Origin of the sequence: Exiguobacterium sp. s5 (assembly GCF_018618075.1) — a bacterium.
GTDB classification, from domain to species: domain Bacteria; phylum Bacillota; class Bacilli; order Exiguobacteriales; family Exiguobacteriaceae; genus Exiguobacterium; species Exiguobacterium mexicanum_A.
This window is the reverse complement of the sequence record NZ_JACSLK010000001.1, coordinates 678959-736629: the sequence shown is the minus strand read 5'-3', so window position 1 is coordinate 736629 and position 57671 is coordinate 678959. Positions and strand designations below refer to the sequence as shown.

General features: G+C 51.7%; 54 protein-coding genes, 1 tRNA gene and 1 other RNA gene (1 of these 56 cut by a window edge). 10 read left to right on the top strand and 46 right to left on the bottom strand.

From position 1 onward, the window contains the following. Positions 1 to 285: 285 nt before the first annotated feature. Together KNP60_RS03860 and secA2 are read right to left on the bottom strand one after the other, a co-directional pair. On the bottom strand, positions 286 to 1107 hold the full coding sequence (locus KNP60_RS03860) for an SLAP domain-containing protein (protein WP_214793429.1): 822 nt from the start codon (positions 1105 to 1107) through the stop codon (positions 286 to 288). 1 nt (position 1108) lies between these two features. After that, positions 1109 to 3478: an accessory Sec system translocase SecA2 gene (gene secA2, locus KNP60_RS03855; RefSeq protein ID WP_214796970.1), complete on the bottom strand. Its 2370-nt coding sequence runs from the start codon at positions 3476 to 3478 to the stop codon at positions 1109 to 1111. A gap of 236 nt (positions 3479 to 3714) precedes the next feature. Here secA2 and KNP60_RS03850 point away from each other — a divergent pair, with 236 nt between their 5' ends. Together KNP60_RS03850 and KNP60_RS03845 are read left to right on the top strand one after the other, a co-directional pair. Next, positions 3715 to 5010 carry a Y-family DNA polymerase gene (locus KNP60_RS03850; RefSeq protein WP_214717684.1) on the top strand — a complete coding sequence of 432 codons (1296 nt, stop codon included), beginning with the start codon at positions 3715 to 3717 and terminating at the stop codon, positions 5008 to 5010. Further along, positions 5007 to 5336, top strand: a complete 330-nt coding sequence (locus KNP60_RS03845) for a YolD-like family protein (RefSeq protein ID WP_131437869.1) — start codon at positions 5007 to 5009, stop codon at positions 5334 to 5336. Before KNP60_RS03850 ends, KNP60_RS03845 begins: the two co-directional genes overlap by 4 nt. Here KNP60_RS03845 and KNP60_RS03840 read toward each other — a convergent pair. Together KNP60_RS03840 and KNP60_RS03835 are read right to left on the bottom strand one after the other, a co-directional pair. Further along, positions 5333 to 6889 carry a SulP family inorganic anion transporter gene (locus KNP60_RS03840; RefSeq protein WP_214796969.1) on the bottom strand — a complete coding sequence of 519 codons (1557 nt, stop codon included), beginning with the start codon at positions 6887 to 6889 and terminating at the stop codon, positions 5333 to 5335. The genes KNP60_RS03845 and KNP60_RS03840 overlap by 4 nt on opposite strands. Before the next feature lie 132 nt (positions 6890 to 7021). After that, entirely contained in the window at positions 7022 to 8434 is a 1413-nt protein-coding gene (locus KNP60_RS03835) for an NAD-dependent epimerase/dehydratase family protein (RefSeq protein WP_214796968.1), read from the bottom strand. Between the two features lie 139 nt (positions 8435 to 8573). Between KNP60_RS03835 and KNP60_RS03830 the strand changes: the two genes are divergently transcribed. Beyond that, entirely contained in the window at positions 8574 to 8765 is a 192-nt protein-coding gene (locus KNP60_RS03830) for a hypothetical protein (protein ID WP_214796967.1), read from the top strand. A gap of 154 nt (positions 8766 to 8919) precedes the next feature. Here KNP60_RS03830 and KNP60_RS03825 read toward each other — a convergent pair whose 3' ends face one another. From KNP60_RS03825 to KNP60_RS03810, 4 genes are all read right to left on the bottom strand, one after another. Beyond that, on the bottom strand, positions 8920 to 10209 hold the full coding sequence (locus KNP60_RS03825) for a UvrD-helicase domain-containing protein (RefSeq protein ID WP_353048634.1): 1290 nt from the start codon (positions 10207 to 10209) through the stop codon (positions 8920 to 8922). Further along, positions 10206 to 10667: a UvrD-helicase domain-containing protein gene (locus KNP60_RS03820; RefSeq protein WP_214796965.1), complete on the bottom strand. Its 462-nt coding sequence runs from the start codon at positions 10665 to 10667 to the stop codon at positions 10206 to 10208. The genes KNP60_RS03825 and KNP60_RS03820 overlap by 4 nt, the downstream gene beginning before the upstream one ends. A 1-nt stretch (position 10668) precedes the next feature. Further along, positions 10669 to 12651, bottom strand: coding sequence for an ATP-dependent nuclease (locus tag KNP60_RS03815; RefSeq protein WP_214796964.1), 1983 nt, complete (start codon positions 12649 to 12651; stop codon positions 10669 to 10671). A gap of 410 nt (positions 12652 to 13061) precedes the next feature. Next, positions 13062 to 14024, bottom strand: a complete 963-nt coding sequence (locus KNP60_RS03810; RefSeq protein ID WP_214796963.1) for a phospholipase D-like domain-containing protein — start codon at positions 14022 to 14024, stop codon at positions 13062 to 13064. A gap of 508 nt (positions 14025 to 14532) precedes the next feature. Here KNP60_RS03810 and KNP60_RS03805 point away from each other — a divergent pair. Further along, positions 14533 to 14679, top strand: a complete 147-nt coding sequence (locus KNP60_RS03805) for a hypothetical protein (RefSeq protein ID WP_214796962.1) — start codon at positions 14533 to 14535, stop codon at positions 14677 to 14679. Between the two features lie 48 nt (positions 14680 to 14727). Here the strand turns inward: KNP60_RS03805 and KNP60_RS03800 are convergent, their stop codons facing one another. The 22 genes from KNP60_RS03800 to KNP60_RS03695 all read right to left on the bottom strand — a co-directional run bounded on the left by KNP60_RS03800 (position 14728) and on the right by KNP60_RS03695 (position 36023). After that, on the bottom strand, positions 14728 to 15375 hold the full coding sequence (locus KNP60_RS03800; protein ID WP_214796961.1) for a hypothetical protein: 648 nt from the start codon (positions 15373 to 15375) through the stop codon (positions 14728 to 14730). After that, positions 15372 to 15851: a GNAT family N-acetyltransferase gene (locus KNP60_RS03795; protein WP_214796960.1), complete on the bottom strand. Its 480-nt coding sequence runs from the start codon at positions 15849 to 15851 to the stop codon at positions 15372 to 15374. The genes KNP60_RS03800 and KNP60_RS03795 overlap by 4 nt, the downstream gene beginning before the upstream one ends. A 185-nt stretch (positions 15852 to 16036) precedes the next feature. Continuing rightward, a complete protein-coding gene (locus KNP60_RS03790; protein WP_214796959.1) occupies positions 16037 to 16993 on the bottom strand; it encodes an HNH endonuclease signature motif containing protein in 957 nt (318 codons plus the stop codon). A 71-nt stretch (positions 16994 to 17064) separates the two neighbouring features. After that, positions 17065 to 17673 (bottom strand): hypothetical protein, encoded by a 609-nt coding sequence (locus KNP60_RS03785; protein WP_131472346.1) that lies wholly within the window; start codon positions 17671 to 17673, stop codon positions 17065 to 17067. 189 nt (positions 17674 to 17862) lie between these two features. After that, the gene (locus tag KNP60_RS03780; RefSeq protein ID WP_214796958.1) at positions 17863 to 18018 is read right to left on the bottom strand and encodes an alcohol dehydrogenase; all 156 of its coding nucleotides are present in this window, start codon (positions 18016 to 18018) and stop codon (positions 17863 to 17865) included. A 127-nt stretch (positions 18019 to 18145) separates the two neighbouring features. Then, positions 18146 to 18501, bottom strand: a transfer-messenger RNA (tmRNA) gene (ssrA, locus tag KNP60_RS03775). Positions 18502 to 18550: 49 nt separating this feature from the next. Next, entirely contained in the window at positions 18551 to 19021 is a 471-nt protein-coding gene (smpB, locus tag KNP60_RS03770) for an SsrA-binding protein SmpB (RefSeq protein WP_029595066.1), read from the bottom strand. Positions 19022 to 19070: 49 nt separating this feature from the next. Beyond that, the gene (gene rnr / locus KNP60_RS03765) at positions 19071 to 21473 is read right to left on the bottom strand and encodes a ribonuclease R (protein ID WP_214796957.1); all 2403 of its coding nucleotides are present in this window, start codon (positions 21471 to 21473) and stop codon (positions 19071 to 19073) included. 15 nt (positions 21474 to 21488) lie between these two features. Then, complete coding sequence (locus tag KNP60_RS03760; protein WP_214796956.1) at positions 21489 to 22229, bottom strand: alpha/beta hydrolase; 741 nt, start codon at positions 22227 to 22229, stop codon at positions 21489 to 21491. Between the two features lie 102 nt (positions 22230 to 22331). Then, the gene (gene secG, locus KNP60_RS03755; protein ID WP_012726902.1) at positions 22332 to 22556 is read right to left on the bottom strand and encodes a preprotein translocase subunit SecG; all 225 of its coding nucleotides are present in this window, start codon (positions 22554 to 22556) and stop codon (positions 22332 to 22334) included. Positions 22557 to 22629: 73 nt separating this feature from the next. Further along, positions 22630 to 23517, bottom strand: coding sequence for a YitT family protein (locus KNP60_RS03750; RefSeq protein ID WP_052090147.1), 888 nt, complete (start codon positions 23515 to 23517; stop codon positions 22630 to 22632). Positions 23518 to 23571: 54 nt separating this feature from the next. Continuing rightward, positions 23572 to 24912, bottom strand: coding sequence for a glycosyltransferase (locus tag KNP60_RS03745; protein ID WP_214796955.1), 1341 nt, complete (start codon positions 24910 to 24912; stop codon positions 23572 to 23574). Then, complete coding sequence (locus KNP60_RS03740) at positions 24909 to 26117, bottom strand: glycosyltransferase family 4 protein (RefSeq protein ID WP_251131338.1); 1209 nt, start codon at positions 26115 to 26117, stop codon at positions 24909 to 24911. Before KNP60_RS03740 ends, KNP60_RS03745 begins: the two co-directional genes overlap by 4 nt. Before the next feature lie 21 nt (positions 26118 to 26138). Beyond that, positions 26139 to 27020 carry a UTP--glucose-1-phosphate uridylyltransferase GalU gene (gene galU / locus KNP60_RS03735; protein ID WP_214752933.1) on the bottom strand — a complete coding sequence of 294 codons (882 nt, stop codon included), beginning with the start codon at positions 27018 to 27020 and terminating at the stop codon, positions 26139 to 26141. A 470-nt stretch (positions 27021 to 27490) separates the two neighbouring features. Further along, entirely contained in the window at positions 27491 to 28783 is a 1293-nt protein-coding gene (gene eno / locus KNP60_RS03730; protein WP_214796953.1) for a phosphopyruvate hydratase, read from the bottom strand. Between the two features lie 37 nt (positions 28784 to 28820). Further along, positions 28821 to 30359, bottom strand: a complete 1539-nt coding sequence (gene gpmI, locus KNP60_RS03725) for a 2,3-bisphosphoglycerate-independent phosphoglycerate mutase (protein WP_214763323.1) — start codon at positions 30357 to 30359, stop codon at positions 28821 to 28823. Next, positions 30360 to 31112, bottom strand: a complete 753-nt coding sequence (gene tpiA, locus KNP60_RS03720; protein ID WP_034778525.1) for a triose-phosphate isomerase — start codon at positions 31110 to 31112, stop codon at positions 30360 to 30362. An 18-nt stretch (positions 31113 to 31130) separates the two neighbouring features. Then, complete coding sequence (locus KNP60_RS03715; protein WP_131437839.1) at positions 31131 to 32315, bottom strand: phosphoglycerate kinase; 1185 nt, start codon at positions 32313 to 32315, stop codon at positions 31131 to 31133. Positions 32316 to 32413: 98 nt separating this feature from the next. Further along, positions 32414 to 33421, bottom strand: coding sequence for a type I glyceraldehyde-3-phosphate dehydrogenase (gap, locus tag KNP60_RS03710; RefSeq protein ID WP_034778529.1), 1008 nt, complete (start codon positions 33419 to 33421; stop codon positions 32414 to 32416). A gap of 59 nt (positions 33422 to 33480) precedes the next feature. Further along, entirely contained in the window at positions 33481 to 34506 is a 1026-nt protein-coding gene (locus KNP60_RS03705; RefSeq protein WP_034780023.1) for a sugar-binding transcriptional regulator, read from the bottom strand. Positions 34507 to 34618: 112 nt separating this feature from the next. Further along, positions 34619 to 34876, bottom strand: a complete 258-nt coding sequence (locus tag KNP60_RS03700; protein WP_034778531.1) for a glutaredoxin family protein — start codon at positions 34874 to 34876, stop codon at positions 34619 to 34621. Position 34877: 1 nt separating this feature from the next. Further along, a complete protein-coding gene (locus tag KNP60_RS03695; protein ID WP_214796952.1) occupies positions 34878 to 36023 on the bottom strand; it encodes an RNA polymerase factor sigma-54 in 1146 nt (381 codons plus the stop codon). 123 nt (positions 36024 to 36146) lie between these two features. On the opposite strand from KNP60_RS03695, the gene KNP60_RS03690 reads away from it, so the two are divergent. Both KNP60_RS03690 and clpP read left to right on the top strand, forming a co-directional pair. Continuing rightward, positions 36147 to 36219: transfer RNA gene (locus KNP60_RS03690), tRNA-Arg, on the top strand. A gap of 151 nt (positions 36220 to 36370) precedes the next feature. Next, positions 36371 to 36946, top strand: coding sequence for an ATP-dependent Clp endopeptidase proteolytic subunit ClpP (gene clpP, locus KNP60_RS03685; RefSeq protein WP_138859072.1), 576 nt, complete (start codon positions 36371 to 36373; stop codon positions 36944 to 36946). Between the two features lie 41 nt (positions 36947 to 36987). Here the strand turns inward: clpP and KNP60_RS03680 are convergent, their stop codons facing one another. From KNP60_RS03680 to hprK, 13 genes are all read right to left on the bottom strand, one after another. Beyond that, a complete protein-coding gene (locus KNP60_RS03680) occupies positions 36988 to 37683 on the bottom strand; it encodes a MerR family transcriptional regulator (RefSeq protein ID WP_214796951.1) in 696 nt (231 codons plus the stop codon). 57 nt (positions 37684 to 37740) lie between these two features. Further along, complete coding sequence (locus KNP60_RS03675) at positions 37741 to 38181, bottom strand: hypothetical protein (protein ID WP_214796950.1); 441 nt, start codon at positions 38179 to 38181, stop codon at positions 37741 to 37743. 62 nt (positions 38182 to 38243) lie between these two features. Next, positions 38244 to 38759 (bottom strand): DUF2179 domain-containing protein, encoded by a 516-nt coding sequence (locus tag KNP60_RS03670; RefSeq protein WP_021065440.1) that lies wholly within the window; start codon positions 38757 to 38759, stop codon positions 38244 to 38246. Between the two features lie 95 nt (positions 38760 to 38854). Further along, entirely contained in the window at positions 38855 to 39091 is a 237-nt protein-coding gene (locus KNP60_RS03665; protein ID WP_021065439.1) for a hypothetical protein, read from the bottom strand. An 86-nt stretch (positions 39092 to 39177) separates the two neighbouring features. Next, a complete protein-coding gene (gene whiA, locus KNP60_RS03660) occupies positions 39178 to 40131 on the bottom strand; it encodes a DNA-binding protein WhiA (RefSeq protein ID WP_034778536.1) in 954 nt (317 codons plus the stop codon). A 31-nt stretch (positions 40132 to 40162) separates the two neighbouring features. After that, complete coding sequence (locus tag KNP60_RS03655) at positions 40163 to 41158, bottom strand: gluconeogenesis factor YvcK family protein (RefSeq protein ID WP_214752922.1); 996 nt, start codon at positions 41156 to 41158, stop codon at positions 40163 to 40165. Between the two features lies 1 nt (position 41159). Further along, positions 41160 to 42032, bottom strand: coding sequence for an RNase adapter RapZ (gene rapZ, locus KNP60_RS03650; protein WP_029595053.1), 873 nt, complete (start codon positions 42030 to 42032; stop codon positions 41160 to 41162). 125 nt (positions 42033 to 42157) lie between these two features. After that, positions 42158 to 43111 carry a thioredoxin-disulfide reductase gene (gene trxB, locus KNP60_RS03645; RefSeq protein ID WP_029595052.1) on the bottom strand — a complete coding sequence of 318 codons (954 nt, stop codon included), beginning with the start codon at positions 43109 to 43111 and terminating at the stop codon, positions 42158 to 42160. A gap of 68 nt (positions 43112 to 43179) precedes the next feature. Then, positions 43180 to 44652 (bottom strand): tetratricopeptide repeat protein, encoded by a 1473-nt coding sequence (locus KNP60_RS03640; protein ID WP_233004468.1) that lies wholly within the window; start codon positions 44650 to 44652, stop codon positions 43180 to 43182. Between the two features lie 295 nt (positions 44653 to 44947). Further along, positions 44948 to 45430 carry an acyltransferase gene (locus KNP60_RS03635; RefSeq protein WP_029595050.1) on the bottom strand — a complete coding sequence of 161 codons (483 nt, stop codon included), beginning with the start codon at positions 45428 to 45430 and terminating at the stop codon, positions 44948 to 44950. Continuing rightward, the gene (gene ppaX / locus KNP60_RS03630; protein WP_034778540.1) at positions 45423 to 46073 is read right to left on the bottom strand and encodes a pyrophosphatase PpaX; all 651 of its coding nucleotides are present in this window, start codon (positions 46071 to 46073) and stop codon (positions 45423 to 45425) included. Before ppaX ends, KNP60_RS03635 begins: the two co-directional genes overlap by 8 nt. Further along, positions 46073 to 46891, bottom strand: a complete 819-nt coding sequence (gene lgt, locus KNP60_RS03625; protein WP_214796949.1) for a prolipoprotein diacylglyceryl transferase — start codon at positions 46889 to 46891, stop codon at positions 46073 to 46075. Before lgt ends, ppaX begins: the two co-directional genes overlap by 1 nt. After that, positions 46891 to 47829, bottom strand: a complete 939-nt coding sequence (gene hprK, locus KNP60_RS03620; protein ID WP_138859069.1) for an HPr(Ser) kinase/phosphatase — start codon at positions 47827 to 47829, stop codon at positions 46891 to 46893. The genes lgt and hprK overlap by 1 nt, the downstream gene beginning before the upstream one ends. A 151-nt stretch (positions 47830 to 47980) precedes the next feature. Between hprK and KNP60_RS03615 the strand changes: the two genes are divergently transcribed. Continuing rightward, positions 47981 to 48337, top strand: coding sequence for a hypothetical protein (locus tag KNP60_RS03615; protein WP_029595046.1), 357 nt, complete (start codon positions 47981 to 47983; stop codon positions 48335 to 48337). A gap of 136 nt (positions 48338 to 48473) precedes the next feature. Here KNP60_RS03615 and KNP60_RS03610 read toward each other — a convergent pair whose 3' ends face one another. The 3 genes from KNP60_RS03610 to uvrB form a co-directional block, all read right to left on the bottom strand. After that, complete coding sequence (locus KNP60_RS03610) at positions 48474 to 49652, bottom strand: DUF4097 family beta strand repeat-containing protein (RefSeq protein ID WP_214752920.1); 1179 nt, start codon at positions 49650 to 49652, stop codon at positions 48474 to 48476. 66 nt (positions 49653 to 49718) lie between these two features. Next, positions 49719 to 52592 carry an excinuclease ABC subunit UvrA gene (gene uvrA / locus KNP60_RS03605; RefSeq protein WP_214752918.1) on the bottom strand — a complete coding sequence of 958 codons (2874 nt, stop codon included), beginning with the start codon at positions 52590 to 52592 and terminating at the stop codon, positions 49719 to 49721. Next, positions 52593 to 54569 (bottom strand): excinuclease ABC subunit UvrB, encoded by a 1977-nt coding sequence (gene uvrB / locus KNP60_RS03600; protein WP_251130420.1) that lies wholly within the window; start codon positions 54567 to 54569, stop codon positions 52593 to 52595. It lies immediately after the preceding gene. Between the two features lie 144 nt (positions 54570 to 54713). Here uvrB and KNP60_RS03595 point away from each other — a divergent pair, with 144 nt between their 5' ends. The 3 genes from KNP60_RS03595 to glpK all read left to right on the top strand — a co-directional run. Beyond that, a complete protein-coding gene (locus KNP60_RS03595) occupies positions 54714 to 55568 on the top strand; it encodes a sulfite exporter TauE/SafE family protein (RefSeq protein WP_214752917.1) in 855 nt (284 codons plus the stop codon). Between the two features lie 101 nt (positions 55569 to 55669). Beyond that, positions 55670 to 56377: an MIP/aquaporin family protein gene (locus KNP60_RS03590; RefSeq protein WP_034778546.1), complete on the top strand. Its 708-nt coding sequence runs from the start codon at positions 55670 to 55672 to the stop codon at positions 56375 to 56377. Positions 56378 to 56407: 30 nt separating this feature from the next. Next, positions 56408 to 57671: the 5' portion of a glycerol kinase GlpK gene (gene glpK, locus KNP60_RS03585; protein ID WP_214707253.1), read on the top strand. The gene runs 254 nt beyond the window's last position; the window shows 1264 of its 1518 coding nt (coding positions 1–1264); its start codon is at positions 56408 to 56410; its stop codon lies beyond the right edge, outside the window.

Here is a 57671-nt window from a genome sequence, read left to right as displayed (position 1 = left end):
TCTCCCCATTCATGTGGTGTGCATTGCGGACTAAATATACCATAGCCGGAATCTCATTTTAATGAATCCTATGTCCTATTTCCTTAAAAATTTAGTAAAGAAAGGTCTGGTTGTAGACGACTTTCCGAGAACATGGAAAAGGTATGAAACGGTATGATTTACCGGAACAGACGACTTCATTTCAAGCGGTTTTTTAGCCGGACTTGTTCAGAGGCTAGACTTCGCACAAGCAGTCCATTAGACCTAAAAAACCATCCCCGACGCGTGTCAGGGATGGTCATTTCGTCATGAACGGATGCGAATCGAGATCGGTCCGTCGCTGTCTCCTTCCGGCCGCTTGAAGCGGACGTGGAGCGGATAATCATGTTTCGGTAAAATCGGTTCGTTGAGCGTTGCGTCGGCTCGGCCGACGACCTCGTCCCGCTGCATCAACTCGAGCGGGAGGCGCGGGATTTGGAGAGCCTGCTCGAGGTACCCGTTCCGGACGAGGAGCGAGGCGCCGATTTCCGTGTCGGTCACGTCGAGATGGACGAGCAATAGATCAAACTGGCCTTCGGCGACCGGACGGCTGAGGACGTTCATCCGCTTCAGGCGGTGCCACGCCACGTCAGGGAACGCGTCCCGTTCGGCGTCGGAGATGTCTTGGAGCGGTGCCGTCGGGTTCATTTGGAAGGCGAGTTGGAGCGACTCGGTGTCGAGAGCGTCGACATCGGTGAACAGTTCCTCCTCGAAGAAGTCGAGATAGACCGGCTTACTCGTCATCGCCTCGAACGACGGCAAATCCATCCGGCTCAGCATCTTCTGGCCGAGCGGTTCGCGGCGCTCGTTCAACAAGAGCACCGGGATCTCGTCGAGCGAGAACTCGGTCGCGACCGTGTTGCGGAACAAGGCGACCACGGACAGGCCGCCCGGGTTCTTCGTCGCACTGAGCAATTCGATCGACAACTGGTTGTCCGCGAGCGGCGGCAACGTCGTCGCATGATAGCGGAACACGTACTCATCTTCTTTCGAGATGTCCATCCCTTCATCGAACACGAGGCGGAGCGCCCGCTCGTCGTCTTGGCGGATGATCGTCTCGACTTTCTTTCGTTTCAACAGTCCGAACATGTCACTGCCCCTCCTCTTCCCGTTGCGCAAAGTATAAATCTAGCTGGCACAGTTGAATCGTCACGTCGCGGGCGATATCGAGATACGTCTCTTGGAAAATCTCGAGCCCTTCCTTGCCGAACTGACGACTCGGGTCTTCCTGGCCGTAGCTGCGGAGCCCGATGCCTTCTTTCAAGGCGTTCATCGTCGTCAAATGGTTCGTCCAGCGGATATCGAGATGGCTGAGCAACTGTTGACGGGCGAAGGCGATGACTTCCGGGTAGCCCTCGATGCGCTGTTCTGCCGTCGCGACGATGCCGTCGATCCATGGGGCGACCGCTCGTTTCAACTCTTCTTTGTCCCCGACCGTGTCATCCCACGTCGGCGCCTGTTGCGTCAAATAGAGATAGTCCTCGATGAGCGCGTCCGTCGCCCACTCTTCCGGGACGAGGTCGGCCGCGATATGACGGTCGAGCGTCTCGTTGAGCGCGAGGCGCATCATCGCGAGCACGTTGTTCAAGATGGCCGTCGCATTGGCGTCGACCGCCTCATCGCGAATCGTATAGATGATGCGGCGCTGCTCGTTCAAGACGTCGTCGAGCTTGAACATGTAGTCACGGACCGACACGCCGACGCCTTCAATCGTCGTCTGGGCGTATTCAATGATGTCGCCCGCTTCTTTATGACGGACTTCTCCGTGTTCGTCCGGCGTCAGTTTGTGCTCGACACGTTTCAACCGCTCGGCGGCGTACCGCTTGACGAGATCATCCTCGAGCGAGACGAAGAAACGTGACATGCCCGGGTCGCCTTGACGTCCCGACCGTCCGCGGAGCTGATTGTCGACGCGGAGCGATTCGTGCCGTTCCGTCCCGATGACATACAAGCCGCCCCGTTCGCGCGCCGTCTCGTCTAAGACGATGTCGGTCCCGCGTCCGGCCATGTTCGTCGCGATCGTCACGTGACCGAGCCGTCCCGCCTCGGCGATAATCTCGGCTTCTTGGGCGACCGTCTTCGCGTTCAACAGTTCATGCGCGATGCCTTGTTTTTTTAGCTGTTCACTGACGGCCTCCGACTGGGCGATCGAGGTCGTCCCGATCAAAATCGGTTGTCCCGTCGCGTGGATGGCCGCGACTTCTTGACTGACCGCCGCATATTTATGGGCGATCGTATCAAAGACGCGGTCCGGTAGGTCTTGGCGCTGCTTCGGCCGGTTCGTCGGCACTTGGACGACGTCCATCTGATAAGTCTTCATGAACTCTTCACGTGACGTCTGGGCCGTCCCGGTCATGCCGCCGAGGAGCGGGTACATCCGGAAGTAGTGTTGAATCGTGATTTCCGCCGTCGTCTTGTTCTCTTCGGTGATGTCGAGCTGTTCTTTCGCCTCGAGCGCCTGATGGAGGCCTTCCGACAGGCTGCGTCCTTCCATGACCCGCCCCGTGAACAAATCGATCAACTCGATTTTGCCTTCTTGGACGATATAGTCGACGTCCCTTTCGAACAATACGTTCGCCCGGAGCGCCTGCATCATGTAGTGATAGAGGACGTGGTGCTCGGCGGAAAACAAGTTGTCGACCGAGAACAACGCTTCAATCTTCTCGATGCCCTTATCCGAGAACATGACGGCGCGCGCCTCGAGGTCGACCGTATAGTCGTCTTCCGTCAATTGACCGAACACGGTTTGGGCGAGACGTTTCAAGCGGACGTGTGACTCGTCCTTTTGGGCAATGATGAGCGGCGTCTTCGCCTCGTCGATCAAGACGCTGTCGACTTCATCGAGCAACGCGAAATGGAACGGACGCTGGACCCGTTCTTCCGGCGAGCCGACCAAGTGGTCCCGAAGATAGTCGAACCCGAACTCGGTCCCGACCCCGTATGTAATGTCGGCCGCATACGCCGCCTGTTTGTCAGCAAGCTCCATCTCCGGGACGTTCAGTCCGACTGTGAGCCCGAGAAACGTATGAATCTTGCCGATCTGTTCGGCGTCACGCATCGCCAAATAGTCGTTTACCGTGATGACATGGACGCCTTTCCCTTCGAGCGCCTTGACGAACGCCGGGAGAGCCGCGACGAGCGTCTTCCCTTCCCCGGTCGGCATCTCGGCGATATTTCCTTCGAGCAGCGCGAGACCGCCGATGAGCTGGACGTCATAATGACGGAGCCCGATTGTCCGGACGGATGCCTCGCGGACGAGGGCGAACCCTTCCTCCGTGATGGCGCGGACGTCCGCACCGTCCGTGAGCCGCTGTTTCAGTTCGAGCGCATACTGGCGAAGCGCCTCATCGTCTAAGGCGCGCATCGTCTCCTCGTACGCGTTGATGCGTTCGACTTGTTTCTTATAGGTTTTCAATCGTCGTGCCTGATCATTGGTCAATTGCTTCACAAAATCAATCACAGGATAGCCTCCATCGTCCGAAACCATATTTGTCTAGCTACCCTCTCATTATAACGGATTTTGTTTCCGCCTCGCTTTATTATTTCGGTAAATTCCAAAAAGATGGAATTTCATTCACCATCTATCCTTTTTTTAACTCTTTTCAAAATTTCTTTTCATTTTTCTATTTGAGACGGCGTGAGACCATGATACGATGAAAAAAACAGAACGTTTGTTCGTAAAAAGGAGAGGTGGCTATGCGACGTCGGATTTTTTGTATCGACAGCGTCTCGTTCTACGCCAGTTGCGAGTGCGCCGCCCGCAAGTTGAACCCGTACAAGACAAAGCTCGTCGTCTTATCGAACTTACAGGACCACGGCGCCCTCGTCCTCGCCGCGACGCCGCCGATGAAGCAGCTCGGCATCAAGACCGGGTCCCGGCGCTTTCACATCGACCGGTTGCCGTGGCACGAACGACGGCACATCATCTACGCCGAGGCCCGGATGAGCCATTATTTGAACGTATCCGTGCAAATCGTCCACATCTTGCATCAGTTCGCACCGCCTGAGGCAATCCGCGTCTACTCGGTCGACGAGACGCTCGTCGACTTGACGGGGACGGAGCGGCTGTTCGGGAACGATGCGCACCTCGCCCGCCTCATCCGCTCGACCGTCTTCCGCTATACCGGCATCCCGGTCACGATCGGCATCGGTCCGAACAACGTCCTCGCCAAGCTCGTCCTCGACCTTCATGGGAAGAAGACGGGTGTCGCCAGCTGTTTCCTCCACGACGTCGAACGATTAATTCACCCGGCCCCGATCGGCAAGATGTGGGGCGTCGGTGCGAAGATGGAAGTCCATCTCCGGCGGCTCGGCATCGACACGATCGGCGACCTCGCCCGCTATCCGCTCGAGACGCTCCATGAGAAATTCGGCGTCATCGGCGCCGAGCTGTGGCATCACGCCTGGGGCATCGATGAGTCGCCGACGATTCTTCCGCCGAGCTCGTTGTTCGGCGCGAAGCGCCAGCGGCCCCGGACAATCGGCCACGGCATCACGCTCATGAAAGACTATACGACGTACGCGGCCATCCGGCTCGTCTTACAAGCCATCGCCGTCGAGGTCGGGATGCGGACGCGACAGGCTGGACTCGTCGGCGGCAGCATCCATCTCGGCGTCCGCTACACTCGGACGAGCGAGCGGCGCGGCTTCAGCAAACAAAAAAAGCTCGCCCGCTTCACAGCGGACGAGCGCGAGTTCTTGCCGGTGTTGTTGACGCTTTTCCTCGACGCGTGGGACGAGACGGAGGCGGTCCGTTACGTATCGGTCGCCCTCGGCAAGCTCGAGCCAAGGAGCGACCACGTCCAGCTGTCATTCTTCGAGGACGAGTGGGCCCGGGCGCGCCGGTTCGACTTCCTCGACCTCGTCGACAGCTTGAACGTCCGCTTCGGGCGCGGCACGATCCGCCCGGCATCGAGTTTACTGAAAGACAGTCCGCTCCGGACGCGGCAACGCCTCATCGGCGGACATAAACAAGGAGGTGAATCGTCATGAGCCAGACCCGCTACAAAGACCGCGGTGAATTGAAATGGATTCCGTTCCTCATGCCCGAGCACGTGGCGCTGCTGAAGAAATATTACGCCCACGTCCAAAAGATTGAGCTGCCCGACTTGGATGAGCAGTTGCTCTACTTGTGGCAGACCGAGCTCGAACGCGCCATCCGTGAAGGTGACGCTGTCGAGCTGACGCTGTTCGACAACGGCATGACCCATACGGTGCGCGGCTACGTTCATGCCATCTATTATGCGGAGCGTGAAGTCGAGCTGTTCGACACGGACGTGCGCCGCATCCCGTTCGGTCAAATTCTGTCCGTCCGTTAAGACGCGTCAATCGCTTCCTGCGTCGTCTCGAACGTGTCGACGTACTCGAGCACGCCGTAATGCGTGAGTGTCTGGCGCACCGGTGTCGACAAGTGCGCAAAGACGACACGACGGTCGGCCGCTTTCAATTCCCGCATGACGCGGCGAATCTCTTCGACGGCCGTCACATCGATGACCGGACAACGGTGGAAGTTGAAGATGAACACGTCAGGCTCGTCATGGATATGATGCAACACATGCTCGAACATCTCGATCGCCCCGAAGAAGAGCGGTCCCTCGACGCTGAAGACGACTTGGCCGTCGCGCGTCACGTACCGTTCCGTCTGTTCGCGGACGTCAATCGTATCGGCCATCCGTTTCGCGAACAAGGCGAGCGCACAGATGACCCCGACCTCGACGGCGACGACGAGGTCGACGAACACGGTCAGCCCGAGCGTAATCAGCAGGACGAGCGACTCAGCCGACCGATGCTTGAGCATCTCGAAGACGTGGTGCCGCTCCGACATATTCCAAGCGACGCGCATTAGAATCGGGGCGAGGGCGGCCAGCGGGACGTAGCTCGCGAGCGGTGCCAACACGAGCACGGCGAGTAGCACCGTCAACCCGTGGATGACTCCGGAGCGGCGGCTGACGGCGCCTGCTTGAATGTTCGTCGCCGTCCGGGCGATGGCGCCGGTCGCCGGGATCCCACCGAAGAACGGGACGACGACGTTGGCGAGCCCTTGCCCGAACAGTTCCTTGTCCGGGTTCATCTTCGTGCCGGCCATGCCGTCCGCGACCGCACCCGACAATAGCGACTCGAGCGCCCCGAGGAAGGCGATGGCGAACGCCGACGGCATGAGCGTTGCAATCAAATCGAGGTCGATGGCGAGCCAGTTGAACTCAGGCAGTCCGCTCGGGATGCCGCCATAGGCGCTGCCGATCGTCGCGACTTCGCCAGGGATGACGAGGCTGACGAACGTCGGCACGAGCATCGCCATCAAGAGCAGCGGTAACTTGACGGGCAGTTTCGGAACGAGCCAGAGTGTCAAGAAACCGACGGCGGCAATGAAGACGGGCCAAAGACTCGCCTCCGGCAATGACGTCACGAGCTGAAGTAAGTTCTCGTGGAAGTGTGGCGCCTTCTGAAACATGATGCCGAACAGTTCGTCGAGCTGGTCGACGAAGATGACGACGGCGATCCCCGCCGTGAACCCGATGGTGACAGCGCGTGGCATGAAGCGGATGAGCCGTCCGACGCGGAGTACACTCATGAGGAACAACAAAATCCCGGCGAGGAACGTCGTCACGAGCAACCCTTCATAGCCATGCGCGAGCATGACGCCCGAGACGATCGGGATGAAGGCGCCGGTCGGTCCTGCGATTTGGAACGTCGAGCCCCCGAACAGGCTGACGAGGATCCCAGCGATGATGGCCGTGTACAGGCCGTACACCGGTCCGACACCTGAGGCGATCGCAAACGCCATCGCGAGCGGCACGGCGACGACCCCGACGGTGATCCCGGCCGAGATGTCTTTTTGCCATCCTTGGCGTGATGTCATGAAGTTGTCCATTCTTGCATTCCTTCTTTCCATTATGTCGAAAACGAGTTCAGTGTACGCCTGTCCCTGCCCTTTGTAAACGACTCCGGCAAAACGTTAACATAATCGACAAAACAAAGACGCATCGCGATGGATGCGTCTTCGTTAATTCGTCGGCGCTTCGACGACTTGGTCGCCCTCGTCCGCATCTTCCCCAAGCAGACGGACGTGACGGCCGAACAGCCACATGACGACGAGGTGGGCTTTCGCCTGCGTCTTCGTATAGAACCACCACGGCAGCGCCGGCACGAACTCATGGATGGCGACGAGCCCTTCGTCCGATTCCGGGAGCCGTCTGAACTCGAGTCGGCCCGTCTTGTCGTCTTCACTCAACTTCGTGAACAAGCCACCGTCAATTGCGAACGATGCCATATCGTCCGTCGCTTCGTCTTCGAGTGACAGATGGAGCGCGACGAGTGACGGCCGGAGGAGCGCAATCTCCCAATCATCGTCTTCTTTCGTCGTCTGGATGAGCGGGTACGCGAGCCGGCCGAGCCACTCGAAATACGTGTCGGCCATCCATAGCGCTGACTTGTTTTCGGGCAGGCCGAACCGTTGAATCGAGCGGACGGTATACTGTTGCGGCGCTTTTTTCTTCTTGCCGCCACCCGACTTCTGTTTCTCTTCTTCCTCGAGCGCGTGCTCGACCGCTTCCTTGAACGGAATCTCCCCTTGTTTGACGCCAGTCGTGTCTTTCGCGACCATGGCGTGGCCCATGCTCTCGACGAGCGGATAGACAGTATCTTTCGGTTCACCCGTCACGGCCATGACCCAAAGGCGGGACAATTTGATCGTCGGGAACGGGAAGTCGATCATGACGCGGCGTTTGCCCATGACGTCAGCCGTGTCTTCAATCATCTTCCGATACGTCATCACTTCCGGACCACCGATATCGATATGGTGGTCGTACAACGCCTCGGCCCCGACGACCGAGATAAGCGCTTGGATGGCTTCACGCAGGTCGATTGGATGCGTCTCCGTCTTCGTCCAGTTCGGGAGAATCATGACCGGCAAGCGTTTGACGAGCTTCGCGAGAATCGGGAACGACGAACCTTCCGGGCCGATGATGAGCCCGGCCCGAATCGTCGTCACCGGCACCCCTTGCCCACCGAGAATCCGTTCGACCTCGAGTCGGCTCTTCAAGTGACGTGACAACGTCTTCGACTCTTTCGGAATGATCCCGCTCAAGTAGACGATTTGTTCGATGTCGTTCGCTTTCGTCGCCCGGGCGAAGTTGTCGGCGATGAGCGCGTCCATGTCTTCGAACGTCGCCTGCGTCAATCCGCCGTCCGGAATCATCGAGTGGACGAGGAACATGGCGTAATCCGCCCCCTCGCACGCCTCACGTGTCTGTTCATACGAGAACAAATCGCACGACCGCCATGTGATGTGGTCCTCGTCTTCCTTGTTTTTCGTCGAGCGGGACAAGGCGATGATGTCATATTCTTCTTTTAAATGGTCCATCACGTTCGAGCCGATGTAGCCGCTCGCGCCCGCGATGACGATGGTTTTTCGCATAGTGGTCACTCTCCCCTTTATTTACACATAAAGGTACTGTACCCGTCTTGGACTGAGATTAAATCAGTCCCGCGCCCTACAGTATGTACTGGAAAATATATGTAAACTAAACTCAACTACAGGCAGAGGAGGAATGGCTATGGGAGTTTGGTATTTCTTGATGCTATTGATCGGTGGAGGGCTCGTGATTCGCGGCTTATTCAAAAAGAACACGAACGGACTGATGCGGTTCGGCACACTCGTCATTGGAGGGCTGTTGATTGCACTCGGCTTGTTCATGTTCCAAGACGGAAGTGATGCGATTGTAGCGGATCTGTTTAACTTGTGGTGACGATTTAATTCACTGATTGAGTTTATGTTGAAATCACACTTAAAATGAAAACGAGTCGAACCAATTTAATAAGGTTCGGCTCGTTTTGCATATTAGTTTGTAGAGATAATGTAGTGAAAAATTTTTCATGAGAAAAGTAATCTTAGAAACATTATTAAACTATTTTAATTGTCCAAGTAGATTCCAAAGATGCCTGTAAATCTTTATTCCAATCATCTACATGCATAGCAAAAACAAATAAATGTGTAACTCTACTCATGGCAACGTAAAATAAATTATGATCTGTATATATATACTCTTTAGCCTCATATAAACCATAGCGATGTAATAAAATTTTTGTTAAAAGTTTTTTCTCAAAATCCACAACTAAAGCAGATCGTAAAGTTTCTCCTTTTACCGAGTGGATAGTAAAAATATCATTTTTTTCTGATTCAGTAATTGATACTCTTTCTACTATATAAGAACATATAATTTTCTGAATCTCGTTAAATATAGGATGATTTAACTTAATCGAAGGCGCTCCACCCTCATTTAAAATACTATTTATAATATCGATTAAACTTTTTTTGTGTAAACTGGTGTCTCTTTCTTTGATTATGTTTATTAATACTATGTTCAAATCACTTATTTTTTCATGACTTCTTATCCACAATTTTAATTTGGTATCACTATTACCACTCTCTATGATTAATTTATGTAAAAAATTAATTATTATATTTTTGAGAGTAGTATTAGGATTTTCGCGTTTATTATTAACGTTGGCGTATACTTTACCTGGCTTTAATATCTTAGTCCAATGTCTAGCCCAGATAAGGACTTTATCTTTTTTTGTACTATTCCTGAAGTCTTCGTCTAAAGTTTCAAACTCACTTAAAAGCGACCTATAAGAATCATATATTTTCTTTTCATCGCTATAAATTAAAATCACAGGTTTAAACGACTTAATGTCTGGCGCCGATTCAATATTAGCTTTAGGCATTATAACGTTTAACGGTTCAGAAATTTGATTACCGAATCGGTTTGAAAGGTTCAAAAAAAACGTGTTTCTTTCATCCACAATTGGCATTGGCTGATTATAAAAAATAGTTTGAAAAGGATCACCGATTTTCTGGAAAACATTAAAGCTGTTGTTAAAAATCAAATCAAGTAAATTAGTTCCTAGTGGGTGTGTATCTTGAAACTCATCAATAAAAACGTATTTAAAGCGTTTTCTTAAAATTTCAATATGTTTTATAGATTTTAAAAAAACATAAGAAAAAATAAAAGTATCGTCAAATTGTAAAAACCCTTCTTTTTTACGAGCAATTATCGCCTTAAGCATTACTTTTTTATATTTATTAAATTTTTCTTGATCCCAATTAGTCGAATTACGGAGGTCTAATCTCTCCGTAACCTGGTTAAAATAAAATTCACTTTCGTAAGTTCTTTTAGCGACTGCTTTTATTGGACGTTCGCTCCAATTAGGAAATTTTTTTTTAGAAACTTTTCATAGAAAATTTCATCACTTGACTGTTTAGTATCAAAAAAAAGAGACTCGATTTTTAGTCTGTTTTTTAAAAAAGGAGTTAAACAGAATTTATTAAAAAATTCATGAACTGTACCTATGAAATGAGGATGATGCACTCCATTTATTCCGATTCTAGTCAAAGCATTGTTAATTTCTTCCACTGCAACATTTGTGTGTGTTATTATACAAACGCCTTCTCGACTTCCGGTTTCATGCAGTTTTTGTATCAACAATGTTATTTTAGCCACTAGCGCCGTAGTTTTTCCCGTTCCTGGACCCGCGATAATTGTCTTGGTTTCAAACAAATTGATAAACTCTTTCTGAAGATCGTTAAAATTATTACCATTTAGTAATAACTTCTCGACTTTTTGAAAATCTTCTAAGTTGAAAATCATATCACTCTTCTCCTATAACATGTTTAATAGCTTCAACTAAATGATTAAAACAATCATCTTTTAACAAATGATCTTTTAAATCCATTTGATTTTTTATAAGGAATTGAGCAAATTTTTGAGCAACTACTGCTTTTGAAATATTTCTTTTCAAGAGAAAATTGTATACAACTGTAGCTCTAAGATTAGTATCTTTGATTTTTCCCCACTCTTCGAGTTGATCCCTTCTATTCGCTACGTCTTTATAATTGGTGTCTAATATTATTTCTTCAAATACTCTTCCCAATGAACTCATGAGAATAGAATGTTCTAAGGTCCAGGGCGAAGAAATAAAAACTTTTGTACGTTCCTTATTATTGAAATAGCGTGTTTCAATTTCGTACTTTGTGCTTTCTTTGTAAGAGTCAAAAATACTTTCCTGATTAGCAATTAAAGCTTCTAATTCTGAATGGATAATATCAAATTTACTCTTTTGTTGTACTTTGTCTAGCTTTTTAATTTCTTTACCATATATAGTTTTAGATTTCTTGAATAAATCTTCTAATTGAATATAATTTCCTTCAAGGTCATTATTTGTGGCATCTACCTTGTATATGTTTGCAATTTTATTGTTTAAGTCTTCATCTATTTGAAAATAGCTAGGTCCATCATAATAATCGGAGGGTTTTAAGTCTAAATCTGTAATTATAGACACTGGAAAATTCATCAACCGAGTTACATCATTCCGTAAAAAAATCGAAGAATATCTTTTAAAAGCTAAATTCCCTACATTTACTATTGAAATTCCATATTTATATAAAGGAAAACCTATTACTTCTGAAATCGCCGGAAGAAGTAAATTTTCTGCATCTCCCTCGACAAAAATAATGCCTTGAGCAAAAAACATATTTGCTTTGGTAGCATCTAAAAATCTTTCTAAAAATTCATAATCATCATTTTCTAGCTTTGTATAGCCTTTTTTCATCGAAAAAGCTTGTTGTTCGTATAAAAAAATAATGCTTTCTAATGAAATAGAGGCAGCTAATACAGGACTATGCGATGTGAAAATGTACTGCATATCTGTATCACTAGAACTCTTTTCAAAATGTTTAATAACGCGTAATTGAGCTTGAGGATGTATATGTGCTTCGATTTCTTCTATGAGTGCTAGTTTAGGACCAATCTCTCCTTCCTTTAACAGAAGTAATTCAACCGCCATAAACAGTAAATTAGAACTTCCTAATCCAGTTCCTAGTTCGCCTAAATTCAACTCTAGTTTTCTTAGTATTTCTGAAAAACCCATTTCTTTATGTCTAATTGCTGGATTTTTTTGATTATTAAGTTCAAAAAATTCATTAACTGTACCACCTACTTTACTAAGTACTGGTTCATCAAGAATTTTTTTCAATTCATCAAAAGCATTAGTAAAAAGACTAATTATAGTATCTTGTTCCTCACTTCCATTTTTAAAAGAATTCAAGCTTTTTACAACCTGAGCAATTCGTGAGCGATATCCAGGACTAAGTTCTGAAGACGCATCACGTAATGGTTTTAAGTAAGTTATGCATAACAAATTTCTAACAACATCTTCCATGCCAACTTCTAAACCATCAGGTCCCGCTTTTATACTCTTTTTGATTTTTTGCTGCCCATTTATATCGTTATAAATTTCTGCTTCCAGCATTAAACGCAGTTCTGACTTTGTCTCATGGAAAGTTAACCATTCATAAAAAAATGCTTCTTCTTCTAAAGTAAGTTCATCGAATAAGCATTCAATTTTCAACTTAGAAGTTCCAACATGAAAATCTTGATCTGTAATCCAAGTTACTTCCTGACTATTAGTACCCAATATAATTTTAATTGCATCAATGATTGCAGTCTTACCTGCATCGTTTTCTCCAATTAGTACATTTAAACCTTTACTAAATTCAATTTCAATTCCTGGTAAACCACATTCTTTTTCAGAATATTTTCGCCAGTTCCATAACCTTAGTACTTTTAAATACACTATATAAACCTCCATATCCTTATATATATTAATTTTTATTTCTGTACATAAAATAGAAATTTATCAATAAAAATAAAATATATATTAAAAAATTATAGAATTATCCAAAAATGAATAAAAGTAAGGTTTCAAAATTACTATAAATTCAAATAATTATATAGTATAGGTCTTTCATAAATAAAAAATGGTAAAACCCTTTCGTCTAAAGGCATTTACCATTTTATAAAAACAAATTAAAAATTGTAGATAATAGAGACCTCGAAATCGAATTCGCGTCCAGAAGCTACAATACACCGGCTTTTTCAATCCCAAGCACTGCTATATCAACATTCAAAGTACTATACATTTGTGAACTTGATTAAAATACCTTATTGATTAAAATCCATATCAATTTGTCATCAAACCGAAAACTATTCTTCTATTAAATTTAAATTTTCATAAATCGTGTTTTTTAACATTATATGTTTTATTTCCTCAATTAATTTAAGTATATTTTCTACAATAGGCTCAATCTGATCAAACATTACAAGTAGTTCTTCACCATTCAAATGATGGAACTTATCATCTTTATCTGCATCTAATTCTTTAAGAACTGTATTCATCGTACTATCAGTCTCTCCAGTATCAATTTCATAGAAACGCTCCCATAATTTACTTTCCCTAGAATCCATAAATTCTTTAAAATCATTAATATTAGAAATAAATAAGCTTAATTGAACTTTTAAAGCCTCTTTAAAATTATTAGCTTGGCTATCATTGAAAAAACCGCTATATTCTTCACATATATTATCAATAGTCTCAAATAACTTTTCATCTAATTCAATAAATTTGTACCACTCTTCTTTAGGAAAACAAGCATCATTAATATCAAAAATTTCAATTTCAGGTATGTATGGAGGATCACCTACAATCGTAAAAATATTTGAACGCAGGTTTTCAAATACCCCCTCCATATTCTCCTTAATTTCTTCCATAACTCTAACGTAGTCCGATGTAGCATACCTTATAGAGTTAGATTTTATCAATTCAAATATATTATTGTTTATCTTTTCTATATCTCTTTTACTTTCAACAATAATTCCGAGTTCAATTTTCTCTGAACTGGCATCCGAAAAATTTTGAGAACCTATATACGCTTTATTATTTGTCATTATTAATTTTGCGTGATTTGAGAAGTTAAAATACACATTCAAATCGTTAAACTTATTTCTTTCTAAAGTTCTCAAATACCAGTAAATTTGTCTTGAAGCATCCGAACTTCCATAAGATTTCTTTGGTATATTCAATATTAAATTTACTGGTATTTCTAATGGAATATTTTTAATTAGTGTAACTAATTCCGATTCTCCAAAAGATGTAATATTATATGTCACAATATTTATAAATCTTGCTTTGGGAAAGTCATCTATAACTGCTTGGAATCCGTAACCGCTTTGTGATAATACAACATTTCCTGTGACAGATTCTACTATACTAAATAAAGAATTAGTGATAATCCCACCTACTTTTTAATAATTTTTCTTAATTACTAAAACAAATTGGATTTTTTGCACATGGAAATTCTTGATGTACTTCTCTGATTCTATAAAAGTTTTTGTTATTTTCTCAACACTAATGGCATCAACTGCGACATTAGGATTCAAAATTTTTATTACAAATTCCTGAAAAGAAGAACCAGACAAAACAAATATAAAATAACAAGTCTATTTTTGGAAGTACAATACTTAGCATAATTAATCATATTTCATGATTAGCGACGGCGAGAGTCGAAACCGCATCCGAAGGTATTTTAACACATGCTTTTACGTGTGTAGTTTATCAATTAAGTCTCAATGTAACACCGTTGATACATAGGTGGTGTCTCATACAGGTGGATGGCTCGTGATGCGTGGTCTATTCAAAAAGAACAAGAGCGGGCTCATCCGGTTCGGCACACTCGTCATCGTAGGTCTATTGATTTCACTCGGCCTGTTCATGTTCCTGGACGGCAGTGATACGACTGTGGCGGATGTATTTAACTTGTGGTGACTAGTAACTGAACAAAATCACTTCCTGCCCACAGAAGATATTTTTTCATTAGAACGATAAGATTAACGAGGTACCGCCATTGAGGATCTCCCCGTTTTTAGCGATATAGTCGACATGAACATCCGCATGGCGTAACATGTCACTCTCTTGTAGCGCCGCCATCCAGGTACGGACGAGTGCCTCATCCCCTGACGCTGGCTCCCGATGAATCGTCACTAAGATTGTCGGTACGACGTCGGCTGTTCTATAGGCGAGCGGGTTCGCCGCCGAGGCGTCGAGTTGTCGCACGGCTACTTCATCGTAAAAAACGTCGTACGTGACGTCGTGACCAAACGCCGTCATTACTGAATCTTCGATGGCATCCGTCACGTCGTCTTCCCATTTCGATGCGAGGAACGTGTCGACGACTTCCCCTGTCGTCTCATCCGCATAGACGAAAAACTCGGTCCCTGTCACGGAATCAACTGCAGTCGCCGCATATTCGAACGGGAAATTCCCCATGTTGTCGAACGTGACCTCTGTCGTCAATTCGGCATTGTCGAAACGCTCCGCTACATACGGCTCAGCGAGTTGGATTGCTTTTGCTTCTTCATCGGGATCGGACTGCATCGACTGGTTGAACGCAAAAACAAGTCCTCCTATCCCGACGACAAGTACTCCAATTCCGGCCAATGTCCATTTCCAAAAGCGCCTCACCTCGACACCTCTCCCAAACTCTTATTCATCGCAATCGAAGCTTGTTGGAATCCGAGGCGTGCATAAAGTCGCTGAGCATCCGGATTTGAGCCAAATACACTCAGCCCAATCGAAGTCGCCCCAAGTTCGTGCGCTGTAATCGTCTCAAGTAGTTGCAATGCCGCCGTCGCATATCCGCGTCTGCGATAGGCTTCGTGCATCCAAACATGATAAATGAAGACACGTTTTGATTCTTCCTGAAAGGCGTACCATAAAATCCCGACTCGCGTCGCACCGTCCATCACATGGACGACTGTTTGTCCCTCAGTCGGTTGATTGTCTGGAAACAGGCTACGAATCAATTGCGTCGACTCTTCTTGCGCCAGTGCAGCAGATAATTGATAATTGCGGGCGACGTCGTTCGCATAATCATCAATCAACCACGTCAAATAAGAAGTAAGTTCTCTTTCGTCCATCTTTTCAAAATGAATATTCATCATTGTTCCCCTCACAATCTTCTTCCCTTCAGTTTATCATACAATTTATGGGGAAATTATCGGATTAAATACTCATCCAATCTCTGTATCCTTTTGGACGTGTTCTGAAAAAGATTTATGTAAGAAGGAATAATCAAAAAATTAAAATGAATCGAACCTTACTCATCAGGTTCGACTCATTTTAATTACTTCGGCATCCAATTGGCTTCAAACCCATTTTGCACCGCATAGTCATACAGGTGAATTAATTTCGTCTCTTTGTATGTCTCCATCTGCTCTGCCACTCGCAACTCATGGTTTCGTTCCACGAGCGCGTAAAGATAATCAACCTTCGCCATCCGATTGTTCTTGCTCGTATTACAAGTCGGACAAGCGAGGACAAAATTCCATAGAACATCATTCTGTATGTAAGACCACGGGATAAAATGGTCGACATGGATCTGTTTGAGCGGCTTCATGCAATAAAAACAGACGGAATGACCGTGACTCAGTAAAATCTGTTTGAACTCGTCGAGCGATTGACGAGCCGAGACGAATTCGATTTTGTTCAAGATTCGCTCCATCGCTTCGCGTGTATTGTATTTTTCCAGAAAGACGGCGAGTTGATAATTCGTAACATTCATCAATACCCGTTTATATTTCTCAAAAAAGATGACGTAGCTCGGCACAAGTTTGACCCACTCTTCTTTCCGATTGAATGAATAGACGGTCCCCTCGAACGAGGTATAGAACGATCCGTACACGTACTTCTTATAGAACTGATTCACGTTTCGAATCAATTGTTGTTGCTGCTGAACCGGCAGACGATCAAAGTTCCAAGTGGACGGAATCTCATGCATCGCTTGAAATGCGAGCATTGTTTTTTCCACCGAACTCAATTTTCCAAGTTGATTCACTTGTCGTAATCCGTGCGTCACAATCAAATTCCAATACATCTTCGTCACGTGTTTCGAAATTTGCTGGAACGTCACCACACCGGAATCACTCAATTCGGTCGTGCATTCAAGTAACGCTTTCATGAGAATATGCTTGTATGTCGTCGTATGTGTCGCGTTCATTAAAAACTGTTGCGTGAAGCGCCACAAATCCGTTTCTGTTAAGTACTCACTTTTCGCTTCAGCGACTTCTAAATTCCAGCCCAATGACCTCACCCCCACTCATTCGTTACATCATCGATTATAACGAATGAGGAACAAGAACGGATCAAGGTGAATCAAACAGGAGCCGAAAACTCTTTTTTGATTTGTTCTATATCGATATTTGTTTTTTCATGAATATAATTGACTAACGTATCATGCTGTTCCACAGTATTTAGCTTTTTAAATTTCTCAACATCGCCTTCAAAGCCTTTGAAATACTCGCTTTGATATTCAGGATTGTTAAAGAGCTTTAGATATTCCATATAATCTTTCACGGTCATCTGGCTCACGATTTGAGACAGGATTGCATCCCACTCTTTTATCCGACTCTCATGAATCTGTTTTTTGATGACGATGTCCTGCGCCTGCTCGAATTTGATTTGTTGAATGCATTGCTCCACTTCCATCTTATACTTGAACAGTTCATCTCGATTTTGAGTGTTTAATGCGGGAACAACCTCAGCTAAATAATATTGATATCTCTTCTTTCGAGGATGCATGATTTTGTCTTTTGGTTTTTTAGGATTTGATTCTTTATTCGTACGCTTACTAAGTCGTTCCTTTACACCGAGTGCACCAATTGCTCCAACAATTTCTTTTTTATGTTCAAGTGCAAACTTTCCTACTGCCGGACCATACTTCTTGACTCCATTTATAATTAATTCCGTAGATTTTTTTGACATGATGATTCCTCCTATGATGGTTATATATTCTCGTGACAATTTTTAAAATAGCTCATAGTTTATATTCAACAAAGTAATATTCAATCCTTTGACACCATTCAAAAAACCAAATAATGGAATCGTACATTTACAAAGAAAGGATTATTGAGCAATCACTCAATAATCCTTTTTCGCTATAACGCCTCTTGATCACTCACCAGCTTGTTTCTTCTCTTTTTGCTTTTGCAAATATGCTTCTCGAAGCTGATTAAGTTTATCTTTTTTGTTCGAAACAGCTGGTTTTTTACCGTCTTGATACTTGGCAGCAGCCACCTTACTTTTCGTATCTAACTGATATTTTCCCATTTGATTCACCTGCTTTCATTTCATTGTGATTGAGTTGCTCCATAAAAATCAAAAGACCTTCTAATCTCAATGAAATTAGAAGGTCTTCATGAAATATCATTGATCACAGTCCATGTAGACTGTTTAAAAATGGAGACGGCGGGAGTCGAACCCGCGTCCGAAGGCATCGTAACGCATGCTTCTACGTGTGTAGTTTATCTATTGAATCTCAATGTGACACTGCCGATAAACAGGCGTTGTCGCATCCAGTCTGATTCATCTCTTCTTCGCGCCCTCAGACGGCGAGGTTGAAGCGTAGCTTGCTTAGTTTGAGACCCTGAAAGTCATCCACACAAGCGATGGATGTCAGGATCCGCAGGGCACTTAGGCTGCTGCGAGTTGTGTGTTAGTTTTGCCAGTTATAGGCGTTTGCGTTTTAACGAGGCCGACCCCTCGACACGCCACATACGACCGACCTACCCCCGTCGAATCCATAACGTCCCCGAGGTGGTAATTGGTACTACAACAACTATACCACAATCAGGTCTCGCTGTCAGTATTTTTGCCGGTCCCGGAGAGCCCGGTCGACATCGCGCTTCGCATCTTTCTTCTTCAAGTCGTCGCGCTTGTCATACTTCTTCTTCCCGCGCCCGATGCCGAGGAGACATTTGGCGAAGCCGTTCTTCAGATACACTTTGAGCGGGATGATCGTATATCCGTCACGCCCTTGCGCGCCGATGAGCTGATTAATTTGCTTCTTATGCAACAATAGCTTTCGGACACGAAGCGGCTCGTGGTTGAAGCGGTTCCCTTGCTCGAACGGGCTGATATGACAGTTATGAAGCGTCGCCTCGCCACCATCAAAGCGGACATACGCGTCGGCGATGTTGATCTTTGACTGGCGCACCGATTTAATCTCGGTCCCCGTCAACACCATGCCGGCTTCAATCGTATCTTCGATCGCATAATCGAAGGACGCTTTTCGGTTTTGCGCGAGCGCGTTCGAATCTTTCTTCTTGGCCATAGACATTCAGTCCTTTACTTCAATATAGAGGAGGGGTCGCCCCCTCCCGTCAGCGACGCTTCTTCGATCCGCGTTTGGCGTCGCCTTTACGTTTTTGACCGTCTTTCTTCTTCAAGTCGAGCACCGACCGTCCTTGCGACGACTTCGGCTTCTCGCCTGGTTTCGACGGTTTCCCGGCTTGGCCCGGTTTCCCTGGTTTGCCCGGCTTGCCGCGCTTCGGACGTTTGTCGTCACGGCCGCGGCCTTTTTTGTCATCCTTCTTCGGACGACCTTCCGTCGCTTTAATCGTCGTCGGTTGGCGACGGCGCGACTGTTCCCGCTTCGGCATGCCGACGACGGTGAAGTCGATCGTGCGCTCGTCCAAGTTGACGGCGTCGACCTTGACGCGCACCGCGTCACCGATCCGGAACTGACGTTTCGTCCGCTCGCCGAGCAACATGAGCTGCGACTCGTCGAAGTGGTAGTAGTCATCCATCGACTGGAGACGAACGAGTCCTTCGATCGTGTTCGGAAGCTCGATAAACATCCCGAAGTTCGTGACACCGCTGACGACGCCATCGAACTCTTCACCGAGACGTGATTCCATGTACTCGGCTTTCTTCAAGGCTTGCGTCTCACGTTCGGCATCGACCGAACGACGCTCGCGTTTCGACGCCTGTTCGGCGATCGAACCGAGACGGTCCTCGTACTTGGCGATCGTCTTCTCTGACACGTCGCCGTTGAAAGCATACGTGCGCATGAGACGGTGGACGATCAAGTCCGGGTATCGACGAATCGGTGACGTGAAGTGCGTATAGAAGTCGGTCGCTAGGCCGAAGTGACCGAGCGAGACATCGTCGTACTTCGCCTGTTGCATCGAACGGAGCATGATCGTGCTGATGACCGGCTCTTCCGGTTCACCCGAGATCGCCTTCAAAATCTTCTGAAGCGTCTTCGGTTCGACCTTCTGGCCTTTGAACCGCTCGATATGCACGCCGAAGTTCGCGACGAAGTCGAAGAAGAAGTCGAGCTTGTCCGATTTCGGGTTATCGTGCACACGATAGATGAACGGCACGTCCATCTTGTGGAAGTGTTCGGCGACCGTCTCGTTGGCCGCGAGCATGAACTCTTCGATCAACTTCTCGGCGACCGAGCGTGGACGCAAGACGATGTCTGCCGGTTTGCCTTCTTCGTCGACGACGACTTTCGCCTCGGCGAAATCGAAGTTGATGGCACCGCGTGAGTTGCGGCGTTTACGAAGTACTTCCGCGAGTTCGGCCATCAGGTCGAACAACGGGATGTACGGCTCGTACCGTTCGAGCGTCGCTTCGTCATCGCGTTCGATGATCTCGCGGACGTTCGTATACGTCATCCGCTCCGTCGTCTTGATGACACTCGGGAACAGCTCATGGTGGACGACCTTCCCGTTTTGCGGGGAGATCTCCATGACGCAGCTGAGCGTCAACCGGTTGACGTGCGGGTTGAGTGAACAAATCCCGTTCGAGAGACGGTGCGGCAACATCGGGATGACGCGGTCGACGAGATACACACTCGTCCCCCGTTCGAACGCCTCGACGTCGAGCGGTGACCCTTCCGTCACGTAATGTGACACGTCGGCGATGTGGACGCCGAGCTCATAGTTACCGTTGTCGAGTTTCTTGACGTGGACGGCATCGTCCAAGTCTTTCGCGTCTTCGCCATCAATCGTGAAGATCGTCTCGTTACGAAGGTCGACGCGGCCCATGAAGTCTTTCTCGTCGGCCTCGTCCGGTACGGCGTTCGCCTGGTCGATGACATCTTCCGGGAACTCCGTCGGGATGCCGTGCTTATAGACGATCGATAAGATGTCGACGCCTGGGTCGTTCTTGTGTCCGATGATGCGGACGACGTCACACGCTCCGGCGAAACGTCCGTCCGGATATTTCGTGATGCGGACGACGACTTTATGGCCATCGACGGCACCGAGCGATTTGTCCGGGTTGACGACCGGCCAGAAGTTGATGCGCTTGTCGTCCGGCTCGATGAAGGCGAACTGGTCGAGGCGTCCGCTCGGGAGCGTATACGTCCCGACGAACTCCGACAAGCCACGCTTCAAGACTTTGAGGAGCACGCCCTCGGTCTTGCCGCGGTTGTCCTCGCGCTTTTTGACGAGAATCGTGTCCCCGTGGTAGACGTCTTTCAATTGGTCGGGCGGAAGGAACACGTCCTCCGTCTCCCCTTCGACCGATAAGAAGCCGAAGCCGCGTTGGTGAATCGAGATGATTCCCGCTGCTTGGCCGAGCACGGCGAGCGTCCCGTAACGGTTCGTCCGTGTGCGGCCGATTAAGCCCTCTTCTTCGAGGGTGTTCAAGGTACGGATGAGCTCTTTAAAGGCATCCGTTGACTCGAGCGCAAGACGCTCGGTCAATTGGTCCACCGTCAGTGCTTTGTCACTGGCTTGGATGATTTCTAGTAGTTGGTCACGTAAATTCAACGTGACACCTCCTTTTTAGACTGACCAGTCTAACGTTTCGAGAAAATCGAGCACGTCCTGGTGCAGTTTCTCTTTTTCTTTATCGAGTGTGATCACGTGTCCCGACTCCTCATACATGAGCAGTTCTTTTTGGAACGCGTTGATCGCCTCGTAAATTTCGTGTGCAGATTCAGGATCGACCATTTGATCTTTCGCCCCTTGGACGACGAGCGCCGGGACGAAAATATCTTCGAGTTTTGTCGTCGTGTCACGGACGAAGGCACGGAGGTCCTTGAGCGTCGGCATCGGTTTGAAGTCCGCCATCTCCTGTTCGATCTGTTCAGGTGATTTGTCTTCTCGAGATTTATATTCTCGAGCGTAGGCTTTGACTCCTTTGTATAACCGATCTTCGGCATCGATTCCGGTCGGGGCGCACATCGGGATGACGCCTTTGACGTTTTCCTCCGAAGCGAGGCGAAGCGACATGACGCCGCCGAGCGAGAGGCCACAGACGGCAATCTCCTCATAGCCTTTATCTTTCAACGACTGGTAGGCGTTCAAGACGTCCTCCCACCAGTCCGCCGGTCCGTACTGAAGCAATTCTTCCGGCGGCACGGCATGACCCCGGTACTGGGGACCCATACACGTATAGCCTTCTTTTTGCAGGAAACGACCGAGCATGCGGACATCCGCGCTCGATCCGGTAAAGCCATGTAACATCAACACGGCACGTGGTCCGCCTTCAAAGAAGAACGGTTTCGGTGCTGTAATCTTCATTGCTAACGTCATCTCCTCATACAATCCATTATTCCCAAAAAATAATTGAAAAAAACAAAAGCCGACCGCCTCACGTAAAAATCGAGAACGATCAGCCTTTCATCATAATGATGCGACTAGTAATCCTAAAATGAAAAACAATGTGCCTAGTACAGCTGCAGTTCGGTTCAAAACAGCGTCGAAGCCGCGCGCTTTCTGGCGGCCGAACAACTGCTCCGCGCCACCTGCAATCGCCCCAAGACCTTGCGACCGACCTGACATGAGCAGTACGACGACAATCAATAAAACAGCCACGACGAGCAGGCTGATTGTAGCGATCGTTTGCATAGTAGTCAGTTCCTCCTTCTTTTTACACGCTTCTTATTATATAGAAGTTGGCGTCAAAACGCCAGCGTTCAAATTATCGGGATGGGTAGCTGAACCCTTCCCCGATAACCTCTTTCACTTGGTGGATGACGACGAAGGCACGCGGGTCGGTCACTTCGACGATTCGCTTGAGCGGACCGATTTGACGCTTGTCGACGATCATATACAACATGTTCTTGTCCTGCTTCGTGTAGTAGCCGTGGCCATGGATAATCGTTGCCGAGCGGCCGAGCGTCTCCGTCAACACGACGGCGAGTTCTTCTTGCTTGTCGCTGATGATGGTGACGGCCTTGCGGATGTTGAGCCCTTCAGCGACGAGGTCGATGACCCACGAGCCGATGATGATGGCGATCAATGTATAGAGCACGACTTGTTCCCCGAGGATGAATCCCGACGCCCCGACGACGATCGCATCGATGATGAACATCGACACGGCGACGCTCATGTGCAAATACCGCTCCATGAGGCGGGCGATGATGACCCCGCCCCCGGTCGTCCCACCGACGCGGAGCACCATGCCGATACCGACACCGATCATGATCCCGGCGTAGACGGCCGCGAGCAGTTTGTCCTCGGCCGGGCTGCCCCAACTATGGGTCAAGCTGAGGAAGAATGACGTCGCGATGACGGCAACGACCGAATAGACCATTGTCCGGCGGTCGAGCAGTTTATAGCCGACGATGAACAACAGACCGTTCCCGATGATCGACGTGACACCGAGGTCCCAGCCGAACAAGTAGTAGAGGATGATCGTGACCCCGAGCAGGCCGCCTTCCGAGAAGTCGTTCGGGACGGTGAAGTAGTTCACCCCGAACGAGAGAATGAATGAGCCGGCGATGATCCAGGCGATATCCTTCAAGGAAATCGATTGGAGCTTCTTCCAGACTTGTTGACGCAGTAGATGTTGTTGCTGACGTTTCATCAATTTTCCCCCTTCCATAAAAAAAGACCGCGGCACAAAGTCGCAGTCTTCATCTTACTGTTGAGCTGGCTTTGGCGCACCGTCTTTCATAATCGGCAACTTGCGGTCCACGACATTCGTGTAGACGTTCAAGAGTGCCTCTTTTTCCAAATCCCAGTTATATTGCTCACGCGCCGTCTTCGTATTCTCTTTGACACGGGCGTAGAGTGCTTGATCGTCGAGCAGGCGGTTGACGCCTTCGGCGATCGATTGTGGGTCGTGCGAGTCGACGACGACACCGACGTCGTTCCCGGCGACGACACGTTCGATTTCCGGGAAGTCACATGAGACGACCGGTACTTCGGCCATCAAATATTCGAACAGCTTGTTCGATGACGCCGAGTAGTGGTTGAAACAGACGTTGTTCAACACTTGGAAACCGAGATATGCGTTCATCGTATAGTACGGTAACGCCTCGACCGGTACTTTGTCAATCATCTTGACGCGGTCGCTGACGCCTTCGTCCTCGATCATCCGTTTGATGACCGGTTTGAGTTTTCCGTCCCCGATCATGACGAGCGTGCCTTCGTTGAAGTCCTTGACGGCGAGGATGAGCTGCTCGAGTCCGCGGCCGGCTTGAATGCCGCCTTGGTACAAGAGGATCTTCTCATCTTTCGGCAAGTCGAGGAGTGCATGCAAGTCTTTACGGAGCGAGAAGTCGAGCGGACGATAGAACGGATAGTTGTGGAGCACGTACGGATAGAAGCCGTAGAGCTCTTCGTTGTGCGCCGCGCGCGTGTGGTTCTCAACCATCATCGAATCGACGTACGGCAAGAGCCAGCCTTCGAGGTTACTTTGGATATAGCCGTAACCGGTCCGGTCCGTCTGGACTTCATGTGAGTCGTAGACGATCTTGCCTTTGTTGACGATTTTCCCGGCGATGAGCGCCTGCGGGAGCGTGTTCAAGTCGTTGGCGTGATAGAAATCGTACGACTTTTTCGTCGAAGTGAACACCATCTCGAGCATCGCGCTCGCGTTGACGATGTTTTTACGCACCGGCGGGAACAAAATCGCACCTGCTGCCGCACCGAGTCCGAGCATCGTCAATGGTGCGAGGATGAACAATCCCGCGCCGACGAGTCCAGCCCCGAGCTGGCGTGTCTTCTTCTCAGACACCCATGTCCGAATCGATTTGAGCGCCTTCATCCCATTGGCGAGAATCGACGGCTGACGTTTGACGCGAATGACGCGGAACCCTTCCGGACGCATCTCTTCTTTCGGGAGCGACGGATTTTTCGGGTCTTGAAGCGCAATCAAATCGACTTCATAGCCCGCTTCGGCGAGCGCCGAGCATTCGCGCAAGACGCGCGCATCATTCGTAAAATGGTTCCATACAAACATACATACTGACTTCATCGTGTTTCCTCCATCGTTACTTTTTCGATCACGTCTTCGAGGACGTGTATATTGTTTTCCCAGCACAGATTCTCTTTCACATAACGGATCCCGTTCACACCGTATTTCTCACGCAACTCGGGACGTTCGAGCAATTTACGGAGCATGTGCTCGATCTCATTGATGTCACGCTTCCGTGACACGTAACCGACCTCGGCCGCTTCGATGACATTCGCCGCATGGCCTGACACCGCCGCGACGATCGGTTTACCGACCGCCATGTAGTCGATCAGTTTGCCCGGGATGACCGTATCGAACACTTCTTGCTCAATCAGGCTGACGAACGCGACGTCCGCGTTCTTGATGGCTTGGAACGCCTCCGTCCGAGGCATCGCCTCGAGGAAGAGGAAGTTCTTGAAACCACGGGCCTTGATTGTCTCTTTCAACTCGTTCTTCCGGTACCCGTAGCCGATCAATTTGAAGTGAACGCGCGGCTCGTCACGGAACCGCTCCGCGAGTTCAAGCAAGAGTAACACGTCTTGGGCGAGGCCCATGTTCCCGGCGTACAGGATTTCCATCCGGTCGTCCTCGGGGACCGTCCGCTCGAGATTGCGCTCGCTCTCACGAATCGAGTTCGGCATGTAGTGGATCATCTCGTTCTCGACGCCGCGCTGGCGAAGATAGCTGCGGAACCCTTCCGAGTTGATGATGATTTCATCGGCCGATTTGTAAAGACGCTTCTCGAACCAGAACGCCGGGGCGAGCATCCAGTCGTGTTTGAACACGCCGACGCCTTTCACCGACTCCGGCCAGAGGTCACGCACGTCCAAGATGAACGGGACGCCGTACTTGCGTTTCGCATACACGCCGACGAACGCCATAAAAAAAGACGGGGTCGTCGCAAAGACGACATCCGGTTTCGAGTCGAGCTTTTGGACGGCGGCGACGCCTTTGATCATCTGTTCCAAAAACAAAGCGAGCCGGCTCACCATGTTCGACGTATGTTTGCGCTTCTTCGTGATGAGCCGCTTGATGAACGGCTGATTGTTGAGCGCCTTGTCATTCCAGAAGCGATCGTCTTTATACAAGTTGAAGTTCGGATACGATGGGGCGGCCGTGATGACCTCCACTTCGTATCCGCGTTCCTTCATGAGATGCGTGATATTTTGCATCCGGTTGCCGGCACTGCCGATCTCCGGATAATAGTTTTGACAGACCATTAACATTGTTTTCAAAAATAACACACCTTACTGTTGTTCGAGTTCGTCCACGAAGCGCTTCAAGAGCGTGCGGACGTTGGCTTTTAAATCTGGGTCGCACAGCGCGTGGGCGATCGTCGCTTCGATGAAGCCGATCGGTTCCCCGACGTCATAGCGACGCCCGTCAAATTCATAGGCGAAGACGGTCTCCACCTCGTTCAAGCGGGCGATGGCGTCCGTCAATTGGATCTCGCCTCCCGTCCCGACTTCTTGCGCCGACAACGCCTCAAAGACGTCCGGCGTCAAAATGTAACGGCCGAGGATGGCGAGGTTCGATGGGGCTTCACCGACGGCCGGTTTCTCAACGAACGTCCGGACCGGGATGAGCTTTCCTTCGACGGCAAGCGGGTCAATTATACCATATCGATTCGTCATTTCATACGGGACGCGTTGCACCCCGATGATCGAGCGCTCATACTGCTCGTACTGGTCGATCAATTGCTTCGTCGCCGGCACGTCCGCCTCGATGATATCGTCCCCGAGCAGGACCGCGAACGGTTCGTCGCCGATGAACTTCCGGGCACACCAAATCGCGTGGCCGAGCCCTTTTGGTTCCTGTTGCCGTATGTAGTGGATGTTGGCGAGGTTCGACGAGTGGCGCACCGACTCGAGGAGCTCGGTCTTGCCTTTTGACTCGAGGTTCTGTTCAAGCTCGATGGCTCGGTCGAAATGGTCCTCGATGGCGCGCTTGTTCTTCCCGGTCACGATAATGATGTCCTCGATGCCGGAAGCGACGGCTTCTTCCACGATGAATTGAATCGTCGGTTTGTTGACGATCGGGAGCATCTCTTTTGGCATCGCCTTCGTCGCCGGCAAGAAGCGGGTACCGAGCCCGGCGGCCGGGATGATGGCTTTCCGTACGCGTGTCATGGACGTCTCTCCTTTTTGTAGTCTGTATCTGATTATACCCAATTTTCAAGCGTTCACGCACACAAAAAAACGGCCGTGACATACGTCACGACCATTTCCGGTCTTCCATATACTTGTACAGGAAGTAACCACCGACACCGAGCGCAATGAGAAGAAGGAGAAAACCGCTGACCATCATGACGAACGCCTCCTTTCACCTACACTACTCTATTCCCGGAAACGGAGCAGAATATACTATCCGCCCTGGCGGCACCGATGCTTTCTGCAGGCAATCTACGGTGCCGCTTGGACGGAATCAGACGGTGGGCGACTCCTTGGGGAGAGTGATGCAAGGATGACCCCGTAAAGCGCGCGTGCGCTGCGGAGGCATCCGCATCACCCCAGGAAAGCGTCCCACCGTCTGATGAAGGTTATTCAAATAACAAACCACAAAAAAACAAGCCCGCACAAGGCGGGCCTGAAAACATCAATTATTTTTTGAGATTGTAGAACGACTTGATCCCGTCGTATTTCGCTACATCGCCGAGCATGTCTTCGATGCGGAGAAGTTGGTTGTACTTCGCGATACGGTCTGTACGCGAGAGCGAACCAGTTTTGATTTGACCAGCGTTTGTTGCAACCGCGATGTCCGCGATTGTTGCGTCTTCTGTTTCACCAGAACGGTGTGAGACAACTGCTGTGTAACCAGCTTTTTTAGCCATTTCGATCGCGTCAAATGTTTCTGTGAGCGTACCGATTTGGTTAACTTTGATGAGGATCGAGTTCGCGATACCTTTTTCGATTCCTTCAGCCAATTTCGCTGTGTTCGTTACGAAGAGGTCATCCCCAACGAGTTGAACTTTGTTACCGATTTTCTCAGTGAGCAATTTGTGGCCATCCCAGTCGTTTTCGTCGCAACCATCTTCGATTGAGAGGATTGGGTACTTGTCAACGAGTTCTGCGTAGAAGTCTACGAGTTCTGCAGTTGTAAGTGATTTGCCTTCGCCAGCGAGTTCGTACTTGCCAGTCGACTTGTCATAGAACTCAGAAGATGCAACGTCCATTGCGAGGTAGACGTCTTCACCTGGTTTGTAACCAGCTTTTTCGATCGCTTTAAGGATAACAGTGATCGCTTCTTCGTTTGACTTAAGGTTTGGTGCGAAACCACCTTCGTCACCGACTGCTGTGTTAAGACCCATACCAGAAAGAACTGATTTGAGGGCGTGGAATACTTCAGCACCCATACGGAGCGCTTCACGGAACGTTGGCGCACCAACAGGCATGATCATAAACTCTTGGAAGTCAACGTTGTTGTCCGCGTGCGAGCCACCGTTGATGATGTTCATCATTGGTGTTGGAAGTGTCTTCGCGTTGAATCCACCGAGGTACGTGTAAAGTGGAAGACCGAGCTCATCAGCTGCTGCGTGAGCTGCTGCCATTGAGACACCAAGGATTGCGTTTGCGCCGAGCTTCGCTTTGTTTGGTGTGCCATCAAGTTCGATCATTTTAGCGTCGATTGCATTTTGGTCGAAAACATCGTAGCCGATGAGTTCAGGTGCGATTGTGTCGTTTACGTTCGCAACGGCTTTGAGTACACCTTTACCAAGGTAGCGTGACTTGTCGCCATCACGGAGTTCAACTGCTTCGTGCTCACCAGTTGATGCGCCTGATGGGACGAGGGCACGGCCGAAACCACCGTCTTCTGTGAAGACTTCTACTTCGATTGTTGGGTTACCGCGTGAATCCAAAATCTCGCGTGCGTAAATTTCTGTAATCATTGACATATTGATTCGCTCCCTTTTATTTGGAAAGTTTTTTGAGTTACTTCGTGACGATTGATGTGCCGGTCATTTCTGCCGGTTGCTCTCCACCAAGCAGGTGAAGGAGCGTCGGGGCGAGGTCGCATAAAGCGCCTTCTAGAACTGGTTTCAGTTCCACCCCTTCTTTCGTGACGATACATGGTACTGGTTCCGTCGTGTGGGCCGTCATCGGTGAGCCGTCCGGGTTCGTGACGAGGTCAGCGTTCCCGTGGTCCGCCGTGATAATCGCCGCGCCGCCTTTAGCAATGAGTGCGTCCACTACTTTACCGAGGCATTCGTCGACGACTTCGACAGCTTTCTTCGTCGGTTCGAGCATACCGGAATGGCCGACCATGTCCGGGTTCGCGTAGTTGATGATATACGCGTCATACGTGTCCGATTCGATGCGTTCGAGAAGACCTTCCGTGAGCTCGTATGCGCTCATTTCCGGCTTCAAGTCGTACGTCGCCACTTTCGGTGACGGTACGAGGAAACGATCTTCACCTTCGAACGGTGTTTCTTGTTGTCCGTTCAAGAAGAACGTGACGTGCGGGTATTTCTCAGTTTCCGCAGCGCGGAGCTGTTTGTACCCTTGCGCGGCGAGAGTCTCACCGAGCGTGTTTTTCAAATCTTCTGGTGGGAAGACGATGTCCGTGTCGATTTCATCCGAGAATTTCGTCATCGAGACGAGCAAGATGTTCTCTGGATGTGTGTTCGAAAGTTCGAAGCCTTTGAAGCCGGTCTTCTCTTTGAACACTTTCGCGAGCTCGATGGCCCGGTCCGGACGGAAGTTGAAGAACATGATCGCGTCGTTATCTTTGATCGTCGCGACCGGTTGTCCATCTTTCTCGATGACCGTCGGTAAGACGAATTCATCCGTCAAGCCGTCTGCGTACGACTGTTTAAGCACGTCGACCGCACTCGTGCCGACTTCGCCTTTCGCGTTGACGAGCACGTCGTATACTTTCTCGACGCGTTCCCAACGGTTATCGCGGTCCATGGCATAGTAGCGTCCAGACACGCTAGCGACTTGACCGAGTCCGAGTTCAGCGAGCTTCGCTTCCGTCTGTTCGAGGAAGCCAGCGCCTGATTTCGGATCACAGTCACGGCCGTCCGTGAAAGCGTGAATGTATACTTTTTCGATGCCATGAAGTTTTGCGAACTCGACGATGGCGTACATGTGGTTGATGTGAGAGTGAATCCCACCGTCTGAGACGAGGCCCATGATGTGGAGGCTCGAATCATACTTTTTCACATGTCCGGCCAAGTGATTCATCGCTTGGCGGTCGAAGAGTGAACGGTCTTTGATGGCGTTGTTGACGCGTGAAAGTGACTGATAGACGACCCGGCCGGCACCGATGTTCAAGTGACCGACTTCCGAGTTCCCCATCTGACCTTCCGGAAGGCCGACGTACTCGCCTTTCGCGTTGAGGAGCGTATGTGGATACTGCTCCCAGTAGCGGTCGAAGTTCGGTTTGTTCGCCGCAGCGACCGCATTACCGAACGTTTCGTTCCGCATTCCAAAACCATCCAAGATGATGAGGGCGACTGGTCTTGCCATTTAAATCGCCTCCAACAACTTGAGGAACGAAGCAGCTTCAAGTGAAGCACCGCCGACGAGCGCGCCGTCGATGTCTTCTTGCGCCATATACTCCTTGATGTTCTCAGGTTTTACAGAACCGCCGTATTGGATGCGAACCGCAGCCGCCACGTCTTCACCGTAAAGACCTTTTACCACGTCACGAACATATTTGCATGAGCTTTGCGCATCTGCTTCGTCCGCTGATTTACCAGTGCCGATCGCCCAAACTGGCTCGTACGCGATGACGAGTTGTTTGACTTGGTCAGCTGAGAGGTCCGCGAGGCCACCTTCGACTTGCGTCTTGATGACTTCTTCGAACTTGTCGCCTTCGCGCTCTTCTAATGTCTCACCGACACAAACGATTGGCGTAAGACCGTGTTCGAACGCTTTTTTCGTTTTGCTGTTGATGAAAGCATCAGATTCGCCGAAGTATTCGCGACGCTCTGAGTGTCCAAGGATGACGTATGTCACGCCGAGGTCAGCGACCATGGCCGGGCTGATTTCGCCTGTGTATGCCCCGCTGTCTTTGTCGTACATGTTTTGAGCACCGAGCTTAAGGTTTGACCCCTTCGCTGCTTCTACCATCGGTGCGAGGAAAAGTGCTGGTGCACCAATCGCCGCGTCAACTTTGTCCGTTGACGGGATGTTATTTTTAACTTCCTCTACGAAAGCGACAGCTTCCGAGAGTGTTTTGTTCATTTTCCAGTTACCTGCAATAATCGGTTTACGCATCGATAACCCTCCTCTATTTTACTTGTCGTTCAACGCTTCGACGCCTGGAAGTTTCTTGCCTTCCATGAATTCGAGTGAAGCGCCGCCACCAGTCGAGATGTGGCTCATTTGGTCAGCAAGGCCGAACTTGGCTGCTGCCGCGGCTGAGTCACCACCACCGATGATTGAGTATGCGTCGCTGTCTGCGAGTGCTTGAGCGACACCTTTCGTTCCGTTAGCGTACTTATCGAGTTCGAATACGCCCATCGGTCCGTTCCAAACGACAAGTTTCGATTCGCGAATCGCTTCCGCGTAAATTTCGACTGTCTTCGGTCCGATATCAAGACCCATGTGATCCGCAGGGATCGAGTCGATATCGACTGGTCCGACGTATGTCTCTTCGCCGAATTCTTTCGCAATGACACAGTCGACCGGCATCAAGAACTTCACGCCTTTGTCTTCTGCTTTTTTCATGAACTGACGAGCGAGGTCGAGCTTGTCTTCTTCAAGGAGTGACGTTCCGACTTCGTGCCCGAGTGCTTTCGAGAACGTGTACGAGAGACCGCCACCGATGATGAGTGTGTCAACGATGTCAAGAAGGTGGTCGATGACCCCAATCTTGTCAGCAACTTTCGATCCGCCGATAATCGCCGTGAACGGACGGTCTGGATTCGAGAGTGCCTTCCCGAGGACTTCAAGTTCTTTCTCCATCAAGAGACCAGCCACCGCGTGGTCCACGTTTTGCGCGATACCTTCTGTTGAAGCGTGGGCACGGTGAGCCGCACCGAACGCGTCGTTGACGAAGATATCCGCGAGTGCCGCGAAACCTTTCGCGAGTTCTGGATCGTTTTTCGTTTCACCAGGGTAGAAACGGACGTTCTCGAGAACGACGACGTCACCTTCACCAAGTTTTGAAACGGCTTCTTCTGCGACTGGACCGTACGCCTCTTCAACGAGGGGTACATCTTTGCCGAGAAGTTCAGCGAGACGTTTAGCGACCGGTGCGAGTGAGTACTCGAGGTTCTTCTCGCCTTTTGGACGGCCGAGGTGGCTCGCCAAAATGACTTTCGCGCCGCCGTCGATCAAGTGCTTGATCGTTGGAAGTGCCGCTTGAATCCGCGTTTCATCTTGAATGACGCGATCTTTGAGTGGAACGTTGAAGTCAACGCGGCAAAAGACGCGTTTCCCTTTTACATCGATGTCACGAATAGACTGTTTGTTCATAACCTTCGCCTCCATATGTCGTGCGTGTCAATTTCATAAATAGAGCGGAGAACAATCTCTTGTTTCCGCTCCTATTTGATTCTATTTAGTTCACGAACTTACTTCGCGATTTCAGCGAAGTGCTTGAGTGTGCGAACCAATTGTGCAGTGTAAGACATTTCGTTGTCGTACCAAGAAACTGTCTTAACGAGTTGCTTGTCGCCAACTGTCATTACTTTAGTTTGTGTCGCATCGAAGAGTGAACCGTAAGTGATTCCGACGATGTCAGAAGATACGATTTCGTCTTCAGTGTAACCGAATGACTCGTTCGCTGCTTTTTTCATTGCTGCGTTGATTTCGTCAACAGATACAGTTTTCTCAAGAACTGTTACGAGCTCTGTGAGTGAACCTGTAGCAACTGGTACACGTTGTGCCGCACCGTCAAGTTTACCTTGAAGTTCTGGGATAACGAGGCCGATCGCTTTAGCCGCACCAGTTGTGTTCGGTACGATGTTTGCTGCTGCCGCACGTGCACGACGGAAGTCGCCTTTCGGGTGTGGAGCGTCAAGCGTGTTTTGGTCGCCTGTGTAAGCGTGGATTGTTGTCATGAGACCTTCAACGATTCCGAACTGGTCTTGGAGAACTTTCGCCATTGGCGCCAAGCAGTTTGTCGTACAAGAAGCACCAGAGATTACTGTCTCAGTACCATCAAGGATGTCGTGGTTTGTGTTGTAAACAACAGTCTTCATGTCACCTGTAGCCGGAGCCGAGATCACAACTTTTTTCGCGCCAGCTTTCAAGTGAAGCTCCGCTTTTTCTTTTGCTGTGAAGAAACCAGTACATTCGAGAACGATGTCAACACCGAGCTCGCCCCATGGAAGTTCTTCTGGGTTGCGGTTAGCAAGTGTAACGACTTTCTCGCCGTTTACGAGGAAGTGACCGTCGTGTACTTCTACTTCTCCGTCGAAACGACCTTGTGTCGTGTCATACTTGAGAAGGTGAGCGAGCATCTTCGTGTCAGTCAAGTCGTTGATTGCAACAACTTCGACTCCTTCGTTTTTGATGATCTCGCGGAATGCCAAACGACCAATACGTCCAAATCCGTTAATACCAACTTTTACTGCCATAGTTAATTTCCTCCTTAGGGTAGAAGCTATTTATTGAAGAGCCAACGGGGGTCAACTCTTTAATAACGATTTAATAATTCTGTCGCCGCACCTTCGTCTGTGACGAGGATGATGTTCGGCGTGTGTTTCGCATATGCGGCAATCGCTTGTGCCTTCGATTTCCCTCCGGCGACCGCGATGACGGTGTCCATGTCGTCGAGCTCCTCTAATTGGATCCCGACCGTCTTGACCCGATGAACGATTTCACCTTCGGCGTTGAAGTAATATCCGAACGCCTCGGCGACGGCATCATGCCGTTCGATCATCCGCAAATGCTCTGGTGACGCGTGACGGCGTTTCGCCATCGTTTCCGCCTCACCAATTCCATGTACCACAATTCGCGCCGCTCTAATCATTTCCAGGACATTTTTTATGCTAGGTTCCTCCACCATCCGTTCGAACGTCTCTTGCGAAACCTCGTCCGGAATGTGGAGTAAATGATAGTCGGCATGGGCCCGGTCGGCCATTCGAGAACAGACGGTGTTCGCCTGTAACTCAAGCGTCTCACCGAGTCCGCCACGTGCCGGCACGAAATGCATCGGTCGTTCTTTTTTATCGGGCGACATCATGGCCGCAACCGATGCCATCGTCGTTCCGCCTGTGACCGCGATGATATTGTCGTCAGGTGCCAGTCGCGCTTTTAGTTGCGTGACGGCGGCCCGACCGATATCTCGCTGGACCCAGAACGTCTCGTCGGAATCACCCGGTACGATGACGACTTGGCGAACGCCTAGTTTTCGCTCGAGTTCTCGTGCGACTTCCGAGATTCCTAGGATTTCTCCCATGACCTCGTGCAAGTCCCGGAGAACGTTTCGGCCCGATTCCGTAAGGGAAATACCTTGAGTAGCGACCATCAATAGACCTTGGTCTTTCAAAAAGTCAACTTCTCGTCTTAGGATTCGTTCCGTCAGCCCGAGGCTTGTGGCGAGTGTCCGGCGGCCGATTGGCTGCATCAACCGGACGTAATGTAAGATGTCGTAACGATGTCGGAGCGTATCGAGCATGTCGGGAACGATTTGCTTCTGAACTTGAATCAGCTGCTGGATCATACTCATTCCCCCTCGACTTAAAGCGTGGACAACTTTTGTCCCACTTTTATATTTGCGTCCCACCGCTACGACTTCATCTTATCAATGACCTTTCCGTCTTGCAACCCCTTCAAACGTTTTTTTTCGATGTAAGCGTATACTTAACAAAATCTTCAACTTTACTGTCATCGTATCGCCCTTGACTAATGACGCGCCCCTCGTGTAAGACGACGGGGATCTCGAACAAGTACTTTGCCTCGAGTTCTTCGTTGCCCGTGATGTCGACCTGCTCGAGTTCGAACGGATAGTCTTCCATGAGCCATTCGAGCATGACGAGCGCCTCCTCGCAGAGCGAACAGTTGGCACGTCGGTATAATGTCAGCACCATGTCAGTCCCCTCCTTTCCATAGTTGTCGTTCCCGCTCCCGCGAGTTTCCAAAACCGAGCGCCTCCCGATAGTTCGCCACGGTCCGTCGTGTCACCGTATAGCCGAGCCGGGCCAACTCTCGCATGAGTGCGGCGTCACTCAAAGGTGACGTCTCTTGTTGAATCAGTTCGGCGAGCGCCTTCTTCACCATGAACGGCGATTGCCCATGATCCGTGGACCTGACGAAAAAGTGGCGCCACGCCATGACCCCGCCCTCGGTCGCCACATACTTTCCTTGGATGGCCCGTCCGACGGTCGACTCATGCTTGCCGATCCGTTCGGCGACTTCTTTCCGCGTCAACGGATGCAAGACGAGTTTGCCGTCGAGCCAGTCCACCTGACGTTCCGCGATGACCGTCCATACTGAATGAAGCGTCGCATTCCGCATCTCGAGCGTCTCGTGCCACCACTTCGCCTCGCGGTCGTCCCCGATCCGAGTCGCATCGAGCGTTGGGCTGAACCATGTCGTCACAAGCTCATCGTCACGCCGGACGACTTCGAGTTCCGGGATGATATGCTCGGTTCCTTCATATAATATTGGTGTTTTCGGTAACGTCGCCACGATACGGGTCACCCGGTCGAACTCGGCCACCGAGATGTCGAGTCGTCCCGGGATGTCATCAACGTTCGCGTCGAGCGCCTCGAACACGTCCAAGACGAGCGGGTCGTCATGTTCAATCGCATGCCGATATTGGCAGTCCCGCTCATTCTTCGCCCCGATCCCCGTCGGTTCTAAAAACAAGAGCGCCTGGCGTGCCGCCTCAATGTCCGCCACATCGACCTCGAAGCGATGGGCGAGCACGAAGTCACTATCAGGTAAGAGGCCGCGGTGGTCTAGCGCGAGGACGAGCCGCTTTTGAAGCATACGTTGGACCTCGTTCCCACTTCCTTCCTCGATCTGTTCGAACAGACGGGACTCGAATCCGCTCGCCGTGTCCTCCACCCATTCGACCGCGCCGCTGCCGATGGCGATGTTCGGGTTCCGCTTTGACAAGCGGCCAAGCTGAAAAGCGATCGCGGTCCGGTCTGCTTCGAGAACCGGCAGACGCCTGACCATGTCCTGGGTCAGTTGTTGCTTTTGAAGTTGCTGTTGTTCTTGGCGTTGCATCGGTCACACCCCTCTCGTTTCCTATTGTAGCGAAAGGCGGGAAAACGCGCTCAAAAAAAAGTGAGACGAACAGGATTGCTTTTTTAAAAAAACAAATGTATAATAAATCGTGTCAGAGAACATGCACCCGTAGCTCAGGGGATAGAGCACTGGTTTCCGGTGCCAGGTGTCGGGAGTTCGAATCTCTCCGGGTGTATCAAAGAAAGAGGTCAGGCAGATGCCTGGCCTCTTTTGTCGTTTTAGAATCGTCAAACCGTGGAATAGGTCAAAAACGATGACTATCGTTTGACCAACATTGACTATAGCGGTATGATATGTTTACAACCTACATAAAGGAGGCAGATTCAATGTTAATTCCAACAGTTATCGAACAAACAGGTCGCGGGGAACGCGCGTACGATATTTACTCACGCTTGCTCAAGGACCGCATCATCTTGCTCGGAAGTGCGATCGACGACAACGTCGCCAACTCGATCGTTGCCCAGCTCCTCTTCCTTGCAGCCGAGGACCCAGATAAGGACATCTCACTTTACATCAACAGCCCGGGTGGTTCGATCACTTCCGGAATGGCGATTTATGACACGATGAACTTCATCAAACCGAACGTGTCGACGATTTGTATCGGAATGGCCGCATCGATGGGTGCCTTCTTGCTCCAAGCCGGTGAAAAAGGCAAACGCTTCGCGCTTCCGAACGCGGAGATCATGATTCACCAACCGCTCGGCGGTACGCAAGGTCAAGCATCGGACATCAAGATCCATGCTGAACGCATCATCAAGATGCGCGAGAAATTGAACCAAATCATGGCCGACAACACAGGCCAGCCGCTTGAAGTCATCGAGCGCGACACAGAGCGCGACTACTTCATGTCAGCTGAACAAGCGAAAGACTACGGTCTCATCGACAAGGTCATGACGCGTTAATCCAAAAGCGCCTTTCCCAACTCCGGGAAAGGCGCTTCTTTTTATTGGACAGGTAACCAAATTTCAATCAAGTCGTCAGCTCCGTCTTGCCCATGAATGTAGCGCTCAAAATCGAGTGCATCCCGCAACGTTACATCCGGCAACGCTAGAAGTTGATTATACGTCGTGGGGATGGCCGGGATTCCGCCTTCGACCGTGGCGACAAGGTAACGTCCTGCCGACAGTTCAACCTGTCTTCCCTCTTCTCCTATGACAGGATCAGTCATCCCTGCTAGATAAGCTTCTTCTTTCGCTAAACAGACGCCATATGATTCGTCTGTCGTCAGCTCTGGTTGCAGTTTTTCCCAAACGAACGGGATTGTGGTGAGTTCGGATACATAGCCGTTCACGATTTTTGGCCGGTCCCACATCTCATAACGTACTTTCATTGAATCTCCCCCTGTTTGCATCCATTTGATTTGTTGCTCGACTTGTCGCAACGCCTCGATTTCGTGTTGGACCTCATCAAGTCTGCTGTCGAGTAACTCGCTCACACTTTCTGCCGTCTGAATTTGTTCGAGCGAGATACCCATTTGGCGTAGTAACTTGATTTCGTTCAGGCGTCTTATTTCTTCCATCCCGTATAACCGATACTGATTATCTAAACGAGTCGGTCGGACGAGTCCTTTCGCTTCATACCATTTGATTGCTTTAGTGGACAACCCCGTTAGATGGACCACTTTTCCGATTTGAATCATTGGCGTCCCCCCTTCTCGTTGATCATAAAGCCGCCCGTAGCGGACAGGTCAACTCTTTTATTCCTTGACCTCGACCCCGAACACATAGCGGCTGTCCCCACGCGGCCACTCCCCGCCCGTCTCAAACAAATAGACACCCGGTGCGTCTGGGACGACGGGTTCAGACCGCACGAGCTCCCCGTCGATGATTTGATGGAATGAGACGTTCGACGGCTCGGCATGGAACTCGACATCAATCTCGGCACCCGGCTCGACCGGTACGAGCTGCAAGTCGTCCGCTTCCGGCAACCCGTGGTCTTCACATACCGCCTCGCCCCCATTGGACCAGCAGAACGTCGACTGTTTCACTTCGGCCGTCACCGACCCGACCCGGACTGTCGGGAGCGGCGGTTTGATCGAGGACTCCGACTTCCAAAATGAGGTGGCCAACAACGCGCCGCCGACGAGAATCAACCCAACCACGACGATCCATAACCCTTTTCGTCTCAACTCGCTCATCTCCTTTGTTCTTGTATTCCCCGTTCCACGAAAAAACGACCCACTTCCGTGAGTCGTCCCGTTCATTTCGGGCGTCGGAGCCCTTTCATCATATAGCCGCCTTTAAAGTCGATCGGATCGAATGCGACGAGGAACGCTTTCGGCTCATACTCCTCGACCATTTGCCGCAAATCTTTCATCCGTGTCCGTGCCGCCAAGACGTCGAGACGATATCGGATGCCGTCACGTCCCTGACCTTGGTAGTGCGTCACACCATAACCGCTGTCGCGCATCTTTTGGATGAGCTCGGCCGGGAACTCTTGCGTGTGGACTTGGATCATGTTGTAGCCGATGGCAAGCTTACGCTCGACGTAACCGCCGACGAGAATCCCGAGCCCGAATCCGACCGCATAGACGATCATGCCGAGCGTCGTCAAATCTTGGAACACGATCCCGAGCGCGAAGATATAGATCAGCGTCTCAAGCGTCCCGAACAGCCCCGCAATCATCGTTTTTCCTTTGACGAGCATGATGGTCCGAAGCGTCAGCACCGGTACGTAGACGAGTTGTAATACTAGGATGAGCAAGATTTGCCCCATAGGATCGACCTCCATTCGAATTCAATATAACCACTATTCCAAATTTTAAGGCCGGATGCAACCAAAAAAGGCTGACCGCAGTCAGCCTTCCGCAATTATTTGTCTAAGTTATCCACGCTCGTGAGCAGTTCATAATCTTTGCGGATGACCTGATAGATGGCGTTCGTGTCACCTGACAATACTTCTTCCGCGCGCAATTGGTTGAGGAAGAGGCTTGTCGCGAACGTGACGAGGGCGCTTTTCGGGATCCCGATTTGTTTCGCACGCTCCGTGATGACCTGGTCTAAATCAGCGTCGATCGTGAGCGAGATTCTTTTCTTTGCATTCGACATAATCATGAAGCTCCTTTAAGTTACATTTCTAAGTCCTATACACAATTGCTAATTATATAGGAAGAATGGTTTTGGTGCAACCGGGGTCACGATGAGCTGATTTCTTCACCGTTTCGCACCTTGTCCGCGATCTGGTCGATCTTGCGGAGCCGATGGTTGATCCCCGACTTCGAGATTGGTCCCGTCTCGAGCATCTCGCCGAGTTCTTGGAGCGAGACGTCTTGATGGGTGACCCGGAGCTCGGCGATCTCCCGGAGTTTGACCGGTAAGATTTCAAGCCCGACCGTGCGCTCGAGGAACTTGATGTTCTCGACTTGGCGGAGCGCCGCCCCGACGGTCTTGTTCAAGTTCGCCGTCTCACAGTTGACGAGCCGGTTGACCGAGTTGCGCATATCTTTGATGATGCGCGCGTCCTCAAAGTCGAGCATGCCGCGCGTCGCCCCGATGAGTTTCAGGAAGTCCGAGATCTTTTCACTCTCTTTGATATAGAGGATGTGCCCTTTCTTCCGCTCGAGCGTCTTCGCGTTCAAGCCGAAGCGGTTGGCGAGGTCACGGAGCGCCTGGTTATGGTTCTCGTACAGGCTGTACACCTCGAGGTGATATGACGACGTCTTCGGATGGTTGATCGACCCGCCGGCAAGGAACGACCCGCGTAAATAGGCACGGGCGAGGTTCTCGTCACGTGTCATGTCCGAGTTGAGCGTGCGGATCATCTCGTAGTTCTCCCCGAGGATTTCAAGGTCTCGAAGCATCGTCTCGGCACGCTGGGCGACCCGGACGATATAGACGTTGTTCTTCTTCAACCGCATTTTCTTCCGTACGAACAAATCGAGATGATGGTCGTACAGCCGTTTCATGAGGGAATAGATTCGACGTGCGATGGCGGCGTTCTCGGTCGAGACGTCGAGCGTCATCCCTCGCCCTAAAGCGAGCGAGATGACGCCGTTCATCCGGACGAGTGCGGATAGTTCCGCTTTCGCCTCGGCATCGGTCACGACGAGTTGCGTCAATTCTTTTTTGACGTCAGAGGCAAAGCTCATGCCGGTCCCCTCCTTTCTGTTCAATCACAACTTATTTCAGCTCAAGTTCTTGGAACGAGCGTGGTTTCTTGATGCGCAGGACGCGTTGCATGACGAGTCCGGCGATGGCGTCCGAGTCATGGCGGATATAGTCACGGTTATAGTCGACGATGTCCCCCGCGAGCACGTTCGTGCCGTAATTTCGAAGCTTCTTCCGATCGAAGCGGACTTCTTCCGAGCCGTCCTCGAGGTAACGCTCTAAATAGATGTCCTCGATCGGCTCGTTGTTGACGACGATCGTGTCGACCGTCGACTTGCCGAGATACGCCTCGATCGATTTCAAATGTTTCATCGCGTCATACCCTTTCGTCTCACCAGGCTGCGTCATGACGTTGCAGATGTAGACGACCGGTTTACCCGAGCGGACGATGGCGTCACGCACTTCTGGAATCAAGAGGTTCGGGATGATGCTCGTATACAAGCTCCCTGGACCGAGCACGATCAAATCGGCGTCCTCGATTGCCTCGACGACACCAGCCGCCGGCTTGATGCCTTCCTCGAGCAAGAACAGGCGCTTGATTTGTTTCTCGACGAGCGGGATCTTTGATTCACCTTTGACGATCGTCCCGTCTTCGAACTCGGCGGCGAGCGTCATGAGTGTCTCCGTCACCGGGAGCACCTTGCCTTGGGCGTTCAACAGCTGCGACAAGACGTCGACCGCCTTGACGAACGAGCCTTCGCAGATATGCGTCGCCGCCGTCAACATGAGGTTGCCGAGCGAGTGCCCTTCGAGCCCGTAACCGCTGTCGAACCGATACTGCAAAATCTTGTCCATGAGTGGCTCGACCTCGGACAAGGCGAGGATGACGTTCCGGATGTCGCCCGGCGGCAACATATGGAACTCGTCACGGAGGCGCCCCGAGCTGCCCCCGTCGTCCCCGACCGTGACGATGGCCGTGATGTCGAGCGGATAATGCTTCAAGCCCCGGACGAGCGTCGAGAGGCCCGTCCCTCCACCGATGGCCACCACTTTTCTGTCGCGTCTCATCTTATTTCTCCTTCGTCGCATGCGCGAGATCGCGATGGACGGTCTTGACGTTATAGCGCTCGGCGAAATGGGCCGATACTTTCTCGGCGAACGTGATCGAACGGTGCTTCCCGCCCGTACAACCGAAGGCGACGACGACTTGCGTCTTCCCTTCGCGCTTGTACTGCGGCAACAGGAATTCGAGCATGTCGATCAGTTTTTTATAGAACGCCCGCGCCTCGGGGTGCGACATGACGTAGTTCTGGACTTCTTCCGTCTGCCCGGTGAGCGGACGGAGTTCCGGGATATAGAACGGGTTCGTGATGAAGCGGACGTCGAACAACAGGTCGATGTCGAGCGGGACGCCGTGTTTGAACCCGAACGACATGAAGTTGACCGTGAACGGGATTCGTTCCTCGTTGAACTGGAGCAAGATGCGGTCTTTGAGCATCTGCGGCTTCAAGTCGCTCGTATCGTAGAGCGTATGGGCCCGGTCACGGAACCCTTCGAGCAACGAGCGCTCCATCCCGATGCCGACGAGCGGTGCGTCTTCCGGGGCGAGCGGATGCGACCGGCGCGTCTCCTTATAGCGGCGCACGAGCACTTCGTCCCGTGTGTCGAGATACAACAAGTGCGGGTGCACGTTCTTCTGTTCCAAGTCGTCGATGACGATGAACAGGCTGTCGATGAAGTCGCGCGTCCGTGTGTCGATCGCGACGGCGATCTTCGGCCGGACCGAGCTGATGACATCGATCAATTGCGGCAAGAGCACCGGCGGCAAGTTATCGACGCAAAAATAGCCGAGATCCTCAAAGCTATTCATTGCGACCGATTTCCCGGCCCCGCTCATCCCGCTGATGATGATCAATTCTTCCAATCCTTTAAAGTCTTCCATGTCACTGACGCCCCCTTAAAATTGACAACCGAGCCGTGTGTGCAGCTCTCTTCTGTCCTTAGTATAACGAACGTCCGAAAAAAAGAGAAGGGATTGCGGTCGCCCGCAATCCCTTCTGCCTCATGTCACGCGTTTTGTTCGTGCAACGCCTCGAGGAGCCCCTCGATATAGTGTTGCGCGTTTTGAGCGGCAATCGATCCGTCGTTCGTCGCGGTGACGACTTGACGGAGCGTCTTGTCACGTACGTCGCCGGCTGCGAAAATCCCTGGGATCTTCGTCTCCATCGCTTCGTTCGTGACGATATAGCCTTGCTCGTTCGTGATGCCGAGGTCTTTGACGAAACCAGTGATTGGGTTCATACCAATATAGATGAACACACCGTCGATTTCGTGGTCGGACTCGGTCCCATCGACCGTGCTGACGAGACGTGCCCCACCGACTTTACCATCGGCTTCCACGATCTCTTTGAGCGTGTGGTTCCAGATGAAGTCGATTTTCGGGTTGTCGAACGCCCGTTTTTGAAGAATCTTCTGCGCGCGAAGCTCGTCGCGACGGTGAACGATTGTCACCTTGTCAGCAAAACGTGTCAAGAACACGCCTTCCTCGACAGCTGAGTCGCCGCCGCCGATGACGAACAAGTTCTTCCCTTTGAAGAACGCCCCGTCACAGACCGCACAATACGATACACCGCGGCCGCCGAGCTCTTCTTCGCCCGGGACACCGATTTTCTTGTATTGTGCGCCAGAAGCGAGGATGATCGCCCGTGCTTTATAGTCACGGTTGTGCGCGTGGACGACTTTATATTCCGTCTCGTCCGAGATGCTTTGGACGTCGCCATAAGCGTACTCCGCCCCGAATGCTTTCGAGTGGTCGAACATTTTTTGAGACAAGTCTGGGCCGAGGATGCTGTCATAGCCCGGATAGTTTTCGATATCTTCCGTGTTCGCCATCTGTCCACCTGGGATACCGCGTTCGATCATAAGTGTCGATAAGTTGGCACGCGACGCGTAAAGTGCAGCCGTCATTCCGGCTGGGCCGGCCCCGATGATAATGACGTCATAGATTTTTTCTTCTGTCATAATGATTCCACCTCTGCATGAAATTGATTGACTTCAGTATAAGAAACCTAGGGAGGTATCGTCTATCTTTATGCTTGTTCGAGTGTCTGTTTGAACGAACGGATCGTCCCCGTCAGCGTCGCGACGTCGATTCCGAACGTGTCGGCGCAGTCGTCGAGGATGAGGGCATCCCGTTTCGCATAGAACATCCAGACGAGAGCCGCGGCCGATGCCGTGACGTCCTCGAACGATGCCCCGGCAAGGAGCAGGAGTGAGAACCGTTCATAGAAGTCGCCGTCGAGGCTCATCTGTTCCGCTTCCGTCACTTCCGTCTCGGCGAGCACGAGGGCCTCATACGCCTGAGCGATCCGGGCGTCACCGGTGAACGGTGCCCCGCAAATCTCAGCACGGCATTTCTCGGCGAAGGCGAGCACCGTCTCGTTGTCGGTGATCCCGTTCGTCAACGCGAGTGCTTCAAACGCCTCGTCGTCGGCAAGTTTCGAGATGATTCGGATGATTTCGATGCGAGCCGCGTCTTCTTCTTGGCGCAACCCTTGGACGAGTGCCGAACGGAACTCGAGGTTGTCGCGGATGTCATACGGGCTCGCTTCTTCAAATTGTTTCAACTCGTCACTGTTCAAATAGGTGGCCGCTTCTTCAAGACGCCCGGTCTTGTAGGCGGACACGCTGAGCCAATGCCCGAACAGTGAATCCCCACGGAATCCGCGGTCTTTCAAAAGGCGGAGTTCTTCGTACGCGCGGTCGTATTGACCGACGAGCGCGAGTGTCGTGGCGAGTTTATAGCGTAAGTCGAACTGGAGCGGGCGGACCCGTGTCAGCGGGACCGACAATTGGAGCGCCGCTTCTGATTGTCCGGCCTCATGCAACAACAAAATCGTGTTCAAAATCGCATGCAAGTTGCCCGGGTTTTCATCGAGCACGTACTCGAGCGTCTCGAACGCCGCTTCATCGTTGCCGAGATAAAAATTGACGATGGCCAAGTTGTTGAACGCCGGCCAAAAGCGCGGATAGCGGTCGATTAACCGTTCGAGCGTCGACTTGGCGGCGAACAAGCGGCCTTTGTCGATATGCTGCTGGGCCTCGGTGTGCCACGTGATCAACTCGTCTTCATCTTCGTCCTCGAGTTCTTGCTCGAGTTCGATCAGTTCTAACAGCGATTGGACCGAGTCCGCATAGCGCCCGTGTGCCTCGACTTCGAGGTAACGTTTCGCATACATCGCTGCTTCTTCATATAAAGAGATATAAGCGCAATTGCTCGCAAGGTGATACAAGGCCTCGGTTGACGTCTCATCGAGTTCTAGCACCCGTTTCCACACGTCATTGGCGTGATAGATCTCCCCTACTTCAAATAACAGTTCAGCGTACTGTTTGTGATAGTCGACGCGGTGCGCTGCAGCGGCAGTGGCTTCAGCCATGAAAAAAGTCGCTTCATCTAGGCGACCTTCACGTAACGCACGACGACCTCTATAGTAGTGGAGCTCCGCGGCGAGCGGAGATTCTGGTTCGGGTAGCGTCATTACTGCTTCATAGTTCGCTTCCATATTCTAAATCCTCCACATCATCTCTAAATCTATTTTTAGTTGCAGGGTTAAGAATACCGCACTCAAACAACGAGGGCAACTGAAAAACTTAAAAAAAATCGGGACTATATTCCTTCTATAATGAATATATTTTGCTAGGTCGTTCAAATGCTTTTCGACAAAAATATGGAGGTTTCATGTCAGCGCCCATAGACACAAAAAAGCGGTATCGCCTTTAAAAAAAGTGATACCGCCCTAGTAATTTTATGAGGCCCTACATGTCTTGACCTCAAAATGATTTCGCACTAAATTGTGTCTATTTTGTGTCGATGGTATGGAGCTTTGCCCCAACGACGCGCTCTCCGGGCGCGACGTCACGATGGACGACGGCCCCGGCACCGATGACGGCCCGATCGCCAATCGTCACGCCAGGTAAAATCGTCACGTTCGCCCCAATCAACACCTCGTCCCCGATGTGGACGTCGCCGATCCGATACTCGTCGACGAGATACTCGTGACAGAGGATCGTCGAGTTGAACCCGATGACCGTGTTACGGCCGATCGAAATCCGCTCCGGGAACATGACGTCTGGCGTCACCATGAGTGCGAGCGCACTATAGTCCCCGATTTTCATACCGAGGAAGTTTCGATACAACCACCGCTTCGCCTTGACGGACGGGAAATACCGCCCGATCAAGACGACCGTCGTATTTTTGAAGACACGCAGGAAGCGAATCGTCCGGTACATCTGCCAAAGCGGGTTTGGCCCGTCTAGACGAAAGCGTTCCGTCTTACGCATGGACGGTAACCTCATCGAGCCACGCCTCGAAATGTTCCATCGAGTCGATGATGACGTCCGGTTCGAGCGCTTCGAGGAACGCACGGCCTTTAATGGCCCAGCCGACAGCGACCGTCTTCGTCCCGGCGTTCTTGCCGCTGAAGATGTCCGTGTCGTTGTCCCCGACCATGACAGCGCGGTCCGCCGTCGATCCGAGCGCACGGAGCGCCCGTTCGACCGGTTCGGCGTGCGGTTTCTCATATTCCACATCGTCGGCCGTGACGACCACATCGAACAGATGGTCGATCTTGAACAGACGCAAGCCTTGCTCGACGACGGGACGGCCTTTCGAGGTGACGACGCCCATCTTGTAGCCTTTGGCGTGGAGGCGATACAGCCCCTCGATCACACCCGGATATTCGGCGACGAGCTGGTCGTGCATCGCGATATTGAAGCTGCGATAGAACGCCTGCATCTCTTTCCATTCCGGCTCATTGAGCGCCTTGAACGACTTCTCGAGCGTCGGTCCGATGAACGGGAAGATGTCCTCATCGCGATACGTCTCGTCCGGGAAGTAGTACCCGAGCGTGTGACGGAAACTCGCGATGATGAGCGGGTTCGTATCGAGCAACGTGCCATCCAAATCGAATAGAAGTGTATCCATCAATCAAACAGTCCTTTCTCTGAAGGGTCGTCGTATCGTTTCGCTTTGCGGCGGACGATCATCATGACGACACCGAATACGATCATCGCGATCGAAACGAGTTGTGCCGTCCGGAGATCGCCGGCCATGAGGCTATCCGTGCGGAGCCTTTCGATATAGAAGCGTCCAATCGAATACCAGACGAGGTACGATAAGAAGATGTAGCCGCGCGGCGGGTTACCGACCATACGCCAGACGACGAGCAAGATGACGCCGAGGATGTTCCAGACGCTCTCGAACAAGAACGTCGGCAAGTAATAAGCGCCGTCGATATACATCTGATTGACGATCCAATCCGGGAGGAAGAGCGTCTCTTTCAAGAAACGGCTCGTCGTCTCGGCACCGTGCGCCTCTTGGTTCATGAAGTTCCCCCAACGTCCGACCGCTTGCCCGAGCAGGAGCGACGGAGCGAGGATATCGGTGATCTTCCAGAACGACATCGACTTGCGCATGCAATAGATGATGACGACGAGCAGCGCTCCAAAGATGGCACCATGGATTGCAATCCCGCCTTGGCGGATGTCGATGATCTGTCCAAGGTTCTCACTGTAGTAGTCCCATTGGAAGATGACGTAGTAAATCCGGGCGAAGACGATACTGATCGGAATCGACCAGATGATGACATCGACGACCCGTTCTGAATCATAATTGAGGCGCTTCGCCTCGAACAAGGCGAGAACGAGGCCGAGCATCGCACCGAAGGCGATGATCATGCCGTACCAATAAATCGGGAGCGACCCGATTTCAAACGCGACGCGGTCAAACGTTGGCTCTACCATTATTCCATGTCCCCTTCGTTGTCATGGATGGCGTTCGCGAGACGTTCCGCGAACTCTTCGGCCGTGTTGATGCCCATGTTCTGCAGGCGATAGTTCATCGCCGCGACTTCGACGATGACGGCCAAGTTTCGTCCCGGACGGACCGGGATCGTGAGTAACGGCACTTCGCTATCGATGATTTTCATCGTGTTGTGGTCGAGCCCGACGCGGTCGTATACTTTGCCCGCATCCCAGTTCTCGAGGTTGATGATCAAGCTGATCTTCTTGTGCGAGCGGACGGCGCCAGCGCCGAACAACGTCATGACATCGATGATGCCGATCCCACGAATCTCGAGCAAGTGACGAATCAATTTCGGTGCCGAACCGACGAGCAACTGGTCCCCGGTCTGACGAATCTCGACTGAATCGTCGGCGACGAGGCGGTGACCCCGCTTGACGAGTTCGAGCGCGGTCTCAGATTTCCCGACACCGCTCTGTCCTTTGATGAGCACGCCGACGCCGTAGATGTCGACGAGCACGCCGTGCATCGCGGTCATCGGTGCGAGTTCCATCTCAAGGAAGTTTGTGATCTGTGACTCGATCGATGTCGTCATCGCGTTCGTGCGCATGAGCGGGACGTTCGCCGCCTCGGCTTCTTGTTCAATCTCTTTCGGGATGTCGAAGCCGCGCGTGATGAGGATGCCCGGTGTCAATTCCGTGCATAAAATCTTCGCCCGCTCGCGGCGGCTCTCTTCCGACAAGCTCGCGTAGAACGTGAGCTCGGTCTTCCCGAGCACTTGCAGCCGATTTTTCGCATAGTGGGTATAGTAGCCGGCAAGGACGAGTCCCGGTCGACTGAGGTCCGGTGTGGCGACGGGACGATGGAGTCCCTCTTCCCCGGCGATGACTTGAAGTTTGAAGCGCTCAACGAGTTGAGCCGTGCGTACGATATTTTGCATGAGTATCTGCCCCTTTCACGCTCATTATTGTATCATAGCTCTTCTGGAGAAGCGTCAACGAAAGTGAGCGAAACGTGTCGAAAAAAAGAGATGAAACTAATTCGTGGCGATTCCGTAGAACGGGTATAGAGGATTAGGGAGGTGAAATCACATGAATTCACTATTTTGGATTGCCATTGTCTTTATTTTTATCGTCGGGATCGCGGCGCTCGTCTACTTGGTCAAATCACTGTTTGACATGTGGCGCGAATATGCCGCGACGAAAAACGAGACGGTGTTGCTGTTGTTCATCTTGAACATCGTCGGCTTGTTCTTGTCCGGGTCGCTGTTATCGATGATCGTCGCCATCATCTTCTATTGGAAACGGTCGAAGACGATGCGGAACCTCGGGATTTTCTTACTCATCGCCGGACCGGTCCTGTTCATCCTGTTCATCATCGGCTCATTCACGCTGTATGACGGTCAAATGATGGATTGGGAACAAATGGAGTATCAAATGAATCTATGACATGACAAAAACCCGGAGGCAACCGCCTTCGGGTTTTGTCATGGATGTCTCATTCGCCCGGTACATAGCCGACCATGGTGTTCGTTTCCGTTGATGCTAAAACAAACCCGAAGGCGAGAGGCCTTCGGGTTGTCGGTCATTGCTGATGGAACGGGTTGTTCAAGTCGGCCGGATTGACCGGGTCGACTGGGTCGATTGGTTCCGTCGGTTCGTGTTTGTCCTCTTCGAGGAACGTCGACGGTGTGTGGAGCGAACCGTGTTCGAGGTCGATCGTGCCAGTACGCGTCCCGGCCTCGACTTCGATGCGCGGTGTTTGACCACGGCCCGACAAGAATTCAAGACGACGTTGAGCGACGTCTTTCCGGTCGCGGATGATCTCGAGCTCGTCCAAGTTACAGTGGAGACCACCGAAGTTCGTCTCGAGTTCTCCTTCGACCTCGACGCCGTGCGGCAAGACGAGACGGACGTTTCCGGCGAGCGATGCGAGCTCGAACTTGGCCGGACGTGCCGTCGCGAGTTCGGCGCGGATGTTCCCGTTGCCGGTCTTGAGCGACGCCTTGTCGTATTTGCCGTTCACGATGACGGCTCCGTTGCCGGTCCGGACGTGGACGAGTTCCGATTCGACCGCTTCGACTTCGACTGTTCCGTTCCCCGTGTTGAGGAGCAGCTCCGAGGCATGTACTTCATGAAGTACGACCCGGCCGTTCGCCGTCTGGATACGAACGCTCTCGACGTCGAGGCCGTCGGCACGGACCTCACCGTTGAGCGTCTGTACGTGTAGGTGATCGAAATGATGATGCGGGACGTACAGTTCGACGTGCGCCCGGACGAGCTTGTCGCGGAGTGACACGACGAGACGGTCACCGATGACCGAATGCTTGACCGCTGACTGGAGCTGTTCGAGCGCCTTGTCCGCGTCCTGCTGACGGAGCGGACGTCCGGTGACAATCAGTTCACACTCGTCGTTGTCCGACGAGACGATCGTCGCCGAGGCGTTGAACAAGTCGAGCGAGATGTCTTTCCCGGTGAACGGGAACGATTTCGAATACGTCACTTCCGGCCCGAAGTTCGAGCTGAACGTGAAGTCGCTGTCACGAAGTTTCGTCACGAGCCCTTCGACCGCCGACGTCAGTTTCGTCGTGAGCGACTCGACCGAATAGGCATCGACTTTCTCCGTATCTTGACGTTCCTCGAGCGCTTGGACACGCTCCGGCTCCAACTTCTCGAGCCGTTCGAGCTGGGTCATGCCTTCTTCAATCGTCAACTTCCCGTCTTTCACTTGCTGGAGAATCAGTTCACGCATTTCTTGTTTCACTGTTCGTTTCCCCCTTCGATTTGGTCACACGTCAATCATGTTCCCGTTTCTCATCATTTCTATACCTTACTTCCGTTTTCCTGCTTTCGGTTTCGCTCGGGCCGCATCCCGTTCTAACACCGGTTTCAAGTACTTGCCGGTATACGAGGCCGCGACTTCGGCGACTTCTTCCGGGGTCCCGGTCGCGACAATCGTCCCGCCGCCGTCCCCACCTTCCGGTCCGAGGTCGATCAAGTAGTCGGCCGATTTGATGACGTCGAGGTTGTGCTCGATGACGAGCACCGTGTCCCCGTTCTCGACGAGGCGTTGCAACACTTTCAACAACCGGGCGATATCGTCGACATGGAGTCCCGTCGTCGGCTCGTCCAAGATGTAAATCGTCTTGCCGGTCGAACGTTTATGGAGCTCAGAGGCGAGCTTGACGCGCTGCGCTTCCCCGCCGGACAGTTCCGTCGCCGGTTGTCCGAGTTTCATATAGCCGAGACCGACGTCAAAGATCGTCTGAATCTTGCGCTTGATTTTCGGAATCTTGTCAAAGAAGTCGAGCCCTTCCTCAATCGTCATATCGAGCACATCGGCAATCGTCTTGCCTTTGTATTTCACTTCGAGCGTCTCACGGTTATAACGTTTCCCGTGACACACTTCACACGGGACGTAGACGTCCGGCAAGAAGTGCATCTCGATTTTGATGATTCCGTCCCCACGGCACGCTTCACAGCGGCCGCCCTTGACGTTGAAACTGAAGCGGCCTTTCTTGTACCCGCGCATCTTCGCTTCGTTCGTCGAGGCGAACACGTCACGGATATCATCGAACACGCCGGTGTACGTCGCCGGGTTCGACCGCGGCGTCCGTCCGATCGGGGACTGGTCGATATCGATAACTTTGTCGATATGGTCGAGTCCTTCGATTTTCTTATGTTTGCCTGGCTTCGCCTTGGCCCGGTTGATGTGGTGGGCGAGCGATTTATACAGGATCTCGTTGATGAGCGTCGACTTCCCGGAACCAGAGACACCGGTGACGGCGATGAACATACCGAGCGGAATCGAGACGTCGACTCCTTTCAAATTATTCTCTTCCGCCTTCAAGATCTTCAAGAAACGCTCGTCCGGCACTTTCCGTTCGGCCGGTAGCGGGATGAATTTCTTGCCGGACAAGTATTGGCCCGTCAATGAGCTCTTGTTTTTCATGAGCTGCTTCGGCGTCCCGGCGGCGATGACTTCTCCGCCGTGTTCGCCGGCACCCGGTCCGATGTCGATCAAATAATCGGCTGCCATCATCGTGTCCTCGTCGTGCTCGACGACGATGAGCGTGTTACCGATGTCACGCATCTGTTTGAGCGTCGCAATCAAGCGGTCGTTGTCACGCTGATGCAATCCAATCGACGGTTCATCGAGGACGTATAGGACGCCCGTGAGCCGTGAGCCGATTTGGGTCGCGAGACGAATCCGCTGCGCTTCTCCACCCGAGAGCGTCCCGGCGGCGCGTGACAACGTCAAATAGTCGAGACCGACGTTGTTCAAGAAGCTGAGCCGCTCACAAATCTCTTGCAAGATGAGACGGGCGATGGCGATATCTTTCTCGCTCAACTCTGTCATGATCGAGTCGAACAACTTGATGGCGTTGACGACGGACAGAGAGGTCACTTGCCCGATATGGTGGCCCGTGATTTTGACGGCGAGCGTCTCTTCTTTCAACCGATAACCGCTACATGTCGGACAAGCGTGTGTCGCCATGTACGTCTCCATCTGTTCACGGATGTAATCGGACGTCGTCTCTTTATAGCGGCGCTCGATGTTGCGGAGCACCCCTTCGAAGAAGATCGTGTTCGTCCGGACTTGTCCGAAATCGTTCTCGTAACGGAACAAGAACGACTCTTCGTCCGTCCCGTGCAAGACGAGGTCTTGGTCACGCTTCGACAGACGTTCGAACGGCACGTCCATATCGATGTCAAAGTGTTTGCACATCGAGGCGAGCAGTTGCGGATAATATTGCGAGCTTGTCGGCTGCCAGGCGACGACGGCGCCTTCCTTCAGCGTCTTCGACGGGTCCGGGATAACGAGTTCCGGGTCGACATCAAGCTTCGTACCGAGCCCGTCACACGTCGGACAGGCACCGAACGGCGAGTTGAACGAGAACATACGCGGCTCGAGTTCGCCAATGGAGAAGCCACAAATCGGACAAGCGTGATGTTCGCTGAACAGGAGCTCGGTGCCGTCCATCTTGTCGATGATGGCTCGGCCGTCGGCGAGGCGAAGCGCCGTCTCAAGTGAATCAGCAAGACGGCCTTCGACGTCAGGGCGGACGACGAGGCGGTCGACGACGACTTCAATCGAATGTTTCTTATTCTTATCGAGGTCGATCTCATCGGTCAGTTCGATCGTCTCGCCGTTGACACGGACGCGGACGAACCCTTCCTTTTTGAGCGAGTCGAACACTTTGACGTGCGTCCCTTTGCGGCCCGAGACGATTGGCGCCAGGATTTGCAGGCGCGTCTTCTCCGGCAGTTCCATCACTTGGTCGACCATCTGTGAGATGGTCTGGCTCGAGATTTCGATACCGTGACGCGGACAGACCGGTTTCCCGATGCGAGCGAACAAAAGACGTAAGTAGTCATAGATTTCCGTCACCGTTCCGACGGTCGAGCGCGGGTTACGGCTCGTCGTCTTCTGGTCGATCGAGATGGCCGGGCTCAGCCCTTCAATCGTATCGACGTCCGGTTTGTCCATCTGTCCGAGGAATTGACGGGCGTAGGCCGATAGACTCTCGACGTAACGGCGCTGCCCCTCGGCGTAGATGGTGTCGAACGCGAGTGACGATTTACCGGAACCGGACAAGCCCGTCAAGACGACGAGCTGGTCCCGTGGAATATCGATATCAATGTTTTTCAAGTTGTTGACGCGCGCCCCTTTGATGACGATCGCATTTTTCTTTTCAGCCATTTAATTCCCTACCTTCAACTCCAAGATTAAGTCACGCAATTCGGCCGCCCGTTCGAACTGGAGGTCGCGGGCCGCTTGTTTCATTTCTTCTTCTAGCTTGGCGATGGCTTCCTCACGTTCAGCCGGCTTCATCGAGCTGAGTGATTCGAGCACATCCTCCTCGGCGTCGACCGTCGCGCGGATGACGCCGCGTACTTCTTTACGGATCGTCTGCGGCGTGATGCCGTGTTCTTCATTATAGGCTTGTTGAATCGAGCGACGACGATCGGTCTCTTCAATCGCGCGCGTCATCGAGTCGGTCATCTTATCAGCGAACAAGATGACGTGCCCGTTCGAGTTCCGCGCCGCCCGCCCAATCGTCTGAATGAGCGATCGGTCCGAACGGAGGAACCCTTCCTTGTCGGCGTCTAGAATCGTGACGAGACTCACTTCCGGGATGTCTAGTCCTTCCCGCAGTAAGTTGATTCCGACGAGGACGTCGTATTTTCCGAGACGCAGGTCACGGATGATCTCAATCCGCTCGAGCGTCTTGATTTCAGAGTGCATATAGTTGACCTTGATGCCCGCTTCACGCAGATAGTCCGATAAATCCTCGGCCATCTTTTTCGTGAGCGTCGTCACGAGGACGCGTTCGTCCTGTTTGATGCGGTCGCGAATTTGGTCCATCAAGTAGTCGATTTGTCCTTTGATCGGATGAATCTCGATCGTCGGGTCGAGCAGTCCTGTCGGCCGGATGATCTGTTCGATCATGTGCGGGGTATGCTCGAGCTCGAACGGACCTGGTGTCGCCGAGATAAAGATCGCTTGCGACAACTTCTTCTCGAACTCGTCGAACTTGAGCGGACGGTTATCTTTAGCTGAAGGCAGGCGGAACCCGTGGTCGACGAGCACTTGCTTCCGGGCCTGGTCACCGTTATACATGCCGCGTACTTGCGGGAGCGTCACGTGCGACTCATCGGCGACGAGTAGGAAGTCTTTCGGGAAGTAGTCGATGAGCGTGTAAGGCGTCGCCCCTGCCTCGGTCAAGTTCAAATGACGCGAATAGTTTTCGATGCCTGAACAGTAGCCCATCTCACGCATCATCTCGAGGTCATAGTTCGTCCGCTGTTCAAGCCGTTGCGCCTCGAGCAGCTTCCCTTCCTCGCGGAACTTCTCGAGCTGTTGTTCGAGCTCGGCCTCGATGTTGACGATTGCTTTTTGCAGCTTCTCGTCGCGGGTGACGAAGTGGGATGCCGGGAAGATCGAGACATGCTCGCGATCGGCGATAATCTCGCCGGTGAGCGGGTCCATCTCGCGGATCCGGTCAATCTCGTCTCCGAAGAACTCGACGCGCAAACACTGCTCGTCGCGTGACGCCGGGAAGATCTCGACGACGTCACCTCGGACACGGAACCGCCCGCGTTGGAAGTCGATATCGTTCCGCTCATATTGGATGTCGATCAACTTGCGGAGCATCTGATCACGGCCCAACTCTTTACCGACGCGGAGACTTAAGACGAGGCTGTTATATTCTTCCGGGTTACCGAGACCGTAGATGCACGACACGGAGGAGACGATGATGACGTCATCGCGCTCGAACAAGGCCGACGTCGCCGAGTGACGAAGTTTATCGATCTCATCGTTGATCGAGGCGTCTTTCTCGATGAACGTGTCCGTCGATGGGACGTACGCCTCTGGCTGATAGTAGTCATAATAACTGACGAAATATTCGACGGCGTTGTTCGGGAAGAATTCCTTGAACTCCGAATAGAGCTGTCCGGCGAGCGTCTTGTTGTGGGCCAAGACGAGCGTCGGCTTCTTCACTTCTTGGATGACGTTCGATACGGTGAACGTCTTCCCGGTGCCGGTCGCCCCGAGCAACGTCTGGTACCGGTCGCCGCGATTGACGCCCTCGACGAGCTGTCGAATCGCCTCCGGTTGGTCGCCGGCCGGCTTATATTCTGATTGTAAGTCGAACGGAACGCTAATCTTATCCATATATATTCCTCGCTTTCTGTTCCTTGCATATTGACTTGATTATAGCACATACACGAACAAATATTCGCTTCTGACACGCTTCCCAAATCGTTCCGCTTTTCGTTATCATGGAGAGTGAATCTAAGTAGAAACGAGTTGGTCGTCATGTGGTCACTTCTCTTCATCCCGCTCGGTGCCATCGTCGGCGCCTTGTCCGGATTCTTCGGCATCGGCGGCGGGGTCATCATCGTCCCAGTGCTGCTCTTTAGTGGTTATTCGGCAGCAGAGGCCGTCGCCACGTCGCTCTTGTTCGTCGTCGGGACGAGCCTGTCCGGCGCGAAGAAACATACGTCGCTCGGCAACGTGTCTTGGTCGACCGGCATCACGGTCGGACTGACCGGCGCCGTCACGGCACAGCTGTCGAGCCGCCTCGTCCTCTCGATCTCGGGGACGTATGATTGGTTACTGAACTTATTTTATCTGGCTATCCTATCTTATTTTGCCGTTACGCTATTAAAGAAAACATCGAAACCGCAGAAGCCGAAAAAATCGACCGTTCTCGCGGGGATGATGATCGGAGCGATGGCCGGACTATTGTCCGCCCTCCTCGGCATCGGCGGCGGGTTCATCATCGTCCCGCTCCTCGTCAGTTGGCTCGGCTTCACGACACATCGCGGGGTCGGGACGAGCCTCGCTGCCGTCCTGTTCATCTCGCTCGGCGGACTCGTCGGCTATCTGCCGTCGCTATCGCTCGATTATGTGACGCCGCTTGCCCTCGTCCTCGGGGCGTTCATCGGCGCGCCGATTGGGGCATCCCTCACGGACCGTTACGACGATAAAGAGATTTCGTTGCGCCTCGCTTGGCTCTACCTCACCGTCATCGCTTCGATCCTCCTCGACCTCGGAGCCACGTGGTTTCCCCCGCTCGCGTACGTGAGCTTGATGGTCCTGCTCGTCTTTCTCGTCGGGATCACCCTCGACTTCAGACGCCGGATTACCAATCAAAACCACTTTTCATGAGAAAAGTGGCTTTTTTTGCATATTCGGTTTTGAAACGCTTTCATTTGGGGCATATAATGAAGTGGTAAGCCAAATTTAATATGGAAGGAAGGGAGTATCACATGTCAGCATTCGTCAGCGAAATTATTGGTACAATGCTACTCATCTTGCTCGGTAACGGTGTCGTCGCCGGCGTCGTCCTCCGTCATTCGAAAGCGGAGAACGCAGGTTGGGTCGTCATCACGTTCGGTTGGGGCTTCGCCGTTATGATCGGGGTATACGCGGCCGGAATCTATGGAGGGGCTCACTTGAACCCTGCCGTGACGGTCGGTCTCGCGACAGCAGGCTCATTCCCTTGGGCTGATGTGCCAGCGTATATTTTGGCACAATTCATCGGGGCGTTCATCGGGGCCGTCCTCGTGTATGTCCATTACAAGCCGCACTATGATGCGACCGACGACCCGGGCGCCAAATTGGCGACGTTCTCGACCGCACCTGGGATTCGTAGCACGCCGTTCAACGTGATCGGAGAAATCATCGGTACGTTCGTCCTCGTCTTCGGAATTTTATCTTTCGGGGCCAACACGTTCACGGACGGTTTGAATCCGCTTATCGTCGGTTTCCTCGTCGTCTCGATCGGTCTCTCGCTTGGTGGTACAACGGGATATGCCATCAACCCGGCGCGTGACCTCGGACCGCGGATTGCACATGCGATCCTTCCTATCAAAGGCAAAGGCACGTCGGACTGGGGCTACTCATGGATCCCGGTCGTCGGACCGATCATCGGGGCGGTCATCGCCGCATTGCTATACGGTATTCTCGTACCATAATCTTTCTAATTTCTAAGGAGGCTCTCTCATATGGAGAAAGAAAAACGCTACATCTTAGCACTTGACCAAGGAACGACAAGCTCACGGGCGATCATCTTCGACCACGACGGAAAAATCGTCACGACCGCTCAGCGCGAGTTCAAACAGTACTTCCCTAAGCCAGGCTGGGTCGAGCATAACGCCAATGAGATTTGGGGTTCTGTCCTCGCCGTCATGGCCGAGGCGTTTGGTTCGGCCGACATCGATCCAAAAGAGATCGCAGCTATCGGAATCACGAACCAACGGGAAACAGCCGTCGTCTGGGAGAAGTCGACAGGACGTCCGGTCTATAACGCCGTCGTCTGGCAATCGCGTCAAACAGCCGGTATTTGTGATGAGTTGAAGGAAGCCGGTCATGCCGACTTGTTCCGCGATAAGACAGGCCTCTTGATTGACGCCTACTTCTCAGGCACGAAAGTCAAATGGATCCTCGACAACGTCGAAGGCGCCCGTGAGAAAGCCGAAGCTGGTGACCTCCTCTTCGGAACGATCGACACTTGGCTCATCTGGAAACTGTCAGGCGGCCACGCCCACGTCACGGACTATTCGAACGCGTCACGGACGCTCATGTACAACATCTATGAGCAAAAATGGGACGATGAGTTGCTCGAGATCTTGACGGTACCAAAGTCGATGCTCCCGGAAGTCAAACCGTCGAGTGAAGTGTACGCCAACACGATCCCGTACCACTTCTTCGGCTTCGAAGTTCCGATTGCCGGCGCGGCCGGTGACCAACAGGCAGCCCTCTTCGGTCAGGCCTGCTTCGAGTCAGGAGAAGGTAAGAACACGTACGGAACAGGTTGCTTCATGCTCATGAACACGGGCGAAGAAGCCGTCAAGTCGGACCATGGTCTGCTCACGACGATTGCATGGGGATACAACGGTAAAGTAGAATATGCGCTCGAAGGTTCGATTTTCGTCGCCGGTTCGGCCATCCAATGGCTCCGTGACGGGCTCCGTATGCTCAAGTCGGCGAAAGACACGGAACAGTACGCCAACCGCGTCGAGACGACAGACGGCGTCTACGTCGTCCCAGCCTTCGTCGGACTTGGTGCCCCGTATTGGAACTCAGACGTCCGTGGTGCCATCTTCGGCCTCACGCGCGGGACGGAGAAAGAACATTTCGTCCGGGCGACGCTCGAGTCACTCGCCTATCAGACACGCGATGTCTTGACGGCGATGGAACAAGATTCTGGCATCGAGTTGAAGACGCTCCGCGTCGACGGCGGTGCGGTCAACAACAACTTCCTCATGC

What these genes read in the sequence shown, in the direction of transcription:
- KNP60_RS03860 (WP_214793429.1), bottom strand. Translation starts at nt 1,107, where the DNA reads ATGTTCGGACTGTTGAAACGAAAGAAAGTCGAGACGATCATCCGCCAA.
- KNP60_RS03850 (WP_214717684.1), top strand. Translation starts at nt 3,715, where the DNA reads ATGCGACGTCGGATTTTTTGTATCGACAGCGTCTCGTTCTACGCCAGT.
- KNP60_RS03845 (WP_131437869.1), top strand. Translation starts at nt 5,007, where the DNA reads ATGAGCCAGACCCGCTACAAAGACCGCGGTGAATTGAAATGGATTCCG.
- KNP60_RS03840 (WP_214796969.1), bottom strand. Translation starts at nt 6,889, where the DNA reads ATGGACAACTTCATGACATCACGCCAAGGATGGCAAAAAGACATCTCG.
- KNP60_RS03835 (WP_214796968.1), bottom strand. Translation starts at nt 8,434, where the DNA reads ATGCGAAAAACCATCGTCATCGCGGGCGCGAGCGGCTACATCGGCTCG.
- KNP60_RS03830 (WP_214796967.1), top strand. Translation starts at nt 8,574, where the DNA reads ATGGGAGTTTGGTATTTCTTGATGCTATTGATCGGTGGAGGGCTCGTG.
- KNP60_RS03820 (WP_214796965.1), bottom strand. Translation starts at nt 10,667, where the DNA reads ATGATTTTCAACTTAGAAGATTTTCAAAAAGTCGAGAAGTTATTACTA.
- KNP60_RS03795 (WP_214796960.1), bottom strand. Translation starts at nt 15,851, where the DNA reads ATGAATATTCATTTTGAAAAGATGGACGAAAGAGAACTTACTTCTTAT.
- KNP60_RS03785 (WP_131472346.1), bottom strand. Translation starts at nt 17,673, where the DNA reads ATGTCAAAAAAATCTACGGAATTAATTATAAATGGAGTCAAGAAGTAT.
- KNP60_RS03780 (WP_214796958.1), bottom strand. Translation starts at nt 18,018, where the DNA reads ATGGGAAAATATCAGTTAGATACGAAAAGTAAGGTGGCTGCTGCCAAG.
- smpB (WP_029595066.1), bottom strand. Translation starts at nt 19,021, where the DNA reads ATGGCCAAGAAGAAAGATTCGAACGCGCTCGCGCAAAACCGAAAAGCG.
- KNP60_RS03760 (WP_214796956.1), bottom strand. Translation starts at nt 22,229, where the DNA reads ATGAAGATTACAGCACCGAAACCGTTCTTCTTTGAAGGCGGACCACGT.
- secG (WP_012726902.1), bottom strand. Translation starts at nt 22,556, where the DNA reads ATGCAAACGATCGCTACAATCAGCCTGCTCGTCGTGGCTGTTTTATTG.
- KNP60_RS03750 (WP_052090147.1), bottom strand. Translation starts at nt 23,517, where the DNA reads ATGAAACGTCAGCAACAACATCTACTGCGTCAACAAGTCTGGAAGAAG.
- KNP60_RS03745 (WP_214796955.1), bottom strand. Translation starts at nt 24,912, where the DNA reads ATGAAGTCAGTATGTATGTTTGTATGGAACCATTTTACGAATGATGCG.
- KNP60_RS03740 (WP_251131338.1), bottom strand. Translation starts at nt 26,117, where the DNA reads ATGTTAATGGTCTGTCAAAACTATTATCCGGAGATCGGCAGTGCCGGC.
- galU (WP_214752933.1), bottom strand. Translation starts at nt 27,020, where the DNA reads ATGACACGCGTACGGAAAGCCATCATCCCGGCCGCCGGGCTCGGTACC.
- eno (WP_214796953.1), bottom strand. Translation starts at nt 28,783, where the DNA reads ATGTCAATGATTACAGAAATTTACGCACGCGAGATTTTGGATTCACGC.
- gpmI (WP_214763323.1), bottom strand. Translation starts at nt 30,359, where the DNA reads ATGGCAAGACCAGTCGCCCTCATCATCTTGGATGGTTTTGGAATGCGG.
- tpiA (WP_034778525.1), bottom strand. Translation starts at nt 31,112, where the DNA reads ATGCGTAAACCGATTATTGCAGGTAACTGGAAAATGAACAAAACACTC.
- KNP60_RS03715 (WP_131437839.1), bottom strand. Translation starts at nt 32,315, where the DNA reads ATGAACAAACAGTCTATTCGTGACATCGATGTAAAAGGGAAACGCGTC.
- gap (WP_034778529.1), bottom strand. Translation starts at nt 33,421, where the DNA reads ATGGCAGTAAAAGTTGGTATTAACGGATTTGGACGTATTGGTCGTTTG.
- KNP60_RS03700 (WP_034778531.1), bottom strand. Translation starts at nt 34,876, where the DNA reads ATGGTGCTGACATTATACCGACGTGCCAACTGTTCGCTCTGCGAGGAG.
- KNP60_RS03695 (WP_214796952.1), bottom strand. Translation starts at nt 36,023, where the DNA reads ATGCAACGCCAAGAACAACAGCAACTTCAAAAGCAACAACTGACCCAG.
- clpP (WP_138859072.1), top strand. Translation starts at nt 36,371, where the DNA reads ATGTTAATTCCAACAGTTATCGAACAAACAGGTCGCGGGGAACGCGCG.
- KNP60_RS03680 (WP_214796951.1), bottom strand. Translation starts at nt 37,683, where the DNA reads ATGATTCAAATCGGAAAAGTGGTCCATCTAACGGGGTTGTCCACTAAA.
- KNP60_RS03675 (WP_214796950.1), bottom strand. Translation starts at nt 38,181, where the DNA reads ATGAGCGAGTTGAGACGAAAAGGGTTATGGATCGTCGTGGTTGGGTTG.
- KNP60_RS03670 (WP_021065440.1), bottom strand. Translation starts at nt 38,759, where the DNA reads ATGGGGCAAATCTTGCTCATCCTAGTATTACAACTCGTCTACGTACCG.
- KNP60_RS03665 (WP_021065439.1), bottom strand. Translation starts at nt 39,091, where the DNA reads ATGTCGAATGCAAAGAAAAGAATCTCGCTCACGATCGACGCTGATTTA.
- whiA (WP_034778536.1), bottom strand. Translation starts at nt 40,131, where the DNA reads ATGAGCTTTGCCTCTGACGTCAAAAAAGAATTGACGCAACTCGTCGTG.
- KNP60_RS03655 (WP_214752922.1), bottom strand. Translation starts at nt 41,158, where the DNA reads ATGAGACGCGACAGAAAAGTGGTGGCCATCGGTGGAGGGACGGGCCTC.
- rapZ (WP_029595053.1), bottom strand. Translation starts at nt 42,032, where the DNA reads ATGGAAGACTTTAAAGGATTGGAAGAATTGATCATCATCAGCGGGATG.
- trxB (WP_029595052.1), bottom strand. Translation starts at nt 43,111, where the DNA reads ATGACAGAAGAAAAAATCTATGACGTCATTATCATCGGGGCCGGCCCA.
- KNP60_RS03640 (WP_233004468.1), bottom strand. Translation starts at nt 44,652, where the DNA reads ATGGAAGCGAACTATGAAGCAGTAATGACGCTACCCGAACCAGAATCT.
- KNP60_RS03635 (WP_029595050.1), bottom strand. Translation starts at nt 45,430, where the DNA reads ATGCGTAAGACGGAACGCTTTCGTCTAGACGGGCCAAACCCGCTTTGG.
- ppaX (WP_034778540.1), bottom strand. Translation starts at nt 46,073, where the DNA reads ATGGATACACTTCTATTCGATTTGGATGGCACGTTGCTCGATACGAAC.
- lgt (WP_214796949.1), bottom strand. Translation starts at nt 46,891, where the DNA reads ATGGTAGAGCCAACGTTTGACCGCGTCGCGTTTGAAATCGGGTCGCTC.
- hprK (WP_138859069.1), bottom strand. Translation starts at nt 47,829, where the DNA reads ATGCAAAATATCGTACGCACGGCTCAACTCGTTGAGCGCTTCAAACTT.
- KNP60_RS03615 (WP_029595046.1), top strand. Translation starts at nt 47,981, where the DNA reads ATGAATTCACTATTTTGGATTGCCATTGTCTTTATTTTTATCGTCGGG.
- uvrA (WP_214752918.1), bottom strand. Translation starts at nt 52,592, where the DNA reads ATGGCTGAAAAGAAAAATGCGATCGTCATCAAAGGGGCGCGCGTCAAC.
- uvrB (WP_251130420.1), bottom strand. Translation starts at nt 54,569, where the DNA reads ATGGATAAGATTAGCGTTCCGTTCGACTTACAATCAGAATATAAGCCG.
- KNP60_RS03595 (WP_214752917.1), top strand. Translation starts at nt 54,714, where the DNA reads ATGTGGTCACTTCTCTTCATCCCGCTCGGTGCCATCGTCGGCGCCTTG.
- KNP60_RS03590 (WP_034778546.1), top strand. Translation starts at nt 55,670, where the DNA reads ATGTCAGCATTCGTCAGCGAAATTATTGGTACAATGCTACTCATCTTG.